Raw genomic sequence first — 57,671 nt, 5'->3', positions numbered from 1 at the left:
TGATGTACTGAACGTACAATTAACCAATGAAAAAACTGCGATCAATCCTTATCTGGATGCCATTGAGCTCAATCCTGATGTCATCGTTGACGCGCATTTTGCTCAAGTTGAGCGTACGATAAAATCTTATGCCAATCCTGATATGATGCCAAAAATTCGTGAACATTTGCGTTTGTCAAAGTCAGCACCTGGCGCGCAAGAAGCCGCTATGCTTGAATCTATGTGTCAGCATTTGGTCACGGCAGCTGATGAACATTACGAGCATATTATCTTTGACACAGCACCGACCGGACATACGCTGCGGTTACTGGTATTACCAGAGATGATGGGCGCGTGGACGGATGGACTGCTTGCCCAGCAGCGTAGGCAATCCAAGCTGCGTTCAGTATCACTACATTTGGATAATAGTGGTCAAAAGAGCCTCCAGCAAAAAAACGAGATTGCCAACCCATTTGCTCCAAAAAAACAAGACCGCTGGGAGCAAGCCGTCTCTGTGCTAGAAAAGCGCAAGCAGCTGTTTCGACAGGCAGGGGTACTGCTACATGATCGTACGCAGACCGCTATTGTATTGGTTATGACCGCTGATGTACTCCCATTGGCTGAGACCAAGCGCGCCATAGAACAGTTGGAAGAGAGTAAGCTCACGCCAGCTGCAATCGTCGTCAATCAGCTCATAGCACCAGCCCAATCTGATGCGTTTTGGCGTCATCGGGCTGATCGTCAGCAGCAATTGATGCAAGATATCGAAAAGAATTTTTCTAAATATCCCTTGTATCCAATCTATCTACAACAAACCGATGTACGCGGTACGGACGCCTTGAGCAACTTATTAATCACTAGTTTGCGCGCTCATTAGATTGTAACTTTGCAGACAATGACCATGCCATATCTGCTCGCAGCAGTTGTGCTTGTTCTGATTTGCCACTACTAAGCGAGGACCATTGCGGTTTACCACGCGCTTTTTTTAACTCGCTTGGCAATTTATGCGTGGGCCATAGCGTGATTGAGCGACTTGTTTCATCTGTACTATCATCGTTAGCTGCTGAGTCAGATGATTCAAAGGTTTTTGTCTCGCCTTTATATAAAAGCTGTGTCGCATCGGTTGCGGCATGTCCGCGATGGCGTAGGGCAGTGAGCAAGTCTATCGCACGCGTGGCGAGCAATGTCAGTGTTGCAGGATCGATGTATAAGCGTTTTACGCCCGTAATCTTGTCGGCAATACTGCTGGTATTAGACAATAACCCGCCTGCGATACCGCCGATTGCCGCGCCCAGTCCTAGCGTTGTGCCCAATGCAGCAGCATCAATCCCCAATCCCAATAACGCACCAGCAGCAGCACCTGATGTGGTGCGAATGCCATAGCTTTTTAGAAGTTCAGGATCAAACGGATCTTGCTGATACGCTTGCAATTCAAGTGGGGTCGCTGCTACTGCATTGTCATAAAACTTGTATAAATTGAGCAGGCCGTGCTGCATGGTACGCTCGCTTTGTCTCACTGCTTCCTGCATTTGCTGCAACACAGGCATCGGGTCGTCATCTTCGCCAATCTCACGTACAAAGGCGGCCACATTCAACAAAAAATCTGCAATGATAATATTGGCCTCATCATACAGTTGCGCCCAATTTTCAGCACGTCGCACCATCAGTTGCTCAAGTCGCTCAGAGTGAGTGAGCATGGTGGCGAGGTTTTGCCATAAGCGCATTTCATCCTCAAACTCAAACGCCACCGAATCAAAGCGTGTTGAGATGTGCAGGTTGCGTCTTGCCAGCATGGTTTGCCAGTCATCAATATTGGCATCTTGGCTGTCAGTGAAGTTAAATACAGGCATAACAGGAATGGCGGCCCAAGATAAAATCGCCAGCTCGTCTTTGTATTTACCCAGCACGGGCTCACGGGCATCGACGACATAAATCGCCATATCACTTGCCAGCAATTGCCGAACCACTTTGGCTTCTTGACTATAATCACAACCTTGCGGGTCGTAACCATAAGCCGCACCATCATCTGACGCTTGGGCGATATCTGCTGCTAAAAACTGCTGTAAGCGCTCGATACCATCGCGGCGACTGGCAGTATTTTCTTCCAGCCAGTCCATCAGCCCTGAGGCATCCTCCAGGCCAGGCGTATCGTATAAGGTTACCAGCACTTCACCGGTTTGACTGTCGGTTAGCTGGGCACGCTCAACATGCCGTGTGGTTGCCGCTTCATTTTTCACTTCACCAAAGTAAACGTCTCGTAATAGGGTACGCAGGATGGAGGTTTTACCTGTGTTGGTGTGACCAACGACCGCCAGCTTTAGTGACTCACCGCTCGCGATGGTTTTTTTAAGAGGCACAGTACTCGGGTCTGGCTCTTCACTTAATTTCTGTGGGTTTTGTGGGTGCGGTGCTGACTCAGCATTGATGATAGGCGCTGTTTCATAAGCCTTGTCGGCAAATAGACCCGCAGGTTTATTATTCTCACGATTGTCATAGCTATCATCGCGATTTTGTTTATTGTCATGGTTCATACTAGCGTCTTATATCAGTGAGTAACGTTCAAAAAGCATAAAAAACATAATAGTAGCTGTTTATGGTAAATAAGTCAGGCTTGGTATCGGTATTCATACACAATCGTCAATGGGTTTTAGACTCGGCAGCACTGGGCGGATAAAACAGCACTTTGAGTTTTTTCTTAATGCCTTTGACTCGAAAAAACCGTTGCCACATCCGGTAAAACACACCAAAAATTAGGCCGATAATATGATCATGACTGTCTTCACCAACGGCACCATATTTTACCGGATTATTGACCGTGTCTTCCTCTACATACGTCCCAAACCATCGATCAAAAATAATGAGTACCCCGCCATAATTTTGATCAATGTACGCACCATTGGTACCATGATGAGCGCGATGATTGGATGGCGTGTCAAAAACATATTCAACCCATTTTGGGAATTTGCCCACTGTTTCGGTATGAATAAAAAACTGATAAATCAGATCTAACGCATAAAAGAAAAATACCCATACTGGATGTACGCCAAGTATCATCAGCGGTACAAAGAATACCCACCAACCGGTGACTGAATACAAAAGGCTTTGGCGCATGGCAGTAGAGAGGTTCATATGGTCATCAGAATGATGCACGACATGGGCTGACCAAAACCAATTGACTCGATGGGAGGCGCGGTGAAACCAGTAATAGCTAAATTCAACCGCGATGAATATCGGAATGGCGGTCAGCAAGGTTACCTGAATAGTAAACAAGCGATATTGATATAACCACAAGCAAATAGGTAAGACGATGAGCGCTTGCATAATCAGCTCAAAACCCAAGTAAGAACCGCCTAAACTAAAATTGGTCATCGCACGGCGCCAGCTAAAGCTTTTGCCATTGCCACGCTTGGACTGATAAAACCACTCGGCTAAAAACAGCAGAAAAAAGGGCCCACCAGCGAGCGGCAGTAACCATTCTTGCCAGTGCGCAGGTAAAATACTGCTCAACATTGGCTGCCAAGATTCAGGAGAGATGGCCACTATATGCTGGTTCAACGTATTTTTATAGTCATCCAATATCTGACCGTACTGACCTAGGGTCATAAGATTGTTATCTGCTGCCATGCTGGACTCCTATCCACTACATCGTCAATGCACTATAAACATTCCTTGTTATGTCAGTATGATACTAAACTTATGAATCAGCATGGATAAAAATGGTGTTCTGTCAGTTCTTATCGGTGATATCACAAAATTGTCTACAGGTTACGATCAACAACGGTACGACCAACGTGACTGTCAGGATTGACGAGGCCTATTTTTCGAGCAGAAAGGGCGGTTTGCCACTGCTGATAACGCACGTTGTTAGGATCGTCTGGCGACGTGTCAGCACCAATAGGGCTACTTCCTAGTAATTGTACAATCAACCCCTCTGTCGCATGACTGGCAATTTGATCGAGTTTGCGTAGGGTGCCACGGTCGGGCAGCGCGCTTTCATGAATGCCCAATAACACCTGTACCGGATGCCTGTCCAAATAAGACGTGAGCCTTGCCATATCATCACGGTCATCGATAATGCCAAAATTTTCGACCTCAAATTTATCATTGAAATGAGTATCCAAACCCAATTGCCACCAATCATCCTGCTCTGATGGGTATTCAAGTAAAGCAACCAATTTTTTGCCTAAACTGATTGTCGCTGTTGGCGCAATGGGCGCTGGTGATTCTTTAAAATCATCGGCATCCACTACCTGACGCTGCCAAAAGTTCAAAATCTTTTGATAATAGGGCAGTTTGATATCCAAGCGCATTTTTTTGCGGCGGAACATGAGCGCACAAAATGACCATGCAATCGCGCGCGGCACGATACCGTACATCAGCAAGCTACCGACAAGCAAACTTGCCCATTGACGCGCAACAGACAACGGCATCGCCTCTGTTACCAAGCGGCTTTGGACAATAGCGGTACTGTCTGGAACCTCAAATCCCACCATACTTGGCAACCAGCCAAGCACTCGCGTTAAGGTAATCAGCGCCTGATCAGAGAGTAAGGTGGACTCCCAGCTAAAGCTATATTGCCTTACCACGAGCAAAAATATGATCGCAAAAAGCATGCCGGTTAACGTGGCGAGCCATAACTGGTGGCTGAACTTGCCCAAATACCAGCGCATACCGCTGTGATGCAATTGGCGCTCATAAAGATCAACAGCGGCGATAGTAACATCATCCTTGCCGCGTATAAGATAACTGGGACTCACAAAATTGGCGAACCAATTTGAGGATTGTTTGCCTTGATTGATGAGTGCCATTACCAGCCAGCCGACCAGCATCAGGGTATGAAAACCCAGCAAGCAGACCAACACATAAAAGAAATTCACCACATTGCTCTGTAATAAGGTGAATAGTCCTAAAAACCCTGAAACACACCACAAGATGCTCATGACAATCATGATGCCTTTGATACGACCGTCAATCTTACCCAATACCCGCGCCAATGCACCATTGCTATCAATACGCGCGGCGCGGCGATGCAGCTTTTGGAGGGGCTTGCCGTCTTCATTTTTTAGCTTTTCCGTGATGAGTAGCGGATCAGTGGCAAAGACGTGTTTCTCCGTCTCAAGCGTGCGTACCAGCTCAGTCAATTGGTCTTGGGGAGATAGCATAGGTCGATAACATCCGTATAAAAGCGGTTATTTGGTAGGCAGTTTTTGAATATTGTAGCCTATATATAATTGCGGTTTTATACCTTTTTGTCATGGTAAATCCAATAAAAATGCGCCAAAATTGATCATAATAAGGCGATATGAATGACAAGTTTTATAAGACGCCATAAACACGCATCACAAAAATAATCAAAAAAAGGAATTGTTATGACGGACAAAACCTATCTCATCATTGGTGGTACGGGCGGCATTGGCAGAGCCATGGTTGAGCAGCTCATCAACAGTGAAAAAAGTAGCGAGACGGATGGGCCTCACGTTTTTGCAACGTATCATAGAAATGTGCCTGATTTTGCCGCAGACAATCTGCACTGGATACCCATGAACATCTGTGATGAGCAAAGTATCCAGCAAGCCGCTGACGTCCTCAAGCAGCAAACCGCGCATATTGATTGGGTGGTGAACTGTGCTGGTCTATTACACACGGACGCGCAGCAACCAGAAAAAGCGCTACGGCAGATCGAGACGGCGTTTTTTTTACAAAATATGCAGGTGAATGCCTTGGCGAGTTTGCTGATTGCCAAACATCTCAAGCCATTCTTAGCCAACGCTCAGCGTACTACGGACAAACCAGCCGTATTTGCAACGATATCGGCACGCGTCGGCAGCATCAGTGACAATCAATTAGGCGGTTGGTACAGCTACCGGATGAGCAAGGCGGCGCTCAACATGGGCATGAAAAACCTGAGTATTGAGTGGGCAAGATCACTCAAAGATGTGTGCGTCGTTGTCATGCAGCCAGGCACAGTTAATACGCAACTGTCTGCGCCTTTTCAAGGAAATGTGGCTGACGGACACTTGTTCTCGCCAGCCTATAGTGCCGAATGCTTGTTAGAGGTACTAAATGGCATGACCGCCGCGCAATCAGGGAGTTTTGTCGATTGGGCAGGTGAGTCCATACCTTGGTAAAGGTAGTATGTATGAAAATGAGATGAGAGGCGTGACGTGACATACAGATCTATTGAGTTGTATGCCTAATCAGCAGTTTAAATCATCAGATACAGCAGACCCAAAATAAACAACGCTGCCATGATAAATAGCAAGCCGCTTAACACTTTGGTCGTGGTATTCGAATCACTTGGTGCGCGCTCTTTTCTTACCTTGGTTTTTTTGGCAACACGCAGCACCATTTTTACGTGTTCAATATTTTCTTCAAGATACGTATCGCCTTCAGGCACAAAACCCAAAGATTCATAAAAGCTGAGCAAATAGGTTTGAGCAGAGAGAATAATGGGCGTTTTTTTACCATATTTTTTGCGGCAGCAAGCGATGGCTTGAATCATCATTTGGCGTGCCAGACCCTCTCCTCGTTGCTCTTCCAATACCAGCACTCGACCAATGGCAGGCATAGGAGTAGGAGGGTGCGCAGTTTTTATACCAGCACCATCGACGCTGGCGCTGAGATTGGATTTAAGCTTATTAAATTCAGGCGGAATGATACGGCAATACCCCGCTAACGCTTGATTTTGATGGGCAATCAGATGCAGACAATCAAAATCGGTATCATCCATGTCTTGATAGACACAGTTTTGTTCGACCACAAACACTTGTGAGCGCGCTTTTAAAATATGGTACAGATCAACTGAGGTCAGCTCATCAAAGGTTTTAATCGAGAATTCATAGGTCATAATTAATTGGCTTTTGGCAAATCGGTTATTAGATATAAAGTGAGGTGAAACGTGGGCGCAAATATCGTCAAAATACCGCGCGGTTTCTAACAAATGGCATTATAACGATATAAACGCTTATCAACCATGGATAGTTTGGCTGATCTTGTCCAAATTCAAGCTGTCAGACATGGCGCTAAAGATCTCAAAGTACTTACCGCCCTTGCTATACAGCGCTTCGTGCGTGCCTGTTTCTACCACTTGGCCGTTTTCTATCACCACAAGATCGTCGGCGTCGATGATTTGTGCGATGTTGTGCGAGACCATAATTACCGTGCGGTCTTTTTTGATCAAATCCAAGCTTTTTTTGACTTGTTGACTGGCAATGGCATCAAGACTGGCGGTTGGTTCATCCAAAAACACAATCGGCGGATTTTTTAAAAACATTCTTGCCAGCGCGATACGCTGTTGTTGACCACCCGATAGAGATTTTGCGGTACTCTCATAACCCTCTGGCAATTTGACAATCTGTTCATGAATAGACGCTTTTTTTGCCGCTACAATGATATCTTCCTCGCTCGCCTCAATACTACCATAGCGAATATTTTCACTGATCGTACCTGAAAAAATATGATTGCTTTGGAGGACTAGCCCGATATTTTGACGCAGCTCATGAGTATCACACTCAGCCAAATCGCGCCCATCTAACAGTATTTTACCCGAATCTGGCTCATAGAACTTCACAAGCAGACTAATAATGGTGCTTTTACCAGCGCCGCTCAACCCAACCAAAGCTGTAATACGATTGGGCTTGATGGTAAAGCTGACATCTTTCAACGCTTGCGTGCCATTTGGATAAGTAAAATCGACGTTTTGCAGCTCGATATGACCCTTTAGTTCTCGACTTTTTACACCATCGACGTTTTCAACTTGCGCGTCATCTTCCAAAATATCAAAAAACCCTTCGGCATAGGTCAATGCATTATTGATCTGATCATAAATCCGGTGCAGCTGACGAATCGGAGCCGCGACATTTTGAAATAGCAGGACATGAAACAAAATCATACCAATGGTCATCTCACCTTTTAAAACAAAATAAGAGGTGAGTAAAATAATAGCCACCACACCAATTTGTTCGATAAAGGTCTTTATGGCATCGTAAATAAAGCCAATACTACGGATACGCAGCTGATTGTCCGTCATGTCTTTTTGAATATTAAAATGCTTTTCAGCTTCTATGGACTCACGCACAAAAGACTTGACCACACTGATCGAGTTGATGAGTGAGATCACCAAACCGCTTTTGGCTTCGCGAAACCCGCGCATCTGCCGACGAAACCCTTGTAGGCGTTTTGCTTGTTTTTGACTGATAAAAAAGTAAATGGGAATAATAAATAAACCCACCAAACCGATCCAAAAATTGGTCGAGAACATAATGATCAGCGAAACAATGGCGCTGGCAAACAGCGGCAGCATATCGATAAAAAAGTTCTGCACCAAAGTGGTCAGGCTACTGACGCCATAATCAATACGGGTTTGCAGCTTACCGCTGTCGTTTTCGCTACTGGTATAAAACGACATGCGATACGTCAAAATACGCTCAATGATTTTTTGTGACAAGTCGCGCGACAGATTGATACGGATTTTTTCACCAAAAAACCGTTGCCCGAATGAGACGAATATCGACAGTATCTCTTTGGTCAATAACACCGCGCTGATGATGGCCAGCATTCGTACGCCAGCGGCCCAAGGGTCAGACAAGGTAATGATTTCGGTCAAGGTATCGACCGCATAACGCAGTACAAAGGCATTGACCTGCGCGGTAAACGAACCAAGCACCGTCAATATCAAAGTTGCGATGATAAGCATCTTATAAGGCGCGGCAAAGACAGCCAGTTTTTTGAGGATATCCCACAGTAAGGCTCGCCGTTCTTTTTTCTCGGCGGGAGGTTTTTTATCTAATTGCACACGGCGTGGTTGGGGAGATGTTGGCATATGATTTTGTATAAAGCTCACTTTTACAATTAGAGAAAAACTCTCTTTTTTGGACCCTTTGAACCGTTTATCTCTTTCGCTAATTCATCTAAATTATTGGTAGGCGGCGCATACACCTGAGAAAGAATATATTCAATCAGTTCGTAAGAATCCATAGTATTATTTGGAGTTAACTCCTCACCTGAATGACTTCCAGCGTTACCCAACCATTTCACAGCCTCAAAATGCTCTTTTATAGTTTGATGTTTATCTGGTAGATGATCCTCGATCCTACTATGTAAAGATATTTTTTTACTTCCATCTTTTTTAGAATACAGATTTACACCTTGATCTGTAAGAATACCTTCAATAGCTATTCTTACTAAATTAGCTGCTGCAGAAGGAGAGGTAAAAAACAATTCAAATGATTGGTTGAGGATTTTTTTGATATCAGTAGGCGTATCTTCTGGGATAGTAATTAAATTTAGGTTTGGATGAAAAAATAACGGTCGATAATAATCATCCCACTCTTGATATTGTTGTCCATAATCATCAACATCTATATCGAAACCCACACTTCCATGTCCTGTACATAGTACCTTGCCTTCACATCTATCGTTATTACATTCAAAAACACAGTTAAAAATATATTCAATCCACTCTGGTTCAAAATCGGGATGTTTCTGTATCTCATCTAAGTCAAAGGTTGTATATTTTTTAAAACTATCTTTCTGAATACGTAGAAGTCCAATATTACACTTAGGACAATTATAATCAGGTGAATTACTCAAGGTAAATGACTGCTTATATAGATTTCTATTCATTTCTTGATACCTTAATGACTGGTTAAAACGCATCTGCTGGCACAAAGACTTCACCCACCATGATACGGCGTGCTGAGCGGCTCATCGACACCTTTTTAGCCTGCCAGCGACCGTCAACTTGTTCCGTCTTACCGCCGACGAGTAAGGTTCCTGACGGATGACCAAAACGTACCTCAAACAATTCGCTACCACCTGCTGCCTGATTGACGAGTGTCCCTTGCGTCGTCGCGGCGGCGGCAATCGCCACGGCGGCTGTGCCCATCATGGCATGATGCAATTGACCCATACTCATCGCTCGCACCACCAAATCAATCTCGCTTGCATCGACCGATTTGCCACTTGACGCACGATAGCTTTGTGCTGCGCCCACCCAAGCAATCTTAGGAATGTGTTGGCTGGACTGTGCTTCAGAGACGTCTTTAAACAGTCCCATCGCAACCCCACCTTTAGCACGAATTTTCTCAAGTTTGGCAAGTAAGTCACCATCGCTATTGATATCGCCTTGCAACTCAGTACCGGTAAAGCCTAAATCTTCTGCTTTTATAAAGATAGTTGGAATGCCCGCGCTAATGAATGTCGCTTTAACACTATCTGTCTTTAAACCACAACCTGACACATCAAAGTCATCCACCAAGTCGCCTGTCGGGAACATGTCACTTGAGGAGTCAACCGGATCAATGAATTCGATTTTGACCTCAGCGGCGGGGAAAGTAACCCCGTCCAATTCAAAGTCGCCCGTTTCTTGAACCTGTACTTGGCCAGCTGCGTCTTTATAAACTGGCACATAGGCAACAATGGTTTTGCCGATGTTTTCTTGCCAAATGCTTACTTCACAAGTACCACTGTTCGCATTGTCATTGATACTATGAGCAATTTTGTCAGCATCGATCAGACCCATGTTAATGGCACAGGCACCCACGGCAGCGGTCAAGTTGCCACAGTTACCCGCCCAGTCAATCATGGGCTTTGCGATATTGACTTGCCCGAACAGATAATTCATATCGTGATCGGGTTTATCAGAAGCCGATAAAATGACTGTTTTTGAAGTGCTAGAGCTGCCATTACCCAAACCATCGATTTGCTTGCCATAAGGGTCTGGGCTACCGATGACACGTAGCAAAAACTTATCACGCGACTCACCAGCGACTTGGCAACGTTCAGGCAAATCAGACAATTTAAAGAACGTACCTTTTGAGGTACCGCCGCGCATATAGGTGGCGGGGATAGAGAGTTGCGGGGCGAAAGCGGGTTTTGATTTAGAATTGGTTCGGGCCACTGTATTAAGTCCTTTTTATATAGTTATAAGAATGGGTATGGTGCCATCAACAAGTAAATATGAACGACTAAGAACCCTCGTTAATAATGATAGCGACAAGAGATAATCGTCAGATACTTATCGTCGACGGCATATACCAATCGATTGGCGTCATCGATACGTCTTGACCAAAATCCAGATAGATTTTCTTTTAGAGGTTCAGGTTTGCCAATGCCTTCAAACGGATTACGCTTACATTCAGTGATGAGTTTGTTAATACGTTTGAGTGTTTTTTTGTCTTGGGTTTGCCAGTACAGATAATCCTTCCACGCAGCATCTGTCCATGCTAGTTGTTCACTCATTAGTAGACCTTTTGGATTGATTATTAAAGCCTTTGAGTTCAAGCACTCTCAATATCGCTATCCGTATGCTTATTGTCATCACTTTTATCACTGTCTTCTACTGTATCAATTAGCTCACGTGTCACAGTCTTGCCAGCTTTGTATTGGGCAATAGAGTCCGCTAAATGCGCCGAATTGGCAGGAGATTTCAATAAATAAACGGTTTCCATCAGGCTATTGTAATAATCAAGTGACATAACAACCGCATCATCAGCGTCACGGCGGGTCACAATAGTGGCATTGGCATCATCGTTTACCGTATCTAGGACGGACTTTAAATGCTTTCTGGCTTCTGAAAAACTAACGACTCTCATGGCTTACTCCTTTCATGACATTCTGTATAACTTGTACAATATATAGTACATATTACGCCATTAATTAAGTAAACTCAATATTTAGCTAATACATAACACTTAGGTATAAGTCGTAAATAAAAGCCGATGTCATATAAGACTATATAACATCGGCTCTTTGGCTAATCAGGGCACACGAGACTTATGCAATATCTAGCGTACCTTCGATAAACTCTTTGGCAAAGCGTTGTAGCATTCCGCCCGCGTTGTACATTTTGACTTCATCAGCTGTATCTAAGCGGCAGATAATAGGCGTCTCAGTAGTGGTGCCATCAGTACGATGAATCACCAAAGTCATCAACCCGCCAGCCGAGACGTCACCTGTGACATCAAAAGTTTCTGTACCATCGATATTTAGCGTATGACGAGTCGTGCCTTCTTCAAACTGTAGCGGCAGCGCGCCCATGCCCACTAAGTTTTGACGGTGAATACGCTCAAAGTCCTCAGCGACGACGGCTTCTACGCCAGCCAGACGGACGCCTTTTGCTGCCCAATCCCGGCTTGAACCTTGACCATAGCCATCACCTGCGATGATGATCAGCGGCTGCTCACGGTTCATGTAAGTCTCAATCGCCTCCCACATGCGCATGACTTGACCTTCTGGCTCAACACGGGCTAGCGAGCCTTGAATCACTTTACCATCCTCATCACGTACCATCTCGTTGAGCAGCTTAGGATTGGCAAAGGTAGCGCGCTGAGCAGTTAAATGATCGCCGCGATGGGTAGCGTAAGAGTTATAGTCCTCGGCAGGCAAGCCCATGGTGTCCAAATACTCGCCAGCAGCAGAATCGCCCAAAATGGCATTGGAAGGGGACATATGATCGGTGGTGATGTTATCACCCAGTACGGCGAGTGGGCGCAGACCTGTCAGTTTGTTTTTCTTCGCCATTTTGCCTTCCCAATACGGTGGACGGCGGATATAAGTGGTCATCTCGCGCCAGTCGTACAATGGGCTTAACGCTTTGCCCGTGTCTTTTTTAGCTTCATCAAACATGGGAATATAAACCGCATTGAATTGCTCAGGCTTAACAGCCGCCGCGACAATGGCATCCACTTCGTCGTCATCAAACCAGATATCTTTTAGATACACGTCATTGCCGTCTTGATCTTTGCCCAACGAGTCTTTTTCAATATCAAAACGAATGTTACCAGCAATGGCATAAGCAATAACGAGCGGCGGTGAGGCCAAAAATGCTTGTTTGGCATACGGATGGATACGACCGTCAAAGTTACGGTTACCAGATAGCACTGCCGTGGTGAATAAATCACGATCGATAATTTCTTGTTCAATATCAGGGTCGAGCGCGCCGCTCATACCGTTGCAGGTGGTACAGGCAAAGCCAACCACATCAAAGCCGATTTCTTGTAGCTCAGGCATCAGACCTGCTTCTTCTAGGTACATTTTAACGGTTTTTGAGCCGGGTGCTAAGGATGACTTCACCCAAGGTTTACGCAATAAGCCTTTAGCATTGGCATTACGAGCGACGAGGCCTGCTGCCACCATGTTGCGTGGGTTTGATGTGTTGGTACAGCTGGTAATGGCAGCAATAATCACCGCGCCATCTGGCATGAGACCATTTTTTGGTTCAGGCAATTTTTCGTCAGCGCCATGTGCGATACCTTTAGCAACCAAGTCCGTAGTCGATACACGGGCATGGGGACGCGAAGGACCTGCCATATTACGCACGACTGATGACAAATCGAACTCAAGCACGCGCGCGTATTCGGCTTTTTCCATACTGTCAGCCCATAGGCCCGTTTGTTTGGCATACTGCTCAACCAATTTGATCTGCGCCTCAGAACGACCCGTCAGGCGTAGATAGTCGATGGTTTGCTCATCGATATAAAACATGGCAGCCGTTGCGCCATATTCAGGCGTCATATTGGAAATAGAAGCACGGTCGCCGACACTCAGCTGGCGTGCGCCGTCACCGAAGAATTCGATATAGGTAGAGACCACACCTGCATCACGCAAAAACTCCGTCATTGCCAGCACCAAGTCCGTACCAGTAATGCCTTTTTGCAATTTGCCTGTTAATTTGACACCGACATAATCAGGCAGACGCATATAGGATGGGTTACCTAGCATGACACTTTCGGCTTCAAGCCCGCCAACACCGATTGAGATAACGCCTAGCGCATCAACCATCGGCGTGTGGCTGTCCGTACCGACTAAGGTATCGGCAAACGCCACTTCTTCACCCGCTTTATTGTGCACGACTTGTACGACAGGTGACATCTTCTCTAGGTTAATCTGATGCATGATGCCATTGCCCGGTGGTACGACGTTTACATTGTCAAAGGCATACTGGCACCAGTTAATAAAGTGAAAACGGTCATCGTTACGGCGCTCTTCAATCGCACGGTTTTTTTCAAAGGCGTCTTCTTCAAAGCCTGCGTGCTCAACCGCCAATGAATGGTCAACGATCAGCTGAGTGGGTACGATAGGGTTTACTTTGGACGGATCACCGCCTTGCTCAGCGATGGCATCACGTAGACCCGCCAAATCAACAAAAGCCGTCTGACCCAAGATATCATGACACACTACGCGGGCAGGGTACCAAGGAAAATCAAGGTCTTGCTTGCCTTCGATGTGTTGTTTCAAAGCAGCGGTCAAATCCTCAGGTGGGCAACGGCGTACGAGGTTTTCACACAATACTTTTGAGCAGAACGGCAGCTTATCATACGCGCCAACTTCGATACGCTCAACAGCTTCGCGGGTGTCAAAGTAATAAAGGTCTGTATCAGGAAGTGGTTTTTTGAATTCATCGTTCATGGGTTGTACGAGGGCGTTTTCCATAAGTCACCTTTGGCGGTTGGCTAATTTCAATAAGTAGTTAAGCGTTAATATTAGGTAAAAAAGTCATTCCTTTAGCAAAACAACCATCATTACTCTGCGTGCTAGTAGATTTTGCTAAAAAAATCATAACGGCTATGTAAAAACAAATAACCGTTATGGGTTTATCAGCCAGCATAATCTTGATACTGGCCGATAATGATAAGATTAACGCGCACTCATATCTGGTACAGAACGCAGCTCTTCACCGATATATTCCGCACTTGGGCGAATAATGCGGTTGTTGGCACGTTGCTCAAATACGTGAGCCGCCCAGCCAGTTAAGCGCGAACAGACGAATATTGGTGTGAACAGCTTGGTTGGAATGCCCATAAAGTGATAGGCTGAGGCATGGAAAAAATCGGCATTGGCGAACAGTTTTTTCTCGCGCCACATCACGTCTTCAACGCGTACTGATACTGGATATAACACGTTATCATTCACGTCAGCGGCCAGTTTTTCAGACCATTGTTTGATGACGACGTTACGCGGATCTGATTCGCTATAGATAGCATGACCAAAGCCCATAATTTTGTCTTTACGTGCCAGCATTGCCATCATCTCTGCTTCCGCTTCATCCGCTGAACTAAAACCCTCAATCATATCCATTGCCGCTTCATTCGCACCGCCATGCAAATGACCGCGTAGCGAGCCAATCGCGCCAGTGATACAAGAATGGATGTCAGATAAGGTAGAGGCACACACACGAGCGGTAAAGGTCGAGGCATTAAACTCATGCTCTGCATAAAGAATGAGAGAGACGTTCATCACCTTAGTGTGCAGCTCGTTTGGCTTTTCACCTTTTAGCAGGTGTAAGAAATGACCGCCAATGGTGTCATCGTCTGTTTCGGTCTCGATACGCACATTGTCATGGCTAAAGCGATACCAATAATTAATGATGGCTGGAAATAGCGCTAACATACGATCGGTCTTATCGTTTTGCTGTGTAAAATCGGTTTCGGTTTCAAGGTTACCCAGCATAGAGCAACCAGTACGCAATACATCCATCGGATGCGCGCTGGCAGGAATACGCTCAAGCACGTCTTTTAATGCTTGCGGTAGACCGCGTAGGCTTTTGAGCTTGGTTTGATAAGTATCTAATTCACTTTGAGTAGGTAAGTTGCCATAAAGCAGCAAATACGCCACTTCTTCAAAAATACATTTATCCGCCAGCTCCGACACGTCATAACCGCGATAAGTCAGACCAGAGCCTGATTTGCCAACGGTCGATAATGCTGTTTTACCAGCGACTTGTCCGCGAAGTCCTGCGCCCGAGAGTTCTTTTTGTGCTGCCATGTTTACATTCCTTTTGTGGGTAGCTTTTTATATTATTAAGTGAAAAATGCTGATTCTTATGATTATTTATTGTCTGCAAACAGCTTATCTAAGGTTTGCTCAAACTCGTGATAGTTTAAGAAATCATAAAGCTCCATGCGCGTCTGCATGGTATCGACGACTTTTTCTTGCGTACCGTCATCGAGCAAGTGCTGATAAACGTTCAATGCGGCCTTATTCATGGCGCGGAAAGCAGATAGTGGATATAGCACCATATCCACGCCCACACCATACAACTGATCAGTGGTATACAGATCGGTCTGACCAAATTCAGTCATATTGGCAAGTACAGGAATGTCGAGTACGTCGGTGAACTTACGGTACATCTCGATGTCAGTTAATGCTTCAGCGAAGATCATGTCTGCGCCCGCTTCCTGAAAAGCAACGGCACGCTCAACAGCTGCGTCCAACCCTTCAACGGACAGCGCATCAGTACGAGCCATCACCACAAAATCAGGATCCGTTTTGGCGTCTAATGCGGCTTTTAAACGATCAACCATCTCTGAGATGCTCACGATTTCTTTGTTTGGGCGATGACCACAACGCTTTTGCGCCACTTGGTCTTCGATATGGACAGCTGCCACACCTGCTTTTTCCATTTTTCTGATGGTTTGGGCAATGTTGAACGCGCCACCAAAGCCTGTATCGATATCGACCAGTAAAGGTGTATCGACGGCATCGGTGATACGGCGAGCATCTTCTAAGACGTTATCAAGACTGGTCATGCCCAAATCAGGCAAACCAAACGAGGCATTGGCAACACCAGCGCCAGAAAGATACAACGCTTGATGCCCGACTTGGGTTGCCATCATTGCGGTGTAGGCATTGATCGCACCAGTGATTTGTAGCGGTTGATGATTATCGTTTTTTTGTTTCAGTGCACTGCGAAAACGTGCGCCAGCGGAGGCTAAAGTCATGTCGTGATCCTTACAAGGAGAGTGAATATGTCCGTTATTGTTATCGATTATACTCAATTTTGCCTGTCGGCAAAGTCTGATTTAATCATTTTTAATTAATAATAATTCAAAGTATTTTTAATATATTTAATAGTATTCAATTATTAAATAGCATTATCCAAAAATAAGTTATTTAAGCAAATCAGTATTCACATTCATAAAACCAGGCTTGTTATTAATGCTAGATTTTTACATTTAATTACAATTAGAAAAGAGATACTTAAATCGCTATACCAATTTTGAGTACAAAAAAAGCCCTCATAGCAAGGCTAAAAGGGCTTTAATCATAAAATCTAAAAGACTATTTAACCAAATACACCAGCAAAATTGGCCAAGAATAAGAGCGTAAAACCTGCCAAGAATATTAAGCCTGCAATAGACAACGCATTCATGCCAGCCGACAGCTTTTTATGGTTTTTGACCAGTGAGTAGTTTAACCAACCAAAGATAGGCGCAGAAATAAACGCTGATACCATGGCAAATTTAAGCATCGCGCCTAATTGACCTGTGAAGAAAGTGATAATAACCAAACCACCACCGATGGCATAAGTTGTCCAAAAAGCGATTTGCTTTTTATTAATCTCATTCTCACCTTTAATCAAACGCCAGCATTCGGCATTGGCACGACCGTAACCGTCTGCACAGGTGATGGTGGTGCCAAACATACACATGAAGGCGACAAAGGCGACCAGCAGTCTTGACCAATCACCAATGGTTGCCGTATACATATTGATCAGCTGATTGATATACGCGCCGCCAACCAACTCAATCTCTTGACCTGAGCCATACTGGACAAACACACCCAGCGCCAAGAAAAATAATGCCAGAATCGCTGAGACTAAATACCCAACATTAAAATCCAGTAAGCCTTGACGATGAGTCGTATGATCGGTTTTAACTTTGGCTGAGGTCCACATAGAGGTAATTGCGGCAAACTCCAATGGTGCTGGCATCCAGCCCATGAGTGCAACAATAAATCCTAAGGTTGCCAAATTCCAAGGCGAGGCGGCGACAAAGTCAGCAGCCATGACTGTGGGCTTGCCAGCAGCAATAACGACGGCGGCAACGGTGGCTGCCGTTAAGGCAATCATGATCCATTTGGTGACACCATCGAGTAATTTATAATGACCAGCAATGAGAAAAAACCAAGAGACGGCCACGATAATTATCGATAGAGTAATGGTGGAAAGCTCGAGAGACGCCGGTAGCATAAACCCTAAGATCACTGCAGCAAGCAGCGATACCGCCCCCGTACTAATAACGGCTGATAGGATAGAGAGAATAAAATATACCCACAGGTATACCTTTGAGCGTTTGGCATAGCCTGCAATCAGACTCTCACCCGTATCATAGACATAGTCAGTGGCAAAGCGAAAAAACGGATACTTAAACACGTTGGCCAAAATGATCATAATGGCCAACTGCCAACCATATAGGGCACCTGCTTGTGTTGATGAAATCAGATGAGAACCACCAATAGCGGCAGTTGCCATCAAAATACCTGGACCGAAGATGCGCCAACTAAAGCCTTCCTGGCTGGCAGCGCTATCAACAGTGTTGATCTGTTGTGTAGTCATAAATACCTCAAATTATATCAAGCAAAACCCTATCACCACTAGATGACAGGGGGTCTGCAACGAGAGCACTGAGTTAAAAAACGGAAAGGAAAAAAACAAAAAATAGACGTTTAGTAGCGACTTTAGCACACCTATAATGATACGAGATAATATTTATTTGCCTCATTTATATCCATAAATTGATATAAATTGGCTCAAATAGTTAATTTAACTTAATAAAATTCATAATAAAAACAGTAATGCTTAATGATAAGCGCATATTTGCGTAAATATGCGAGCTACTAGGTGAATTGTTGACGTCGGTAAGTGATGCCGCGTTGCTCATAGACATGGTAGATGGCAGTGAGCAACGCAGGAATCTTAGGATGCACAAAATCTTTGAGAGTATGCAAATAAACAGGGGAGGTGACATTTTCATGCACCAAACGTTGATAGCTGATTTGCTCGGTACGCACGGTCCGTAAGCTGGCAGGTACCAGCGTAATTCCTTCACCAGCCGCCACCAGTCCTAAAGCAACTTGTAAATCGCTCACGGTCGTGGTGGTAAAGGGGGAGATGCCATATTGGGCAAACAAATGTAGCAACGGTTCGGTAATAGGCTCACTCAAAGATGTCTGTGCACGGGTTGAACGATCTTTTGTATTAATAGCCGCATGAGCAGCCAGTTTGATGTTTTTTGACTTTGATTTTGAGATCGCTGTAGATATAGGCAGATGGGTTTGGTGATATAAGATTAAGCGGTTGTTGGCCAAATCTATCAAACGCTGCTCACGCACCTGTGCTAAAGGATGCGATTTGGGCAGTGCGACAACATAACGTTCATGACGAAGGAGTATTTGCTGAATCCAAGGGTCTTGGTGGGCAAAGCGGCCAAAACCGATGTCTATTTCACCCGATTTGAGCGCATCCATTTGTTGATACGAGCTGATATCTTTGAGTGTGACCTCGATATCGGGGCTTGACTGCTTTAGTTCAGCGATGATTTCGGGGAGCAATCCGTACAGCACAGAGGGAACAAAGCCAATATTTAAGATACTGCTGGGTGCTGATAGGCGCTGGGTCATACTGGTGACCGTATCAATCTCTGTCAAAACGGTGCTGATTTTGTCGTAAAAAAAAGCGCCCGCTTCCGTCAGATTTAATGGCCTATGGTAGCGGTCAATCAATTCCACCCCCATGTCCGTCTCAAGCTGTTTAAGCAGGCGACTCAGACTGGGCTGTGACAATCCTGTTTGGGTCGCAGCCGCGCTAAAGCTACGCAGATCTGCGACGGCAATAAATGCATTAAGCTGTTTTAAATCCATGGCTTCAACTCTTTGATTCAGACGTTATTTTCATATCTTTGATTTCGTGATTTTTGATTTGATGGGCAGCACATTTTAAAAATGTTATCACCAGTAAATAAATTGTGCTTGAAGATAACGAAGGGAGCAACTATATTGTTCGTTAACGACAACGTTACATTTTGGTAAGAAATATCATCACTTCATTCTAGCAGTCATTTAATGCCAGTAGAATAAACTGGTTTGGTATTATTCTATGAGCGACGAAAAAAACGATATCGATACGGGTTTTGAAGAGAAACTGGCTGAAATTGTCGGTAAAAAATCGCGTAATCGTAGCAATCATAATATTTATGAGCGCTTCATCAGTCGTGTTCAGGGTGATGAGGATGGCGATGATAGTGAAAATAAAACTTTAAGACCGTTAGATGATACCGATCAGTCTTTTGCTTATGAGTCATTAAGCACGCATACTTTTGAGCGATTTACCAATCAAGAGGATAAAAAGCCATTTGAAGCCACCAGCACCACCGATGCAACTTTTGATTTTTCAGATCAAGAGATACCGACCAATAGTAATGCAAACATTGTAAATAAAGCGTTTGGCAGTGAGGTGGACGATGATGCACTCACTTTTGATTTTTATGATGATACCGATAGTAGCAGTCAAGCCGTAGATGCTTCTTTAACAAACGCTTCTCCAACAGGGTATGCTGCGACTGACGACAGCGCTTATACACGCAATGACAGTCAGGCTGTTATCCCAGAGCCATCCATACCATCGACCATTCAAGCAGCGTCAGCACAAGATAGGCTGGCGAGTAGCAAAAAACCCCTTATTATCGGTATGATCTTTGGCTCATTATTGATTGTTATGATCGTGCTAGCGCTTATTTATACAGGGATTTTATCAACGCCCATACAGACTGCGGCGCCCGATAGCACAGAGATAAATAGTGCTAGTGAATCAGACAAAGCAGCACCAGATAACTCGCCAGCGGTAGCCGTCAATACGACACCAACATCGTCCAATCCTGTCGAACAACCAGTCGTTAAGACTCAAGATACAGCGGTTGGTGAGAATGCAGAGGCAACTGATACCTCTAAGACAGCCGAAGCACTGCCTGCTGAATCTAGTACAGATGCTAAAGACTTAGGTGCGGAAGCCGCGATTACTTATGAAGACTTTAGAGAAGAGTCTCAAAATACGCTATACCGTGAGTCCAATGATTAGCGCAATTGCGCATTTAACCATTTTAGTGTTTATCACGTAAATTCAGACTCTACACCTCACCCTTAGCCATACGCTCTTCATAGGACAGTCGCATGTGCGCGCCAACGCTACGCAGTGGATCGGGCGGCATCCAGCTTGGTGTTGCGTGTTTTAAGATAAAATCCAGCTCTGGACTGTCTTTACCGCAAATATATTCTGCCATATAGTGACCCAAGTAAGTGCCTTTTGCCACACCAACGCCGTTCATGGCAGCGATGACATACACACCAGTAGTATGCTCCTTAAAAATAGGCTCATGGTTCATCGTCACACAAATCATACCACCCCACGTGTACTCAAAAGGAACATCGGGCAATTGCGGGAAACGTGCCAGATACGATTTACGGTGTTTGGCTTTTGCTTTATCAATTACCGCTTGAGGGCTGGATAGATTGGGCTGATAGTTCAATGTATTACGAATAAAAATTCGCTTATCATCAGTCAGGCGTACCGTGGTGCCGGCAGGGTGGGCAGAGGTGAGTCCCCAAGGTTCTATATTTTTCAATGAAAAATCTTTGCACCGACTCATTTCATCATCGGTCAAGGGGCGCGTCAAACTGGCATAAGTAAATATTGGGGTTATCCTATTATTGGATACGCCAAATTGTTCCGTAAATGCATTTGTGGCCAGTACGATAATGTCAGCACTGAGGCGCACTTTTGGGGTTTGGATGACTTTGTTGGCAAAATCTATCTCATCTACAGGTGTGTTTTCTAACAAAGTGACATTGTCAGGTAGGGCGCTGGCTACCGAAATGGCCAACGCTGCTGGGTTCACTAAAATATTGCCTGGCGTATAAATGGCGCGCTTGTAGTAATGGGTTCCCAATCTTTTCGCTAGCTCATCATCACTTAATATCTCGTACGGTTCTCCTATGGCCTCTAGTGTATCTACAAAATCAGTCAGGCCGGAGAAATGCTTTTCTTCATGAGCGGCTAAATATTTGCCAGCCTGATGCCAGCATACGTCAAGACCTTGCTGCTTTTGAATACGATCTAAACGTTGAATCGCAAACTTATTTAAATCACGGACTTGTGTTGTTGCCAGTGTATCAGGTTCTGTTGGATCTACATTGTGAGGCAAATCAATGATAAATCCTGCATTACGACCGGAGGAACCTTGACCAACTTCCATTGCATCAATAATGGCAATACGCGCCTCTGGACGCAGCTGCGCCAATCGGTCAGCCGTGGCGAGACCTGAAAAGCCTGCACCAACAACAATGATATCAAAATACTCGTCTTTTTCAGCTTGTTGTACGGGCATGGGCCGCGTAAAAGGCACGGACTCAAACCAGCCAAGCTGACCATCTATGGCGGGCAATCTTTTGATCTGTTGCATGTAGAAGTTCTCTATCATTTGCTAGGTTATTTTTATTGGTTAAATAGTAAAGAGATAATCTATCATAAAATATTGATGTAATCGTGCGCTGATACCAATGTTTTGTATTTAACCTATGCTGGCTAGACACAAATATATGGCTATTTATATTCAGATGGAGTTCTTCTTAAATGCAGAAATCATTGAGCAAAGTTCAATGTGGCGTTTTTTTAAACGTATTCGTGATGGTCAAAATACCGAGTATGACCAAGCCTGCGCCAAGCCAAAATCGTATCGTTGCTGACTCATGCAATATTAGCCACACAAAAAACATCGCAAACAATGGCTCTGATAACTCAATCACTTGTACCTTGGACGCAGGCAAATACGTTAAAGCACTGGTGGTACAGTAAAAGCCTAAAATGGTTGGAAAAATAGCCAAACCCAGCAACCCAAGAATGGATTGATATCCTATATGCACAGGATCAAAGGTAATAATAAAGGGGATGAATAACAATAGGCTGCCAAATAGTAATAAGTATTTGGTCAAATAAATACCGCCTTGTAAGCCAAAGCGTTGCATCAATACCGAAAATAGCCCATAGCCAATACCAGCCAGCGCTGCAAAAAACACCAACGTTAAATCAACGCTGCTTGTCCAAGAAATCACAAAAATACCAGCGATTGCTAATAACACGCCCAAAATAGTATTAAGTAATAGTTTTTCTTTAAGGAGTAGTGCGCCAAATAGCGTTGCTGATATGGTTGCTGCTGCCATCAAAATCACCACAACATTGGCGGGATTGCCATACTGATAAGCTTGGGTCTCAAACACAAACAGCGTAAAAATACCAAAAAAGGCACAAACAGCAATGGCGGCTATAATGCGCTTATGGCTAGCATGATGATTAAGAGTAACACGTGCAGGCATGATGAGATGTTGATACTGAACGTGCCTCGGCGTCTTACTCAGCATAAGAGACAGCAAGACAAAAGCAGCAAGCGTTTTTAAAAAGGCGACATCGTTACTCTTTAGCCCTGTATTCATAAGTAGCACGCTGAATATGCCTATCGTGGCATTGAGCGCTGCCGCTGCCAAGGCAAATAAAGCACCCTTTATACTAACGATATTTGCTCTACTAAGGTGCTGATTTAGCACTGGCATCTCCATGATCTGACGCTTAAATGAAAATTGACGATCAAAAGCTCAGTTAATATTGATCCTGACCCGATAAACTCAATACTCAAGAGCACTTCGCCTTAAAGTCAAAGCTAAAGAAAGTCAGATACTTGGTATTATTTATAAGCAAGTCTTCTTCCTAGCCCTAATTTCATATTTGCCAGTAGTAACCCCGATAATATCAATATCATTGCCAGTATCTTCCACCATGTCACAACTTCCCCTGTGAGCACTACGGACGTTGTCATACCGAATATGGGTATTAGTAGCGCAAATGGCATCACCTTAGATGCGGTGTTCTTGCTGAGCAAATACGACCACAGCCCAAAGCCTACTAGGGTTGAGATGTATACGATAAAACCTAGTGACAGCCACGACCTCATCGATGCCTCGTTAAAGGTTGCCAGTTGCCATGCATCGGACTCAAACAGGAGAGAGCATGGGATCAAAATTACGCAAGCGATAAGACCGCCCCATGCTACCAGTGCCAGAGCAGACAAAGCAGATGCCTTATTTTCTTTAGTATTGGAAGAAACAGTCTCAGAGGAAACAACAGGCACGTTTGTTTTTTGCTGCGCCGCTCTTATGGCTGCCTGTGCCGAGGCCTGCTTGGAGGCAATATTGCCAAAGCTCCAGCCCACTGCGGCAATCAAGATGCAGACAAATCCAGCCACAGGCATATCACCGCCGAGATTAAGTGCAATCACGCTAAGTCCCAATACTCCGACCAGCATGCCGATGATTTGCATGCGACTGACTGCTTCGCCTAGGATAAAGTACGCTAGTAACACGGTGATAAAAATCTGGATTTGCAGCAATAGCGCTGTCAACCCTGGTGACGCGCCTAGATGCATGGCGGTAAATATAAAGGCGTACTGAATCACAAAGGTACCGATGGCATAAATCAGTAAGGTGCGGTTAAAGGTAGGGGGGTTAAGAAAAAACACCAACGGCACCGCGGTAAAGAAAAAACGTAGGGCAGTAAGCATCAGTGGTGGGAAGCTCTCGAGCCCCCAGGCAATAAAGGTGAAATTTACACCCCAAATAAAGGTAACCAGTACAGCCAGTGCAGTGTATATAGGGGTCATATGATTATCCTAGGTAATTATTATGCGTTTTTCGTTTGTGATTTAATCGTCACCTTGCTTGCTTTTTAGCGCCATAGCATGACGGCACAATACAGCGTCATCAATACAATCAGTGTATGGATAACCCGCATCACACGCGGTAAATGTACCAGTTGGCGTAGCCAGTGCCCGCCTGCCGCCCAGCAGCTGATCGATAAGATATTGATGATGGCACACATGATCAGTAATAGCTGGTTGTCCAGCCACGAGCTACTGGTATGAAACATGGCCAGACTGGGTGCCACCATTGTCATGGTCCATGCTTTTGGATTCAGCCACTGAAACAGCAATGCCTGTCCAAAGCTTAGTGGTAAATCGCCCACGCGGTTTTTTGCGATGGTTGCGCCACTTGTTTCACTTGCCAGCTCCTGTTGCAGTGCTTTATTGACAACCGCGGTGAAGTCCGTTTTTGCCATATGATAAGTAAGCCATAACAGATAGAGCGTACCCAGTGCTTTTATCGTCAACATAATCGCCGGGAAGCCAACCACCAAAGTTGCCATACCCCAATAGCTCAGTCCAAGCATGACAGCAACGCCTGTCGTAATACCGAGCATATGCCAGCGACATGCCCAAAATCCGCACTTGATACTGCCATGTAGTAGCATTAAGTTATTGGGTCCGGGTGTGATTGAGCTAATGAATAAGAAAATAGCCAACGCGGTGATGCTACCTTCCAAGCCTGCCGTTATGCCCATTTATCTATTCTCCTCAAAACTTCAATGTGATTGAAGAGATCAACTATAGTCTAGATGACCATGACAGACCCGATACAGTTCCACTGATGGTGAACAAAGTGTATAGTCATACTTAACATGACAGTTTTTTGTATTCAGATTTTTATAGTCCAAGATAAGTGCGCTCATTATGGTCGAAAATTACAAACTCAATCCTAATTTGACGAAGACCGCTGCCGTCGCTGAATGGCTACAGCAGCGTATTGCTTGGCAAATTTACTTGCCTAATCAGCGTGTGCCATCGGTGCGCAAATTAGCAAAATTGATGGGTATCTCGAGCTTTACGGTGGTGCAAGCCTATGAGCAACTGGTGGCCACCAATGTATTGGTGGCTAAGCCAAGTTCAGGCTACTATGTGAATGTACAAGCAACACTGGCTCAACCTAATAGTGATAAAAAAGTCGGTACCAAGTACCCCGTTATAGACACACGCTGGCTGGTACAGCAGGTGTTTAGTGACATTCCGCATTGCCGATCACCAGGGGTGGGAACCTTACCCAGAGATTGGGTGCGTAATGACAAGATGGAATGGGCCATACGGCAGGTCACTCAGCAAGCGGATAGCTTCATCTACGACTATGGCGCGGTGCAAGGCTATCTGCCACTGCGTCAGCAACTGGTTCAGCAATTGAATGTGCTTGGTATGCAGACCTATGCAGACAATGTCATTACCACCGCAGGCATATCACAAGCCATTACCATGATCGTACAGCTATTAACCGAAGTGGGTGACACGGTGATGGTTGATGGGCCGGGCTGGTTTTGGCTATCGAGTTGCCTACAGCAACAAGGACTCAATGTTGTCGCGGTCGAGCGCGACCATCAAGGCCCCAACATTGAGCAGATGCAAAAGCTGTTTGAGACATATCATCCTAAGCTGTATTTGACCAACAGCGTGCTACACAATCCCACCTCTTATAATCTACATCCTGCTCGGGCGCACCAAGTGCTTAACCTTATCCATAAATACGATGCGTATATTTTTGAGGATGATTTATACGCCGCGTTTGTACCGGACAGTCAAGTCTTGCGTTATGCCAGTCTTGATCAGTTCGAGCGCGTGTTTTATGCGACGGGATTTTCAAAGTCGATGGCATCAGGTTGGCGCGTCGGCCTATTGGTATGCCCAGATAATTTCATTGATGACGTGCTGCGTATCAAAACCTTGAGTAATATGAATACGCCAGAATTTGGTGAGCGTGTCATTCACCATCTATGGACGCACGGCGAGTACCGTCGGCAGATTAAAAAAGTCCATCAACACTTATATGATGCGCATGAGAGGATGCGTAAAGCATTACCAAAGATTGGACTTGTCTATCCTGAGCATACGCAGGCAGGCATCTTTGTGTGGGTAGATACCCAGCAAGATACCAGCCAGTTGGCACTAGATGCCTATAGCGATGGGTGGCTGGTGGCACCTGGGCAATTGTTTCATCCAGATGCCAGTGCCTCAACCCATCTGCGCTTGAACGTATCGACGACTAGCGATGCATTTTTGGCATGGTTGGGGAAGTATTTAGACAATTAAATATAAATCTCTATTTTGTTCAGGTGTTTAAAGTCAGTTTTTTTTGGAATGACTTCTTTTTAAATCTGTTCAGAACCGTCTCGCAGCTTATCTATATAGTCTGCCCAGTCCTGCATCATCTGTATCCTCGTATCAATCTCATCGAGTCTGTTATAAGCGCCGCCATGAGTGTCTTTGATTCTATGGCCCAGCTGCAGTTCTGTGACGATATCTGAGTAACGCAGATCAGGCTGTTCCATGAGCAAGGTTTTGGCCGAAGCCCGAAATCCATGCGCGCATTGCACATCTTTGTAGCCCATGCGGTGGAACACTTGTACGAGCGCAGCCTTACTAATATAAGCATTGTTTGAAGCGCGCGTCGACGCAAAGACATAGTCGTTATGACCGCTGATAGAGTGAATATGTCGTAAACGTGCGATGACTTGGGTTGCCAATGGCACCACCAAATGTGAGACCATATCATCACGACCTTCACCTTTAGTAGGGGAGAATGCCCATACATTATTTTCCCAATCGATGTCCTGCCAGCGCATCGAGCGCAGATCGATACTACGGACAAATATATAGGGTAGTAGATTCATGGCCTCAAGGGTGATCTTGCTTGCCCCTTTAAAATTGGCCATATCTTGTAAAAGCGTTGCAAACTCATCGGGTTTGGTTATGGCGGGCAAGTGATTACCTGAGCCAGCTGGTGCTAGCTCGCCACGCGTGTCAATCGCCACATTTCTATCGCATAATCCGCGCGCGACGGCAAAAGAAAATACTTTTTCGGTATACAGCCGTGTGCTTGCACCAACGAAGGTGGCTTGATTGTCGTTGTTTTGAATGGCCTCACACACACTTAATATCATCTCACTGGTGATATCGTTCATTCTCAACTCACCAATCTCATGACGCATATAACCCAGACACAAATCCCAAAACTTGAGTGTCGATTCACTAAACGCAAGCTTTTTAGATTTGCTGTGTTGGCGACCTGCTGTTTTGTGCGCGCGCCATGCTTGTGCAATCTCAGCGAAAGTAGCGTTCTTTAGATGAGCATACTTATTGACTTGTTCTTTTTGCTGTATGGCTTTGGGATCAGAGCCGTTTGCGACCATGTTAAGTATGGTTTCGGCTTTATACTTAACCTCGTATAGATTAATGTCCTCGACCTTACCCAGCATCATTCTGGGCCGCTTGCCTGTGATGTGGGGGTGAGCGTAGCGTAGGTAGTATTCTTTTTTGCCATTTGGATAGACACGGATACTCAGACCCGCGACACCTGAAACGCTGACCGAGTAGTCCTTATCTCGGTATTCAAGTTTATTAATATCATTTGCATTATCGACAGCCATAAAAGTTATCCGTAGTTTTTATAAAGGGACAAGTGACCGTAGGCAACAGTTATATCATAAGACATTATTGAACACTGATTGCTGGACACCATTATGGACACTGGTATTTATTATATCAATCTTACAATCCTTTTAAATAAAAGGTTTTTTCTATCAATCATTCCCAAGGTTCACTTGGGGATGATTAATAGCCATATTAAGTGAAAAATGGGATAACTAAGAGAGGTCTTGAGAGAAATAAGTGAATTAAAGCGACTGATAAGCGCTTTTACAGTCAGATAATTAGAGTAGTTATCGTCTACACGCTTTATGATTCAATAGATTAAGAGATATTTTTATAAAAATAATGCTCGCGTACTCGCATAGAATTGGTTTATCAGGGTGATGGTAGGGTTCTGTGCAAAAAAGAAGGTTTTCAAACACGGTATTGTTTATGACTACTTATAATCAATTGTTTACTTTAGAATTATTTAGTGGAATTATGAGACAACACGATAATTTATAAACTAATAATTTTTTATAATCGGAGTTAGCTTATGTCAGTTTTTACAGATTTTCGAGCAGTGTACTTTCTTTATTGTATAGAAAAATAGTCAGATAGATCGAGGGTTGTACTGAATCGACAATACAAGCCTGTGGGATTCAATACCGATAACTATATCTAGTATAAAGACTATCCTGTTTCTGAAAAACTATGCGAAATCTTATATCTTTTGCAAAAAAGTTAGTCCTGTATATTATCAATCCCCCTTTATACTCTCGAAAACTATCAATTTGAGGTGTTAATGTAATTACAGATAAGAAATAAATTTAATAAGTTAAAATATTCATAAGCTCCAAAATTTACATTGTGAGGGAATTTTGAAATTTAAAGAATTAATAAATCTTTCGGGTGACCAAGTAGGACGTATAGACATTGATGAGTTGATCTTAAATTTACCTAATACTTCAGTAGATGTTTTAGAACAGTTTTATCAAGATCATGGACGTAACTTTCAGTTTCAAGAGCAATATGCTGAATTAGATATTTATAATCTAAACTGGGAGATTGTGAATCTCACATTTGAAAACATGTCACATGCTTCAATTTTTCCTTACTTCCAAAAGTGGGTAGATACCTGTTGTAAGAAGTCTCATCGAGTTTCGACAGATTTAAACTGGAAGCTAATTGGTCATACAGATCAAACTGTAGCGCACTGGGAACATAATCATACTTGGAAAAGACCACCTATATTTCTTGAGTTAGATTGTGAATTGCATTTAGTTGAAGGCCATTCAAGGTTCGGCTGTTTAACAGGACTTGTAAGTCATGGGCTGATTTCTCACAATAAGACTCATAAAGTATGGTTAGCAAAGAACGTATATTAAGCCCTATAACAATTAAGCACAAAAAAGCAGACATCATCGATATCTGCTTTTCTATTGTTACAAAGTGACTTCTAGATTATGCTTCAAACAACTATTATCCCTGAGGCTTAATCAAATACTTTTCACCAGTCGCTTGTTTGCCATAAGTAGCGATTGATTTTAATTGCAGCGCTTCTTCTAGCGTGACTTCATGCGTATAGCTGCTCGCAAAGGTCGTGGTGATTTCTTCTGCCACGCGCTTACGCATCGACTTGACTGTTTCACTACCTAGTTTGCCAAGTGCATTAAATAATAAGAATCCGTTAACGCCCCACGCAAAACCAAAGTTACGGTTTAAGGTGATTGGGCCACGATCTAAGGCACCATAAATATAGGCCTGTTTAAAGGTGTCTGAGCCATAGACGCTGTATTCTTCCACATCATGGGTGATGGCCGCTTCCATACAGTTTAGAATATCGCTAGATAGCTTGCCGCCACCAATAGGGTCGAATGAAATCGTTGCGCCTGTTTCGATAATCGCTGCGGTTAAGTCATTGGTAAAGGTCTCACTGCTTGAGTTGACCACGTATTTTGCGCCCATATCGCGCAGTAGCTTTTCTTGTGATTCTTTACGTACGATATTGATCAGATCAATGCCATCAGCCATACAAATTCGGTTGAGCATTTGCCCGAGGCTAGACGCCGCTGCCGCATGAATAATAGCTTTGTGACCTTCAGCGCGCATGGTTTCGACCATTGCCAGTGAGGTGAGTGGATTGACAAAAGATGATGCCGCCTCGGTGGCTGTGGTGCCATCTTTCATCTCTATACAGCTTCTCACATTCACACAGTGATATTGACGGTACGTACCGCCGCCAATCACAGCGACCATTTTACCCATGAGTGCTTGCGCGGCTTCTGATGAGCCTGCTGCAACGACGGTACCGGCGCCTTCATTACCGACAGGCGTGTCTTTATTTACCCGCGTTTTGAGTGCTGGCATGACTTTCTCAGGCACATCAGCAGTAATTACAGGGCTGTCATTGGTGCCTGACTGTACGGCAGTTGACATGTCAGCGGCGCTGAACATCACCCCAAAGTCAGAGGGGTTCAATGGCATGGCTTCCATGCGCACGACAATTTCATCAGCACCGGGCTGCGGCATGTTGATGTCTTTTAAAGACAGGGTTAACTTGTTGTCATCACTGATGGTAGATACCAGTTGCTTATTTTTATCGGTCATAATGTTTTCTCCTATGAATGATGCGCGGCATCACTCATTATTGTTATCGTAAGGGTGTTATTTTATGCTAAAAACCATTATTTAGGCTGCGCTGCCTGTATTTGAGCTTTTATGTGTGTCATAAACTCAGGCATATTGGCGATGCGATCGGCCTCTATTTTTTGGGCAATATCAGATTGACTCATGGTCTTGTTCCATTCTTTCATACCGGGTATCTCTGCTAGCACGTCCCAGTCAAGTTGGGTTGAGGCGCAACCAATGACGACAACGTTTACATAGTGCATATAGATGTCAGCCATCGTAAGCGCTTTACCTGCAATCCAAGGTGAAAACTGGCACAACTGGTTTAAGGCAGGAATCCCGCGGGCGAGCACTTGACGTACTTCTTGTTTGAGAGTGTCAGGAGCTTGTGTACCTGAAAACACATAAGGAATGAGGCGGCGGCTCGGTAATTCAAAATACAGCTCTGCTATTTTCATAATTTGACGCACGATTGCGCGCTCAGTAGCAGATTCAGGATATAACGGGATGTCAGGGTAAGCCTCTTCGATAAAATCACAAATGACACTCGACTCTGATAGCGTCACTCCTTCCTCTGTTGTGATAGCGGGCACTTTACCCACAGGACTGACGGTCAACAACTTGTCGTTGTCAGTGAAGATCAGATATTCTTGAAAAGGTATTTCTTTGTATAACAGCGCATGTTTGACGATGTTGTAATAGTTGCTTGTGGGAAAACCATGTAAAGTAATCATAAATTATTATTCCATTATGGATGTGAGTATTTTTTTAGTTGTCATGTTCAAGCTGCACCTATTATTACTGTTTTTAATGAGGTGATATATAGGGCAAAACGCGAATCACTATTGCCTTTAAGACAATAATAAGGTCAAATTACGTAGTAATTGATACAGATATGTTGGAAAATTGACTGTTTATTGAATGGAGATAGGTTTTGGATCAGCTACGGGCGATACGATATTTTAGTAAAGTGGTCGAGACGGGCAGTTTTAGCAAAGCGGCGAAGGTATTTGGTGTGCCGCCATCCTCATTATCAAGACGAGTTTCTGATTTAGAAAAGAGTTTGGGCGCGACACTACTAAAGCGTTCCACTCGAATCGTGAAGCTGACGGAGGTAGGGCAGGTTTATTATAATGATATGCAGCACATATTGAACCAGCTAGAGCAAAGCAAAGAAACGGTACGCAGTTATCAAACCACACCGATCGGACGTCTACGCATAAGCTCGATGGTGGGTTTTGGTGAAAAAATACTACTGCCGTTATTGGATGAGTTTAGTGCATTATATCCGCAAATCGTGCTCGATGTCAGTTTGAGTGATGAGCTGTCAACACTAGGACGTGATGATGTCGATATTGCGATTCGTGGTGGCTACGCACCGAACGAGCGGGTGCTTGCAATAAGGCTCATGGATAATGAATTTATTCCAGTGGCGTCCCTCAGCTATCTGGAAAAATATGGCGTACCTGACCATGTCATGACGTTAAAGGAACATCGGGGACTTTATTTTAAAGCGCCATCAGGGCGAACCCCTTGGTTATGTTATGTGGATGAGCAATGGCATGATGTCTCAGGGTCTGTGGTCGCGATCTCAAACAACGGGCCGTGGTTGGCACAAAGAGCCTGTGCGGGCGACGGTATTTTAATGTCTACGCGCTGGGCGTTGGCGTCCTACCTTGAGTCAGGGGTGTTACAAGAACTGACGTTTGGGCATGAGCTGGCAGTCACTCAGCATGCGGACATGGCGATTTATTTGCTGTATCAAAAACAGCGATATTTGGTACCCAAGGTAAAGGCGGCGGTCGATTTTTTGGTAGAAAGGATAAAAGTTGGTGGTGAGGTCTAGGGAATAAAGCAATACCATAGACCTCTCTTCTAAAACTATTATTCGGTTTTTTTAGAGGATTGATAACGCTGGTAGTGTCTTTGGATCTCTATATACTCAGCAATACGCTTCGCATCATGCCATACACCCCAAATAAAGCTAGAGCCTTTGCCCGACAAGTACGGCAACCCGACAAAATAAATACCCGGCTCGCTAGTGACACCTTTGTTGTGTATTGGTGCGCCATTGTCTGCAAAAATATCAAAATCGAGCCAGTGGTAATCATAGCCAAAGCCAGATGCCCAGATAATACTGGTAATATTATCTTTGTCAAAATCGAGCGCGTCGATGGGCATGGTCATACACTCAGGCATATCCATAAACACCTTGGCCTCAGGCTCCTCAGGCAAATCTAGACCATTGTTTTCAATGTATCTATCCATTTCTTCAAGATTGTCCAAGTAGCTTTGTTCGGCACTGACGATGTTATCAACCAAATCATCGTTAAAGGATACGGTATGGTCGGTAAATGCCTTGGTCATGCCAACTAGAGTGATACCCTCATGACCCATCTTTCTAAAATCAACGCTTTGTCCGCCATTCATACCGCTCACTGCAAAACCCTTAATCGGTCGTTGCGGCGGCGTGGTCTCATGCCATGTGCCCAAAACACCCAGCCACCACACATTGTCTCTGTCTCTATATTTGCGCGGCGGACGCTCATGCGGGCCAACGGATAAGTATACCTTTTTACCTGCACTATTTAGCTCTGAGGCAATTTGCACTCCTGATGAGCCAGCACCGACGATCAGTACCGCACCCTCAGGCAGCTGCTCGGGATTTTTATAGTGATCCGAGTGTATTTGATACAGGCTGGTGTCTTGTGGGGCAATTTTAGGAATAAGTGGGTTTTGAAACGGTCCTGTGGCGACTACGATATTATTGGCAAAAAGCGTGCCTTGACTGGTGGTGACGCTAAAGCCTTTTTTGTTCTTATTTTTGACGATGTTTTGTACTTCTACGCCCGTCTCAATCGGTGCGTCAATCATCTTGGCATAGTTTTCAAAATACTCAGCGACTTCGCTGTGCGGCACAAAACTGTCTGGATCATGAGGGAAGTCCATATTTGGAAATTTATCATGCCAGCAAGGACCGTTAGCGACCAATGAATCCCATCGACGCGTGCGCCACGCCTCGGCAATTCTATTTTTTTCTAAGACGACATGCTCAATACCGAGATGGCCCAAATGCTCACTCATCGCAATACCTGCCTGACCTGAACCCACAACCAGTGTGTCTACACTTTTATTATCGATTGACATATGACCATTCTCTCTGCATAAAAATTAATATTTTGAATCATTACTTTTTGAAGATATGACTCTCTATCAAGGTCACATCCACCCAGATCATATTAATTTTTCTGTATTTAAAATGACAATCGTATGTCCTGAATAGCTACCTCAAAAAAACCGAATCACTCTGATATGGCTCAGCCTAACCACTGGAAAGGAAATCTTAATTTGCCTTGAATTTGATTTGCGACATACTGTTTGTAAGGCGATAGAACATCCTTTAACCATTACATACTGTCCATCTTCTTGAAAAATTGAGACTGATAAGAGGTCAACCATGACATCTATGAAACATACCCGTATTCGAACCTTTAATACCCAAGAAACTTACCCTGAGCAAAATATCGATAACGACTTGTGCCAAGCAGTCGTCGCAAAAGGCAGTACTGTGTTTTTACGCGGGCAAATAGGCCAAGACTTAGACACCAGTAAAAGCGTGTGTGTGGGTGATGTCAAAGGCCAAACCGAGCAAGCCATGCATAACATCAGCATGCTACTCAAAGAGGCAGGTGGCGAGCTGACTGACATCTGCAAAATCACCATTTATATCATCGACCCTAGATACCGTGAGGACGTTTATCGGGTGGTTGGGCGCTGGCTAAAAGGTGTGCATCCTGTATCGACAGGCATTGTAGTCTCTGCGCTGGCACGTCCTGAATGGCTGGTTGAGATCGACGCGACCGCTGTAATTTAAAACCATAATTATACTAAGGATATATAATGACATTTTCTATTATTGCGCGATGTGAAAGAACAGGGCAGCTCGGTGCAGCGATCAGCTCCTCATCACCTGCCGTGGCCTCCCGCTGTATTCGTGCCAAAGCAGGCGTTGGTGTGGTCGCCAGTCAAAACATCACTGACCCTAACTTGTCGCAAATATTGATTGAAATGATGCAATACAACCTAACTCCGATTGATGCCGGTCATGAGCTGATTAAAAGTACTGAGTTTATTCAGTATCGTCAGCTGATGGCACTCAGCGCGACCGATGCACCTTTTGTATTTAGCGGTGAGCATACCTTAGGAACGTTTGCGACCGCGCAAGGCAAGCGTGCTGCCTGTGCTGGTAATATGCTATCTAGCACTGCTGTTCCTGAGAAGATGCTCATGACTTTTGAGCAAAGCGAAGGCTCTCTTGCCAGCAGATTGCTTGAAAGCTTAGTATCGGGTTATCACGCAGGCGGTGAAGAAGGGGAGGTGCATTCGGCAGGCTTGCTGGTAGTAGACAAGGCCACATGGCCGATTGTCGATCTACGAGTAGATTGGTCAGACACGCCCATAGAGGACTTACAGAAATTGTGGGACATCTATGAGCCGCAATTAGATGACTATATTGTGCGAGCCTTGAATCCCACTATTTCACCGAGCTATGGCGTGCCTGGAGACTTATAAACCGCTATTTAATAAAAGGGATCTATCGTGTTAAGTCGAATTACGTTACGTCAGATGGAATATTTCGTCACCACAGCAGAAAGCGGCAGTATCATCATTGCGTCTGAAAAAATACATATCTCCTCGCCGTCAATATCGGCCGCGATTGCACATATGGAAGAAGAGCTTCATGTCCAGCTGTTCATTCGCCAGCATGCTAAAGGTTTATTGTTGACCGAGATCGGCGAGCAGGTCAAAGATGCCTGTAAAGTGATTTTGGCACAATCCTCTGATCTGTATTCAATGTCGGCTGACTTCACAGGCATTATGCGCGGCAAGATCAAAGTCGGCTGTTTTTCAGCCTTTGCACCTTTTGTTTACGCTGAAATCATACATGGATTTGCAAATTTGTATAAGCAGGTAGATGTAGAAGCGGTGATTGACGATCATCACAATTTAACGCAAGAGCTCACAAAAAACACTTTAGATCTGGCTTTACTGTACGACTTACATATCGATGAGAACGTCATCAATTTTACACCGCTGGCTGACTTACCGCCGTACGTTTTATTGTCTGAGACGCACCCGCTGGCCAAGCACAAGGCGGTGACGTTAGAAGAGTTGGCCGAATATCCAATGATCCTGCTCGATATGCCCTACAGTAATGACTACTTCCTATCTTTGTTTCGCAAAAACAACCTCAAGCCCAACATTATCGACACCTGTAAATATGTTGATGTGATTCGCTCGATGGTGGGTAACAACATTGGCTACACCATCTTAAATGTTCGCCCAAAGAGCAACTTATCTAACGATGGTAAAAAGTTGGTCATGGTTAGAATATCTGGTGATATGAGGCCCATGAAAATCGGCATTGCCACGCCCAAAAATGCCACCCTGACCAATGTGCAACAGGCATTTTCAAGTCGCTGCCAAGCTTTTATTTCCAACCAATACATACCTGGCATGAGTGTCTCGTATTTCTCCGAAGCACATATCAAAAACCAAAAAGAATAAGGAAGGCAAATGCAACATCACTCAGAATGCCTAGCCGTATTAGAACAACTCATTGCTTTTGATACCACCTCTTATAAGAGTAATTTACCACTGATTGACTACGTCAAACACTATTTAGATCATAAGAATATCGACATCACTATCGATTATAACGACGCACAAAACAAAGCCAATCTATTCATTAGCACAGGTCCTAAAGACAGCGCTGGCGTGTTGTTGTCAGGCCATACCGATGTGGTACCTGTTGATGGTCAAGACTGGGACACTAACCCTTTTGAGGCCGTCATAAAAAATAACAATGTTTATGGTCGTGGCAGCGCCGATATGAAAGGGTTTATTGCCTGCGCGCTAGTCATAATGAAAAGGGCCGCGGACATGCCCTTAACTTATCCGCTGCATCTGTGCCTATCCTATGACGAAGAGATCGGCTGCGTGGGTGTCAGGCACATCCTAACGCAACTGAGCAGCTTAATTGTCCCGCCTAGAGTGGTGATTATAGGGGAGCCGACCTTGATGGATGTGGCTACCAGTCATAAAGGCAAAGCCGTGTTTCAAGTGCAGTTTTATGGCACAGAAGGACACTCCGCTCTTGCGCCAAATTATACCAATGCCATTCACGCGGCAAGTAGCTTTGTACAAAGCTTGATTGACAGTCAGCAAGTGGTTGCCAAAGAAGGACATCTGGATACGGGGTATGACATTCCGTACTCTACCATTCATGTGGGCAAGATTAATGGCGGTACAGCGTTAAATGTCGTGCCCAACCTGTGTCAGTTAGACTATGAAATCCGCAATGTCGCAGAAGACAGTATTGCCGCGATTCAAACACAGATCTTAAAGGATTTTGCGGCAAAAGATGCCATCTATCGTTATGAGCTGCAAGACATTAATCAGTATCCTGGGCTAATGACCAACCAAGCGCAGCCAGAATTAAAAAGTATCCAGGCGTTATTGCCACAGTCCAACATTACCAAACTCTCTTTTGGTACAGAGGCAGGCTTGTTCCAACAATGTTTTGACTCTCCTATTTTGGTTTGTGGCCCAGGCTCTATCGAGGTTGCTCACAAACCCAATGAATACATTGCTATTAGTCAATTAAACGCTTGCAGTCACTTTTTAGACAAGCTTGTTGCGACGTTGTTATAGCTTCACTCCTTAACGAATTTTAGAGGACAGATCATGCAATTTGATTGGGCATATACTTTTAGCTTGCTAAAAGACACAAACTTCTGGCAAGCCACCTTAACTGTGATTGAACTTAGTGTATTGGTATGGATTTTGGGTATCGTCCTAGGTTTTGTGATGGCACTTGGCAAAAAATCTAAACTCAAACCTGTCTCGTTATTAAGCCGCGCTTATATCTGGTTATTTCGCAGTATTCCTTTGTTGGTACTTTTGATCTTCATTTACAGTATGCCGCAGGTGTTTCCACAAACCAGCGTGATCTTATCTTCGTCGTTCATGTCTGGTCTAATTGCCTTAACGTTATGTGAGACCGCCTATATTGCTGAGATTCATCGCGGTGGTCTCAACTCAGTCCATCAAGCTCAGATAGAAGCGGGTAAGGCGTTAGGTATCAAGCCGATGGGTATTCAGCGACTGATTGTGGTGCCACAGGCGCTAAGAATCGCCTTACCTACATTGAGCAACGAGTTTGTCGTTATCGTTAAGCTCACCTCACTGGTATCGGTTATTTCTCTGACAGAAATCCTACTGGTTGGACAGCGTTTGTATGCACAGAACTTCTTGGTGCTTGAAACCATGTTGGCGGTCGCGTTTTACTACATCTTGATTGTCACTGTTTTTGGCTTCTTGATTCAACGCTTTGAAAAGTTTATCGATATTACGCAAAAGAAGCCCAGTATTTTGAAAGAAGGTGAGTTGGTTGGTAATATCAGTAGCAATAAATCATTGAATAATTACAAAGAAATAAACCAAGAGCGAAAAGGCGATTATGCACTGGAAGCCATTAATATTCACAAATCCTATGGCGAGCACCATGTACTAAAGGGTATTGATCTTAACGTGAAATGGGGCGAGGTGGTGTCTATTATTGGCCCGTCAGGCTCAGGGAAAACTACTTTTATTCGTACGTTAAATAGCTTGGAGACACTTAATAAAGGCACGGTTAATTTGATGGGTAATCCTTTTCTAAAAGATACTGTTCTGACCGATAAGTCTAAGCCCTTTAAAGAGCAAATTATAAATATCGGTATGGTGTTTCAGAATTTTAATTTGTTCCCGCATAAGACTATTTTAGAAAATATCATGCTGGCACCTCAGTACCATAAGGTATATGACAAAGGCATCAATCAGCTGACCGCAATTGCGATGCTCGACAAAGTCGGTATGAAGGCCCATGCAAAAAAATACCCGCATCAGCTCTCAGGTGGACAGCAGCAGCGGGTGGCGATTGCCAGAGCCCTTGCGATGGAACCTTCTATTATCTTGTTTGATGAACCAACGTCTGCCTTAGATCCTGAGCTGGTCAGTGAAGTATTAAAAGTAATGGAACAGCTTGCCAAAGAAGGCTTGACCATGATTATTGTCACCCATGAAATGAGCTTTGCTTTTGATATTTCCGACCGTGTCATCTTTATGGAAGGTGGTCATATTGTTGAGCAAGGATCACCTGAGGTACTGAGAAACAGTACCAACGAGCGCTTCAACCAGTTTGTACAAAATATCAATTAAAAATAAGGACTCGTTTTCATAGATCAGTTTTTAAATTGATTAGCGTCAAAGAAAAAGCCCTTATATATGGATATAAGGGCTTTTTCTTTAGTATTGTATTTTTTATATCAGAAAAGTATGGATGGGCTGGACAAACAGAGTTTTTGCTAAAAATAGATTAAAAATTATTCAATAAAATCAGGTTCTTGTATCAGCAGTAACCTTTTAATCTCTTCTAAATGTGCTTCGCTAAAGTCCTCTATAGACTCCCAGTCTTGAGCCGTCTTTTCTGCGATGTCGTCAGGAATGAGGCGCAATGGCTGATTGGTCGCATAGGCGGTTGTGAGCACTTGGCAGGCGCGCTCAATGGTGTACATGTCATCAAATGCCACACCGATACTGTGCGAGCCGATAAGTACCCCGTGATTGCCCATCATCAGACGACTATGCTCGCCTAATAAGCTGGCGAGTCGTTTGCCTTCCGCATTGCTATCAGCCATACCTTGATAACAATCATCGTAGCTCACACGATTAAAATAGCGCGCCGTGTTTTGATCAATTGGTTTAATGGTCGGATCTTTTAGCGTTGAGATGGTAGTCGTATAAATCGGATGCAAATGTAGCACGCATTTGATATCTGGTCTTAATAGATGGATTTGACTGTGTATGGCCCACGCGGTTGGGTCAATTTTTGCCAATAACTCATTATCAGGATTATTGGTATCTAACAAGATTAAATCACTCGCTTTAATGGTTGAAAAGTGTTGCCATTTTGGATTGATCAGAAATTGACTGCCATCTTCAGATAGGGATGCACTGAAATGGTTGGCAACCGCCTCATGCATATTTAGGCGTGCAAACCAACGAAAACAAGCGGCAAGGTCAATGCGTGCCTGTTCTTCGCTTTTAAGATTGTTGTTTTTAAAGTCATTCATAAATCACCTCTGTATGTAAAATTATTACTATACAGAGTGCATTGAAAACAAAGAGATTTTTTTAAATAGGATTTGCAGTAGTAGTGGGTAGGTTTTTCAAAATTGCTTTTAATAGGTCGTCTTTAGTATAACTGAGTTAAGCGATAAAGATGTTACCAACACATTTAATACAGTTGTTTAAATTCATTAACCCACTAGGAATGACTACGATGAAGCCATTAAAAATGATATTACTTTCTGCCGCTGCAGGCTTAGTATTAAATGCCTGTTCGAGTGAAGCACCTACCAGTAGTCAAGAAAGCAGCGCCACTGCTACTGAGAGCGCAGGTGCTGATAAACGAGTACTAACCATAGGCTCTGATATGACCTTTCCGCCTTATGAGTATTTGGATGAGCAGGGTAATCCGGGCGGGGTAGATGTGGAGATTATGGCTAAAGTAGCGGAGCTTAATGGTGATATCACACCCAAATGGGAAGATACCAGATGGGCAAACCTCATTCCTGGGCTAAAAGGGGACAAGTTTGATGTGCTGTATTCATCAATGTACATCACTAAAGATCGCTTAGCGCAGATTGATATGATTCCTTATTACAAGACCGACATCTCATTGCTGGTGCGTGGTGACTCAGACCTTGCACCTCAAGGAGCAGATGACTTATGTGGTCAAAAGGTTGGTGCGATGAAAGGCACAGAATTTGTCAATCAATTAGGAAAAATATCCGCCAAATGTGTTGAACAAAACCAAGGCGCTATCGAAATTCGTGAATACGAAACCTCACCGCAAACCTCTCAAGCATTGCTCTCTAGAGCTGTAGATATTCAATATGATGATGCTGCCGTCATGAAAGCCGCGGAAATGAAACTTGGCGATCGCGTGAAAATCACCTCAACACAAGAGCTATATCCTATTGTCGGGGGGATTGGCGTGAAAAAAGGTGATACTGAAACTTATCAAATCATCTCGGACGGTATAGAAAAAATGAAACAGTCTGGTGATCTAGAAAAAATATTGAGCGTCTACGGTCTAACCGTTCCAAGCCAAGCAGATATCGATCAAATAATGAATTAATCGGATAAGCAGCATAAGTAAAAAAGGAAGGAGTATTAAATGTTAACCAATGAACAAATTAAGCAGTATCACGATAGAGGTTATTTAGTAGTAGAAAACGCTATTGACTCTACTGATCTCACAGACCTTCTTAATCAAATAAATTTTTGGATAGATGAGAGTAAGGTACATACCGAAGCTTGGGGATCAACATTAGATGGTAGAGCAAGGTTTGATATTGATCCAAAAGATCACAGTGCTAAAAACCCGTCTCTACGTCGTGTTACATCACCGACAGAAATATCTGAGTCCTTTGCAGATATAGCACTTAAATCCAATATGTCAGAAATGGCAAGCGACTTGATAGGCGGTAATGGCACATGCTTTCACCATAGTAAAATCAATGCCAAGTTGCCCAATACGTCGACTACCGTCAAATGGCACCAAGACTTTCCATTTACGCCGCACACTAACGATGACATGCTTACGGCACTACTGATGATCGGTGAGGTTACGATGGAAAACGGACCGCTACTGGTGGTGCCCGGTAGTCATAAAGAAGATATGTTTTCCCATTGGGAAAATGGGAAGTTTGTGGGTAAAGTGAGTGATGACATAGAAGCGAAAAAATGCCAACAGTTTGTACCCTGTATCGGTAAGCCAGGTTCTATATGCTTTATGCATAGTAGGTTGCTGCATTCATCAGGGCCGAACAAAAGCGACTTGCCCAGATACTTATTCATCTCCGTATACAAGGCAGAAGATGCACACGCGCTATCACCAAACCCGCTACCAAGTAAGCATGAAGGCGCTTTGGTAAAAGGCGCGATAAGTGGTAATGTTAGATTGACTCCCAACCTTGTACAGCTGCCAGAAATACCTAAGGGTGCATCGTTTTTCACTCAGCAAGAAATGGCAACGATGGGTTAGTCTGATTTTAGATTACACAATAAAAACCAGTTGAATTACCGTATAAATAAAAGACTATAGGCTAGGCCTTATAGAGAGCATAACTTCTAGGGCTTAGCCTCTTATCGAATAGCTTTGATTGTTTAATTCCTCTAGTCCAAATGCTAGGTACTAGTTTGTTATTCCATTGCACATTACCGTTAAAAAAACGTCTTAACTATCATTAAACGCTTTCATAATGATGTTTGCACATTGTTCAGGCGCTTCCATTGGTAGCAGATGCCCATTATCCGACAGCTCAATGATTCGTTCACTAGGTACAAGGTGCTGCCAAACTTTACGAACTTTATCACTAATAAACATAGAAGGTTTACCAACGATAATAGTGTAAGGCAAACCAATAGTATTAAGGTCTTTTAAAGCGCCATTGACAAAGGGGGTATCGAAGTAGCTTGCCAACTCTTGCTCAGGGGTAAATAGCAAGTTGTATTGTCCTTGCTCATTTTGGATGAGACTATTTTTTGCAAAAACATAGAGATTGTTGTCATCAATACGCTTAAAGGCACGATGTGCCCGTAGATAGTTATAGTACGATTCAACGCTTTCCCACTGTGCTTGCTTGGCTTGTGTGCTTTTAAAAGGTTCTTGAGTTATCTTTAAATCGTCAGGTGCTGAGTTCATGATGAGCATCTGCGATTTGGTAAAAGTAACGGGCTCTATTAAGTATAGCTGTGAAAATAGCTCTGGACGCTTAGCAGCTGCAATAGCAGTAGCAGTGGCGCCTTGAGAATGGCCAATACCTACGACAGGCTGATCCTGTGTCTTCTCTAAAAAATCAATCAATATATCAGCATCTTGCTCGCGAGTGAGCTTCTTGACGGATGGTAGATCGTACCAATAACCACGCATGGCAAGACTGTTTATAGTAAATTGCTCACTGAGCTCGGTTAATAGCGGCAGATAGACACCAGCAGTAAAACCATTACCGCCATAAAAATGTGCAGGAGATAACGGCGCGTTTTCATTATTATTAACCAAAGCAGATAAGTCATAATAGCGGGCTTTTTTATCATCTAGAGTCATTGCCCGTTCGAATGCTTGCATAGTATTGCCCCTATTATTCGTTAACTATCAAAATTTTCATCAATTATCAAAAGCATATTAAGTAAAAATCTATCATTATGCTCATGGCTGCATATCAAATATCAAACAGGTTGTGGTGGCATGGGCATATAGTTTGCCATCAGGCCCAACGATACGACCTTCAGCCGTTGCGGTTTGTCTCCCGACATGGATAATATTAGCCTCAGCACGTACGAGCGGAATGGCTTTGGTCAAAGCTCGAATCATATTTACTTTAATCTCGAGCGTGGTATAGCCTTTGCCGGCGGGCAAGGTAGAATGAATAGCGCAGCCGACAGCAGAGTCAAGAATGGTACAAAACCAACCGCCATGTACGCTACCTAATGGATTGTAATGTTGCTGACTGGGTCGACCTTGAAAGATGGCTTTACCGCCTTGTATATGGATAGGAATAAAATCGAGCGTTTCACCAATCGGTGGTGAGGGCAACTCTCCTGCAAACATAGCATCAAAAAATGATTGGCCTCTCATACTGGCCAGTTGAGCAGGCGAGGTTATCCCTACAGAGCCTAATGTGGCGCGTATACGCGAATCATCAACTTGCCAATTAGCCAGCGTATTATTAACATCTGTTTTCGTAACATCCATTTTACAATCCTTGTGTATGGGTTGCTTATACATTCTATTTGGTGGGCGCAGCTTATAGAGGCCAAGCAGATTTTTGGCAAAGAATTAGTATAAGATAATATAGTTACTACTAAAAAGATAGTTACTACTAAAAAGATAGTTACTATTTATATTTATTATCGTACTTTCATTATTTCTAATAGAAGTGCTGGCAGGTAGCATAAAATTTTAGGCTATCTATGCCAATGTGCATGCATGAGGATGGTAGCTGTTGGTGAGTATGTATCGCTAAAAGAATTCTTTAAAGCAACAGAACGTGTGGGTGATTTAAAGGCGAGTTAAGCACGATTTTTTTTGCTGAATAACACGAACACAGGCAGTAGCTTATGAAAAAGAGTTGATTGTGCAAAATAAGGGTTGAAAAAGCATAAAGAAATATTAATTCTTAAAATCTATATAAAACGCTTATTTAAACTTTTTCTGGATGGCACGTTTACCAATCTCAACACCAGTCACTTTGTCAATGACGACAGGTTGAATCTCTTCACTTGTCTCAGAATCTACAAAAATAGCCCTCTGATCGTATTCTGAACAAGGCCTATGAGTAAGACCCCATTCCCTTAACATGAATAGTATCGGTAGTATATCTTGACCTGCATCCGTTAGTAGATACTCTTCGCGCGGTGGCTGTTTTGAGTAGCGGTGTTTTGTCAATACACCTTCCTCGACTAGAGTGATTAAACGTTTGGTCAATACCGACGGTGCAATGCCTAGACTGTTATGAAATTCATCAAATCGCGTCAGTCCCATATGAGCATCGCGTAAGATCAGCAAGCACCAAGGATCACCAAACACCGAAAGGTTGTGAGCGATAGGGCAAGCAATAAGGCTGGGGCGATCTAAAGACACTTTGGCCATAAATATCAACATTAATTTTTGATTTATAGATGATTATACCTTAAACGGTCGTAACTTTAGAGACCGTCTTTCAGTCGAGAGTATCGCCGTTTTTTTAGTGAGTCACCATTAAAAGACATCAAAATATTGCGCGAAACTGAATAGGGTTAGAAGGCGAAAATGTCTTCATAAATTATTTTTTTAGGAAAATTTTCGATGCTTTGCTACCTAAGTAAATATTATTTGAGCTTCAAAGCATCAATAACGGCTCGTAGCGCAGGTGACACATTGTGATGCGGATAATATAAATGAAAGCCGCTAAAGGTATGACTGAACTCTCTCAATATATGAATAAGCTTGCCGTTTTTTAGCTCATCTTTAATCATATCGATAGGGACATAACCTATACCCAGTCCTCGTTTTGCAGCATCAATCACTGAATAATCAGTCGAGAACACCCATTGTCCTTGCGTCTTTAATTTATATGGTTGACCATCAATCATAAAATCCCAGTGATACATACCGCCACCCATAAATCGATAGCCCAAGCAGTTGTGTTCGTTCAACTCTACAGGTGTTTTGGGAAAGCCAAACTCATGGAAGTAGTCTGGCGAACCAACCACAGCAATCTCCTCATCGTAGTCGATACGCACCGATATCATACCTTCAGTAACCAAACTACCAAAGCGAACCCCTGCATCAAATTGTGTGCTGATAATATCTGACAAAGCAGTATCGCTTATCAATTCCAATTCAATATCAGGATATAGCTGTTTGAATTTGGCCAGCTTTGGTAACAGCACTTTATCAATAGCATACTGACCAGCACTGATGCGCACCAACCCCGCAGGCGTTTCGCGCAAATGCTTGAGTCCATCTAACTTCTCATCTAATAAACTAAAACTCTGCTCAGCGGTCACAAACAATGCTTTGCCTGCATGTGTCAAAGACAAGCTACGTGTGGTTCTCGTGAATAGCTGTAGACCTAAGCGCTGCTCTAACAACTTAATAGAGCGGCTCAGTGCGGATTGTGATATCCCAAGTTTGACAGCAGCTTTAGTAAAACTACTCTCTTGAGCAACCAATAAGAAAGCATGCAGCTCATTATAATTCTCTTGTTGTCGCATATTCATAACCTGAGTGAATAAATAAAAGTTAAAAAATGGGTATTATCACTAGAATCGTAGAAGTATAAGATTATCTCATGACTTTAAAGAATATATTATAAACAATCTTGTCTTGTTTATAACACGGCTATTTCTACTCACACATTATGAATAATCATCAGATAAGTGATGATTTACTATCAAAAAGGACGACCAATGGCCTTACCATCAATGATCAAAAAGCTTAGCTTGGGAATACTGATTAGCTCAACTATCCTTGGGGCGAATCATATGGCACAAGCAGCCACATCTACCGTCCCACTTGTACAAAAATGGGATAAAACTTTTGCTAAAAGTGACAGCGTCACAAATCAAAAAGTAACATTCAAAAACCGTTATGGCATTACGCTCGCCGCAGATCTTTATATACCAAAAGCCTATAACGGCAAAAAGCTAGCAGCATTGGCTGTTGGCGGGCCTTTTGGTGCTGTAAAAGAACAATCATCAGGCTTATATGCGCAAAAGATGGCCGAACAGGGTTTTGTTGCTATTGCTTTTGATCCTTCGTATACGGGTGAAAGCAGCGGTACGCCTAGGAATGTAGCATCCCCAGATATCAATACGGAAGACTTCAGTGCGGCGATAGACTACTTAGGGTTACGTCCTGAGGTTGATAGAAATCGGATTGGCGCTATTGGTATCTGTGGTTGGGGCGGTATGGGTTTGAATGCCGCTGCGATGGATACGCGAATCAAAGCAGTCGCCACGACCAGTATGTACGATATGAGTCGTGCGATGGGACATGGGGTAGGTGACGGTGATGATCGCTATGATGCGGGCAATCGTCAAGCAGTATTGAAACATCTCAATCAACAACGCTGGATAGACGCAGAGAAAGGGCAGCCTGCGACGGCCAATCATGACCTATATGTAGACGATACCGGCAAAGTGACCACGGCAGATCGTATTTTGCCCGAAACTTTAGATAGCAATCCAAACCCTGTACAAAAAGAGTTTTTCGATTACTACCGCACGGATCGGGGTTTTCACAAAAATGCGGTGAACTCAAGCGGCGCATGGACGGCGACGATGCCTTTATCATTTATGAATATGCCACTGCTAAGCTATATTGACGAGATATCTCCGCGTCCTATCTTAATCATTGCTGGCGAGGATGCCCACTCGCTTTATTTTAGTAAAGATGCTTATCGAAAAGCCAAGCAACCAAAAGAGTTGGTCATTTTACCAAATACGAACCATGTCGATTTATACGATCGTATGGATAAAATCCCTTTTGATAAATTAACAGACTTTTTTAATAAAAGCTTGAAATAAAAAAAGAGAGTAGTGAGTTATAAAAATAACCGGCTACGTGATGGCCGGTTTTTCGTTTAGTTTAAAACCCATTTTTTAATAGATTCTCAATACAATATCGAGAGTGTGTATGCTGAACACCAAAGAAAAAGAAAAAAATGTAGAACAGCCCGCCTATTGGAGTGGGGTTTTTGCCATGACACTGTGCGTTTTTGCATTAATTGCCTCAGAGTTCATGCCTGTGAGTCTACTCACGCCGATTGCAGTAGATCTCAGCATCAGTGAAGGGATGGTAGGTCAAGGTATTGCTATTTCAGGTGCTTTTGCGGTTATCACAAGTTTGACGATTTCTCGTGTAGCAGGCAATATGAATCGTAAAACACTATTGTTGCTTTTAACCGCCATTATGGCCATGTCAGGCGTCATTGTTGCACTGGCGCAAAACTATATGGTTTACATGATTGGCCGCGCTTTGCTTGGGGTGGTCATAGGCGGGTTTTGGTCAATGTCGGTAGCTATGGCCATGAGATTAGTGCCACCCTCAGATGTACCGCGCGCCATGGCTATTTTTAACAGTGGCAATGCATTAGCAATGGTCATTGCAGCACCTTTAGGCAGTTATCTTGGCTCTATTATTGGTTGGCGCGGTGCTTTTTTCTGTCTCGTTCCTGTTGCCATTGTAACCTTTATTTGGCAATGGATTAGTTTACCTTCCATGCAGATTGACACAGATCAAACAGATAAACATCCCACTATTTTAGGGTTGCTCCGTAATCCTATCGTCATGATTGGTATGTTGGCAGTCAGTTTGTTTTTTATGGGTCAATTCTCACTTTATACTTACGTTAGACCTTTTCTAGAAACCATTACCCAAGTTGATATTTCCACCTTGTCGCTTATTTTGCTTGGCATTGGCGTGATGGGGTTTATTGGCACGTGTATTATCAATATATTTTTGGATCGTCGTTTTTATGCGACGCTAATTATGAGTCCTATTTTAATGGCAGTTATTGCATTGACTCTGATATTTTTTGGTACATCGACCATAGTTGTGGCCATATTACTTGGAATTTGGGGTCTTTTAGGGACAGGGCTACCTGTTGGTTGGTGGCGCTGGCTTGCTCAGACGTTGCCAGAAGATGCTGAAGCAGGTGGCGGCTTAATGGTCGCTGTGGTTCAGCTGTCCATTGCTTTTGGTTCTACACTGGGTGGTATTTTATTGGATCATAGCGGTTTTCAGGCAACGTTTATATTTAGCGCTGTTATTTTAGTGATTTCTGCGTTCTTAACATCGCGTTTGACCGCGCGGTAGCTACTTTAGGGGAGTTTGACAGATGAATGTGAACAACCGCATAATCCTTATGATGGCTGTTGGTATCTTGCCAGCATTGAGTGCTTGTGCTGACGATCAAAATGCCACATCAAACTCGTCCATTGTGCATGAAAGTTTGACGCAAAAAACAAGCCCCAATAATGCAAAACAAACAATATTAGAAAAGGAGCAGGTGAATATGTGGATGACAATTAATGGACATCGTTTTGAAGTGATGGCTGAAGACAGCGCGACCGCGCATGCTTTTGCGGCACAATTACCCTTAACGTTAAATATGGAGGATTTGCACAGTAATGAGAAGCACGCTCAGCTACCAAATGCACTACCAACGAATGCCAGTCGTGCAAATACCATTCATAATGGTGACATCATGTTGTATGGCTCATCAACGTTAGTAGTGTTCTATAAGAGTTTTCCTTCATCCTATTCTTATACGCGTATTGGTAGAGTGAGCCAGCCTGACAAGTTAGCCGATGTACTTGGACAAGGTAATGTGCAAATTGAATTTAGTCGTGATGAACGCTAATCAATGTCAGTGTCCCACAACAAAAATTTAAACGTCCACTAGGTTAGTGCTCCGTATTCCCATGAGAAACTCTAAGGAGCACATGATATATGATTGGTTTACTAGGCAGCGGTTATGGCGATTGAGAATGACACGTAGAACAAACCTTCAATTACTGTCTATTTAACTTATGGCTACCTAAATTTAGGTTCATAGTTTAAAAAAGATGATTGTCTAGTAAAAACAATAGCCTATAGTTAATAGAAAAATAAATGGTTCATGAACCTTAATATGTGACATAACCTGAGTACAATAACCTTTATTTAAACTGTTGGGAATCTCAACTGAGACACCTATGAGCTATGCAAAAGAAACCGTATAAGTAAATTTGGTAAAATAAGAATATTAACAGAAGCTTATCATGACTAAGAAAATCAGAATATACAATGCAGATTTAAAGGCTGAATCTGTCAAAAAAATATCATGCAACAGTAATGTTTTCAGCGTCTGCAAAGTAGATAAGTCTAGCCGTGCAGACATTATCTAACTGACCAAAAAAGCAGTGATCGATGTCCATTTGAAACTGGGAGTCTGCCTTAAATGGGTTTATCATTATGTTTAATAATTGCATCTGCAGGCGTATACCTAAAAAATAAAACCTCTAAACGATAATTCATCTATCATTAGACTTGTTATTAATGTTAAATGATAGTAATATCTTATTGTTATCAATGAACATTGATTATTAAGTCTAAATAATATAGGTGGCGTTATGACCGTTCGTATTTATGTGAGAGCCAGCACTAAGGATCAAGACGCTAAGAGAGCCTTGTCTGACTTGATTAGCTTTAGCCAAAGCTATAACGATAACCTTGTTGAGTACGTTGAGCATTTCAGTGGTACAAAGCTCGATAGGCCAGTATTAGCTAAGCTATTAAAGGACGCTGATCAAGGCGATATTCTGCTGGTTGAAAGCGTGGACAGATTAAGCAGGCTATCTCAAGATGATTTTGCAATTCTAAAGCAGCGCATCAAAGACAAGGGCTTGCGATTGGTGGTGGCTGATCTACCAACTACGCATACGGTAAGTAAAGGCATGACAGGTGAGATCCTAACAGTGATTAACCATATGCTGATCGACTTATTAGCAACGATGGCAAAGCTTGATAACGATAAGCGTAGAGAGCGTATTAAGCAGGGGTTGGCGAACAGTGGTTATAAGCCCACTGGTAAGAAGCCTAATACAACGAAACACAATCGTATTAAAGAATTAGCCAGTCAAAACAATATGACGAAAGAGGAGATTGCTAAGGCGGTTGGTGTTGGGGTGGCTACCGTTTATCGGGTGTTAAAGCAGGACTAACAGCTGAATAGTTGAGGTATTTTAAATAACAGTTTGTCTTTTTTATAGACACGATACTATTAGATACATAAGAACCAACTTGGAAGTTTTTAATCATGCAACCGACTTATTATAGTGTCTAACAAGTAATCTACAGTTTCGTCAAGCATGAACCGATGTAAACGTTAAATAACATTTTAGTCTGATTCATAACTTTTATTATTTCTTATTATTTATGGCACATCAGCTTGATTAGGTTTTAAAAGCTATTATCCTACCCAGTTTTTTGTCTAAGCCTCATAGATTCGAGAGTAGCTAGCCATATCAAAGGTAGGATAATCAGCGCAGAACCTATTAACAAAGTCATATTTGGTACTTCGTTAAACCATATGATTCCAACCACCACCGCCCCTAGTAAACCTGAGTATTCCGCACTAGAGACTTTGTATGCTTCAATGTGTCGGTACACCTGTACGCATATACCCGCATAAATCAAAATAAATACATTTGAACTGGCGGCCGTAATCAATGAGCGCCAATCAAATGGCTGTCCTTCCCAAATAGCCAAACCAAGCGCAAATGGGATTCCTAATAAATTGGTCAAAAGTAGCGTTTGATAGACAGTATGATGTTGTGGAAGTTTACGAACTAACAGATTGTTTAGCGCCATGGTTACCGCCACTATAAGGGCAAACACCGCCCCTAAATTGATCTGTTTCGGTTGTACGATAACGAGGATACCAGCAAAACCTAATATAGAGGCTGCGATAGTCGGAAAGTTTAATCTGTCTTTATAAAATAAAAAACCCAGTGGTAATACAAATAAAGGGGCGGCATAAAAAATAGCATTCGCAGTCGCAAGAGGCAGTGCTTGAAGAGACAGTACCATGAATATCACACCCAATAACCACACGTGACTACGAACAAAGTGCCATTTTATATTACTGAATAACTTGTTCTTTTTATTAATTAAGCAAAACGGCAACAGCATTAAAACCGCTGTGCATTGACGAAACAGGATAAATTGATATACCGCCGTCTCAGAGGGCAAGGCCTTTATCAAGGCGTCTGAGAAGACCGCAATGATATTTCCTAGTACCAATAGCGTCATGGCAAATGCAACACTCATCTTTGGCATTCTTAGCCTCCTCGCCCTACTCTAAATTCAGAAACTGTTAAAACCCCAATGGGTTCATGCTGATTTAACGATCTGTCAGGCAGTATATGCAAGTAACGCTATGATGTATAATGATATAAACCATACTTAGTATTAGCTGAGGTAATAATGGATTTGCCCCCATTGCGTGCCATACAATGCTTCGAATCCGTTGCACGACTTAACAGCTTTTCAAAAGCAGCAGAAAGCCTCAATGTGACACAAAGTGCCGTGAGTCACCAAATACGCATCCTTGAAGAGTATCTTGGGGAAGCAATGTTTTACAGGCAAGGCCGGACCTTTTCGTTGACAGAGGTTGGTGAGCGTTATTTCACAGATGTGAGTGGCGCATTGGGTCTACTTTCAGATAGTAGTCAGATTATTAAACATGGAAAACCTGGGCGTATACGCTTAGCTCTGTACAGTTCAGTCGCAGTGAATTGGTTGATTCCTCGACTAGAAGACTTCTATAGACAGTATCCAGAAATAGAACTTACTTTAGATATGGTTAATCATCCCTCTGATTATAATGAGCAAAGGGCCGATTGTTATATCACCGTCATGAACCGCCCCGACTATATCGGAGACTGTTTATTCAAGTTAAGCAGCAATGCCTAACAGATTAAGATTATCATAATACCGCTTCTCAAACTCAAAAGGTGACACATAGCCAATCGCACTATGCAGCCTTTTTTTATTAAACCAGTCCACCCATTCAAGGGTTGCTAATTCAACATCATTCACACCTTGCCACTGCTGTTTTAAATAATCAATCACCTCCGTTTTATACAGCCCGTTAACCGTTTCAGCCAACGCATTATCGTATGAATCACCCGTTGTACCAACAGAGGCGATCACACCAGAATCTGTCATTTTGTCTGTATAGCGGATAGACAAGTACTGAACCCCGCGATCACTATGATGAATCACATCTTTTGGATTATTTCTATCTGCTATTGCTTGGTTTAGTGCTGCCATCACCATATCGGTGTTCATACGATTAGATACCTTCCAGCCCACGATAGCGCGAGCAAACACGTCAATGATAAAAGCAGTATAAACCCAGCCGCTTGTCGTCTTGATATAGGTAAAATCAGCCACCCACAGCTGGTTAGGGTGGCGTGCGCTAAAGTTGCGATTGACCAAATCATCAGCGCGCTTCTGGTCATCACGGCTGTTGGTGGTTATCTTACCTTTACCGCGCCAAACCCCCTGCATGCTATGCTGCTTCATTAACCGCTCTACCGTACAACGAGCCACATGACTGCCGTCAGCCTTCATTTGCTGCCAGACTTTACGCGCACCGTAGCGGCACTTGCTGTCCTGCCAGATGCGCCTGATTTCACTGATGTAGAAGTCGTCATGTTGACTGCGTAATGAGCGCTTGTCAGGGCAGCTCTCCAAGTCTTTAGCACGGTAATAGGTTGATGGAGCAATCGGCAAGACTCTACAAATGGCTTGGGTCCCATATTCTGACTTATTCTCATCAATAAATTTGATCATCACTTCGGTGGGCGGTCTATTTCCGCCTGGGCGAAAAAAGCAGCTGCTTTCCTTATAATCTCATTAGCTTGCTTTAATTCTCTGTTCTCACGTTCAAGCGCTTTGATGCGCTCGGCTTGGCTTTGAGCTTGAACATTAGCAGGTATGGTTTGATCGATGTGCTTCTTATACCATGACCGCAAGGTTTCAGGCGTACAGCCAATCTTAGGGGCAATGGCTTGAATTGCAGACCATGTGGAAGGATATTCGTCTTTGGCTTCAATGAGCATGCGAACCGCACGCTCTTTCATTTCAGGGGTATAGTTTCGTGTTTTCATTGTCGTATTCTCTCAGAAAGTTGAGTCTCCGACAATCTCGGGGCGGTTCATCAATCCTCCTCCACATGCTTTCATCAGTAAGTTTTTATTTTCTGAAACTTTATATCCTGTTTGTGGTCAAAAGCTTTGGGAGAAAATAAGAGATAAACCCCTTCCTGACGCATTGTGGCGGCATCCAATATTGTCTGTCAGATATGCAGATACAAGCGAGAATACAGCGGAGGATTGGCTGCGGTGGTGTAAGGCAGGCGGATTTGAATTGCCAAGCGATATAAAGATAAATCATTTTAGTCATGTACTACTAGCGATAGAAGCCGCAAGGTACAATCTGGGCATTACTCTTACCAATAATTATATGATGCAGGATGACGCTTATAAACAAAATATCGTTAGAATTCCAATGCACGAATTCCTAACAGGGGATAACTTTTACTTCGTTTGCAAGGAATTAAAGAATAATCAGGATAATGTTATTAAATTATCTAAATGGTTAGAATCTCAGTGTGAGTAAAGAAGTCTTCTATCTTATTTGTTATAGTCAAGCCCACCTAAAAATGTTATAAACTAATTATCAAACCCAATTGTTATTATAAAGACCATGACTTACTCACTAGATTTTCGCAAGCAAGTACTAAAAATCTTAGACGAGGGTATGACCTTTGCCGAGGCAGCTGAGTTTTACAATCTGAGCCCAACCACCATACAAAACTGGAAGCGGCGTGTTCATAGCAAAACAACCAGGCAAACCAAACCTTATAAAATACCAAATGATGTGCTACTTAATGATGTCAAAGAACATCCTGATGATTACCAGTATGAGCGAGCTCGTCGCTTAAACTGTAATAAAACAGGCATTTATCATGCCCTAAAGCGCCTAGGCATCAGTCAAAAAAAAGACCTTAGAGCATCCAAAAGCCTGTCCGATCAAAAGAGCGATATACCACAGTAAGCTTAATAGCTTTACGCAGCAAGGCTATCCCATCGTTTATATGGATGAAAGTGGCTTTGAGGCTGAAACTATTCGTCCTTATGGCTATGCACCGATTGGTAAGCCTTGTATCGATAGCTACAACTGGCAAGGTAAAAAGCGAACCAACGTTATCGGTGCTCTATATGAAAAGATGCTGTTTGCACTAGATTACTTTGAGACAAACATCAACAGCATCGTCTTCTATCACTGGTGCAAACACACGCTAATCCCAAGTCTTAAAACCAAATGCGTGATTGTCATGGATAATGCCAGATTTCATAAGAATAAACGCATTCAAAAGCTACTGAACAGGCATGGTCATCGTATTTTATGGTTGCCGCCGTACAGCCCTGATCTGAACCCTATCGAGAAAAAATGGGCTCAGGTAAAGTTTCTACGCCAAGGCTGGTTGGAAAACGACTTATCCAAATTGTTTTATGATATTTGCCATAGTCATAACAATTTTATTTTGAACTGACTATAGAACTTATACTATTACGGATGAGTATGGCAAGCTTGATTACTGGTCTTATGAGAGTTATGGCGGCCTATATTTTGATAACGACAAACTGATTAAAATACATGCAAATTCTATTACTGATCGTCAATAGTAGGCTATACCTATCTTCCAAACTCATCTTTAATTTTCTTCATTTTTTGTTCTGCTGCTTCGTAAACCTTATAAGACTTATAGTCTTGTTAGACCTTCTGAGACAGTTATATCTGTATTACGCTAGTTAAGGCTTAGAAGACGCTTAAATAGGCTCTAGAGAGAAGAAACGACCATAATTGCATAGAATTCTGCTAAAATAAAAACTACAGCAACAGTTGTTGCTACAAGATTTGATAAGTTAAATTAGAGCTATGAGAATACAGTGGCTCGCGTTTATCTTTGGTTCAAATTGTGAATGTTCAATACACTCTAATTATTATCTTCTGTATTAGCGTTAAGTGTTATATCTAGCTAGATAGGATGAGTAGAAAATATCTCGTTCTATCTAGCTTTTTTTGTGTTGTGTTTTATATATAACCAAACAGAATTTATTAAAATACTGTGCTGTTCGATCATTATCAATGTATCCAGTTTTCAATCGTATATTTACACGCCGATCTACTTACAGACAAAAATTTTTAGGAGAGAAATTATGAGTATGGTATCTGAGTTTAAAGAGTTTGCTTTAAAAGGTAATGTAATGGACTTAGCTGTCGGTGTCATTATTGGTGGTGCATTTGGAACCATCACAACATCGTTAGTCGAAGACATCATGATGCCAATCGTCGCCTTTATTGCTGGCGGTGAAATCAACTTCAAGAATATGTTTGTGATATTAGGCGATGTGCCTGAAGGTATTGCTATGACTTATGACGCCTTGAAAGAAGCAGGCGTTCCTGTGTTAGCTTATGGTAGCTTTATCACGGTACTTATTAACTTCCTGATTTTAGCATTCATCATTTTCATGATGGTGAAGATGGTCAATAGATTACGTCGTGCGGATGAAGTAAAGGAAGAAGTGCCAGCAGGACCTTCAGAAGAAGTGCAGTTACTTCGTGAGATTAGCGCTAAGCTTAGCAATACGAATGTTACTAAATAAGAGAGTCTAACCTGAGATACTCTAATAGAATGAAAAAAGGAGCCCATCCAATTTGAACTCATTATATCCACTCAATACGCCCTTTGATCTTTATTTAAAGGTATCACAACGTCATATAAAAATCGATCTAATGCAGTAAGGCTTCATTATAATCATTATATTGCATTCATAATCGCTTTTCTGCAAAATGGCTTATCTATAATCGCTTGAGCCACTCATGATAAACACCCCTACCTTAGACCCTATTGGCGCAGCATGGCTTATCCGTCATGCAAGCATCGAGCTGGTTGCCCCTTTATATGTCAGCAGTAGTATCGGTGGGCGCAGGCAAACCTATAAAGACGGTGATGTCATCCATAACGCTTATCAGGAAACTGCGCGGCCACTGGACACTATCGTTGCGCACTTACAGTTTCACATGCGTCATGAAGTACTGAGTTTAGAGTTACTGACTCGTCTGTTTGAGCAGATAGGGGCTGATGATGTACAAGCATGGGTAAACGCTGAGCCCACAGGCAGCTATGCCCGTAGAATGGCTTTCTTGTATGAGTGGCTCATGGATAAGCAGTTAGCAGTACCGAATAATTTAGGCGGTAACTATGTGGATGCTCTAGATGCTAAGAAGCTGGTGACTTCAAGCCCTGCGCATGTCATCAAGAACGCTCGCTGGCGTATCAATGACAATCTAGCAGGAACCCGTCATTTCTGTCCTCAATTGGTGAAAACAGAGTTGTTTACGCAAGCCGCTGCACTCGATATTGCCACAATGGTTGACAAGCTGAACGATGAATTTGGGCAAGACTTACTGATGCGTGCCTCCGTATGGATGACATTACGAGAGAGTAAAGCCAGTTTTACTATAGAAGGTGAAGGGAAAGAGTTAAAACGTATTGAACGTTTCGCCGATGTAATGGCACGGCGTACCGGCACCGGTGACATTCCGCTTGATCCTGAATCATTGGCAGAATTGCAAAAAGAGATATTGGGTAGTAAAACGGTCATCCAGCAGTATGGTATCCGTCAATCCCCAGTTTTTGTGTCGCATACTCAGGTGAATGGCTTTAAAGAAATTGTGCACTATATCGCTCCACCTGCTGATGACATTGCTAATAAGTTAGGAGGGTTACAAGTATTTATGGAAAAGACCGAGGGACAATCAGCACTGATGCGTAGTGCTGTTGCCTCCTTCGCCTTTGTGTATATTCATCCATTAGCGGATGGCAATGGCCGCGTACATCGCTTTTTGATTAATGATGTCCTCAGACGAGACCAGGTCATTTATGAGCCGATTATCCTACCTATATCACAAGCCATTGCTGAGCATCCTTCAGACCGTCATGCCTATGATAAGATTTTAGACCGTGTCTCTGTGCCGCTTATGAAGCAAATCCGTGATCATTACAGCTTTGATAAACAGGCGATTACTTACCCTGATGGTATTCGCTCAAACTTAAATTTTGGAAATACTCACCTGATTCAACCTGCATGGCGCTTTATGGATCTAACGCCTCACGTTCAGTATTTATCAGGATTGATTGCTCATGTTATTGAAAAAGAGATGCATCATGAATCACAGTATCTAAGACAACATGACAATGCACGCCTTGCCATAAAAGAGATTGTTGAGATGCCCAATAGCTATGCCGATAGAATCATTCGCAGTATGCTGCAAAATAAGGGTGCTAAAAGTAATAAGTTACTTAAAGATTATCCGTTTTTAACAAATGAGGCGATTTGGGATGACATTTTCTCTGTCGTTGTAGAAACCTTTAAAGATGAAGCAAATGGTTTGAATAGTTAGAACAAATCCTGCTATACGCAGGAAAATCTGCCTTGATAATCAAGCTCAAGCTAGTATTAGTATCATCGTTGCGATAATGATTCGTTTATAAAAGATTCGGCTAAAATACTGCAACCTGAAACGTAATCAATATTTTTCTTACTTAAACAGAATATATTAGAGGAAATTTGATAACAGACCACTTTTATTTGACAGGATTATTACAGATCCTCAAAATAATTTTGAGTATTTGAGTATTTGAGTATTTGAGTATTTGAGTATTTGAGTATTTGAGT

51 protein-coding genes and 1 other annotated feature (1 of these 52 running past the window's edge) are annotated in these 57,671 nt (G+C 43.2%); of the genes, 22 read left to right on the top strand and 29 right to left on the bottom strand.

Annotated elements, in window-relative coordinates; translation table 11 throughout:
* Positions 1 to 856 carry the 3' portion of an ArsA family ATPase gene (locus tag CIK80_RS00260; protein WP_095568405.1) on the top strand. Its footprint begins 176 nt before the window's first position, so the window shows 856 of its 1,032 coding nt (coding positions 177-1,032); its start codon lies beyond the left edge, outside the window; its stop codon occupies positions 854 to 856.
* Here the strand turns inward: CIK80_RS00260 and CIK80_RS00255 are convergent.
* From CIK80_RS00255 to CIK80_RS00245, 3 genes are all read right to left on the bottom strand, one after another.
* Complete coding sequence (locus CIK80_RS00255) at positions 837 to 2,510, bottom strand: DUF3482 domain-containing protein (RefSeq protein ID WP_095568404.1); 1,674 nt, start codon at positions 2,508 to 2,510, stop codon at positions 837 to 839. The genes CIK80_RS00260 and CIK80_RS00255 overlap by 20 nt on opposite strands.
* A 106-nt stretch (positions 2,511 to 2,616) precedes the next feature.
* Positions 2,617 to 3,603, bottom strand: coding sequence for a sterol desaturase family protein (locus CIK80_RS00250; RefSeq protein ID WP_095568403.1), 987 nt, complete (start codon positions 3,601 to 3,603; stop codon positions 2,617 to 2,619).
* A 134-nt stretch (positions 3,604 to 3,737) separates the two neighbouring features.
* Positions 3,738 to 5,141, bottom strand: coding sequence for a DUF2868 domain-containing protein (locus tag CIK80_RS00245; protein ID WP_095568402.1), 1,404 nt, complete (start codon positions 5,139 to 5,141; stop codon positions 3,738 to 3,740).
* A 207-nt stretch (positions 5,142 to 5,348) separates the two neighbouring features.
* Here CIK80_RS00245 and CIK80_RS00240 point away from each other — a divergent pair, with 207 nt between their 5' ends.
* Positions 5,349 to 6,107, top strand: coding sequence for an SDR family oxidoreductase (locus CIK80_RS00240; protein ID WP_095568401.1), 759 nt, complete (start codon positions 5,349 to 5,351; stop codon positions 6,105 to 6,107).
* 77 nt (positions 6,108 to 6,184) lie between these two features.
* Here CIK80_RS00240 and CIK80_RS00235 read toward each other — a convergent pair whose 3' ends face one another.
* The 11 genes from CIK80_RS00235 to CIK80_RS00185 all read right to left on the bottom strand — a co-directional run bounded on the left by CIK80_RS00235 (position 6,185) and on the right by CIK80_RS00185 (position 19,620).
* The gene (locus CIK80_RS00235; RefSeq protein ID WP_095568400.1) at positions 6,185 to 6,826 is read right to left on the bottom strand and encodes a GNAT family N-acetyltransferase; all 642 of its coding nucleotides are present in this window, start codon (positions 6,824 to 6,826) and stop codon (positions 6,185 to 6,187) included.
* Between the two features lie 120 nt (positions 6,827 to 6,946).
* The gene (locus CIK80_RS00230; protein ID WP_218830312.1) at positions 6,947 to 8,674 is read right to left on the bottom strand and encodes an ABC transporter ATP-binding protein; all 1,728 of its coding nucleotides are present in this window, start codon (positions 8,672 to 8,674) and stop codon (positions 6,947 to 6,949) included.
* Between the two features lie 155 nt (positions 8,675 to 8,829).
* On the bottom strand, positions 8,830 to 9,603 hold the full coding sequence (locus CIK80_RS00225; protein WP_179288296.1) for a DUF4145 domain-containing protein: 774 nt from the start codon (positions 9,601 to 9,603) through the stop codon (positions 8,830 to 8,832).
* Between the two features lie 22 nt (positions 9,604 to 9,625).
* Entirely contained in the window at positions 9,626 to 10,879 is a 1,254-nt protein-coding gene (gene prpF / locus CIK80_RS00220; protein WP_095568398.1) for a 2-methylaconitate cis-trans isomerase PrpF, read from the bottom strand.
* Between the two features lie 80 nt (positions 10,880 to 10,959).
* Complete coding sequence (locus CIK80_RS00215) at positions 10,960 to 11,220, bottom strand: Txe/YoeB family addiction module toxin (protein WP_095568397.1); 261 nt, start codon at positions 11,218 to 11,220, stop codon at positions 10,960 to 10,962.
* A gap of 38 nt (positions 11,221 to 11,258) precedes the next feature.
* Complete coding sequence (locus tag CIK80_RS00210; protein WP_095568396.1) at positions 11,259 to 11,573, bottom strand: type II toxin-antitoxin system prevent-host-death family antitoxin; 315 nt, start codon at positions 11,571 to 11,573, stop codon at positions 11,259 to 11,261.
* Positions 11,574 to 11,754: 181 nt separating this feature from the next.
* Positions 11,755 to 14,388 (bottom strand): Fe/S-dependent 2-methylisocitrate dehydratase AcnD, encoded by a 2,634-nt coding sequence (gene acnD, locus CIK80_RS00205; RefSeq protein WP_218830311.1) that lies wholly within the window; start codon positions 14,386 to 14,388, stop codon positions 11,755 to 11,757.
* Positions 14,389 to 14,616: 228 nt separating this feature from the next.
* Complete coding sequence (prpC, locus tag CIK80_RS00200) at positions 14,617 to 15,744, bottom strand: 2-methylcitrate synthase (RefSeq protein WP_095568394.1); 1,128 nt, start codon at positions 15,742 to 15,744, stop codon at positions 14,617 to 14,619.
* Positions 15,745 to 15,806: 62 nt separating this feature from the next.
* Positions 15,807 to 16,700, bottom strand: coding sequence for a methylisocitrate lyase (prpB, locus tag CIK80_RS00195; protein ID WP_095568393.1), 894 nt, complete (start codon positions 16,698 to 16,700; stop codon positions 15,807 to 15,809).
* A 344-nt stretch (positions 16,701 to 17,044) separates the two neighbouring features.
* The gene (locus CIK80_RS00190; RefSeq protein ID WP_095568392.1) at positions 17,045 to 18,316 is read right to left on the bottom strand and encodes an NRAMP family divalent metal transporter; all 1,272 of its coding nucleotides are present in this window, start codon (positions 18,314 to 18,316) and stop codon (positions 17,045 to 17,047) included.
* Positions 18,317 to 18,597: 281 nt separating this feature from the next.
* Positions 18,598 to 19,620 carry a LysR family transcriptional regulator gene (locus tag CIK80_RS00185; RefSeq protein WP_095568391.1) on the bottom strand — a complete coding sequence of 341 codons (1,023 nt, stop codon included), beginning with the start codon at positions 19,618 to 19,620 and terminating at the stop codon, positions 18,598 to 18,600.
* A 235-nt stretch (positions 19,621 to 19,855) separates the two neighbouring features.
* Between CIK80_RS00185 and CIK80_RS00180 the strand changes: the two genes are divergently transcribed.
* Positions 19,856 to 20,833: a hypothetical protein gene (locus CIK80_RS00180; protein WP_095568390.1), complete on the top strand. Its 978-nt coding sequence runs from the start codon at positions 19,856 to 19,858 to the stop codon at positions 20,831 to 20,833.
* Positions 20,834 to 20,882: 49 nt separating this feature from the next.
* Here CIK80_RS00180 and CIK80_RS00175 read toward each other — a convergent pair whose 3' ends face one another.
* The 4 genes from CIK80_RS00175 to CIK80_RS00160 form a co-directional block, all read right to left on the bottom strand.
* Positions 20,883 to 22,214 (bottom strand): FAD-binding oxidoreductase, encoded by a 1,332-nt coding sequence (locus CIK80_RS00175; RefSeq protein ID WP_095568389.1) that lies wholly within the window; start codon positions 22,212 to 22,214, stop codon positions 20,883 to 20,885.
* 193 nt (positions 22,215 to 22,407) lie between these two features.
* Positions 22,408 to 23,352, bottom strand: coding sequence for a DMT family transporter (locus tag CIK80_RS00170; protein ID WP_257011642.1), 945 nt, complete (start codon positions 23,350 to 23,352; stop codon positions 22,408 to 22,410).
* A gap of 137 nt (positions 23,353 to 23,489) precedes the next feature.
* On the bottom strand, positions 23,490 to 24,461 hold the full coding sequence (locus CIK80_RS00165; RefSeq protein WP_095568388.1) for an EamA family transporter: 972 nt from the start codon (positions 24,459 to 24,461) through the stop codon (positions 23,490 to 23,492).
* Between the two features lie 65 nt (positions 24,462 to 24,526).
* Positions 24,527 to 25,198 carry a LysE family translocator gene (locus CIK80_RS00160; protein WP_095568387.1) on the bottom strand — a complete coding sequence of 224 codons (672 nt, stop codon included), beginning with the start codon at positions 25,196 to 25,198 and terminating at the stop codon, positions 24,527 to 24,529.
* 169 nt (positions 25,199 to 25,367) lie between these two features.
* Between CIK80_RS00160 and CIK80_RS00155 the strand changes: the two genes are divergently transcribed.
* Positions 25,368 to 26,768, top strand: a complete 1,401-nt coding sequence (locus tag CIK80_RS00155) for a PLP-dependent aminotransferase family protein (RefSeq protein ID WP_095568386.1) — start codon at positions 25,368 to 25,370, stop codon at positions 26,766 to 26,768.
* Between the two features lie 59 nt (positions 26,769 to 26,827).
* Here the strand turns inward: CIK80_RS00155 and CIK80_RS00150 are convergent, their stop codons facing one another.
* On the bottom strand, positions 26,828 to 28,105 hold the full coding sequence (locus tag CIK80_RS00150) for an integrase arm-type DNA-binding domain-containing protein (RefSeq protein WP_095568385.1): 1,278 nt from the start codon (positions 28,103 to 28,105) through the stop codon (positions 26,828 to 26,830).
* A gap of 861 nt (positions 28,106 to 28,966) precedes the next feature.
* On the opposite strand from CIK80_RS00150, the gene CIK80_RS00145 reads away from it, so the two are divergent.
* On the top strand, positions 28,967 to 29,473 hold the full coding sequence (locus CIK80_RS00145; protein WP_095568384.1) for a hypothetical protein: 507 nt from the start codon (positions 28,967 to 28,969) through the stop codon (positions 29,471 to 29,473).
* 94 nt (positions 29,474 to 29,567) lie between these two features.
* On the opposite strand, the gene CIK80_RS00140 is transcribed toward CIK80_RS00145, so the two are convergent.
* Both CIK80_RS00140 and CIK80_RS00135 read right to left on the bottom strand, forming a co-directional pair.
* Complete coding sequence (locus CIK80_RS00140) at positions 29,568 to 30,695, bottom strand: zinc-binding dehydrogenase (protein WP_095568383.1); 1,128 nt, start codon at positions 30,693 to 30,695, stop codon at positions 29,568 to 29,570.
* Between the two features lie 77 nt (positions 30,696 to 30,772).
* Positions 30,773 to 31,450: a glutathione S-transferase family protein gene (locus CIK80_RS00135; RefSeq protein ID WP_095568382.1), complete on the bottom strand. Its 678-nt coding sequence runs from the start codon at positions 31,448 to 31,450 to the stop codon at positions 30,773 to 30,775.
* 200 nt (positions 31,451 to 31,650) lie between these two features.
* Here CIK80_RS00135 and CIK80_RS00130 point away from each other — a divergent pair, with 200 nt between their 5' ends.
* Positions 31,651 to 32,562 carry a LysR family transcriptional regulator gene (locus tag CIK80_RS00130; protein ID WP_095568381.1) on the top strand — a complete coding sequence of 304 codons (912 nt, stop codon included), beginning with the start codon at positions 31,651 to 31,653 and terminating at the stop codon, positions 32,560 to 32,562.
* Positions 32,563 to 32,600: 38 nt separating this feature from the next.
* On the opposite strand, the gene CIK80_RS00125 is transcribed toward CIK80_RS00130, so the two are convergent.
* Positions 32,601 to 33,863 carry an NAD(P)/FAD-dependent oxidoreductase gene (locus tag CIK80_RS00125; RefSeq protein ID WP_095568380.1) on the bottom strand — a complete coding sequence of 421 codons (1,263 nt, stop codon included), beginning with the start codon at positions 33,861 to 33,863 and terminating at the stop codon, positions 32,601 to 32,603.
* Between the two features lie 319 nt (positions 33,864 to 34,182).
* Between CIK80_RS00125 and CIK80_RS00120 the strand changes: the two genes are divergently transcribed.
* Genes CIK80_RS00120 through CIK80_RS15555 form a run of 5 tightly spaced genes read left to right on the top strand, consistent with a single transcriptional unit; the run spans position 34,183 to position 38,978 of the window.
* Positions 34,183 to 34,590 (top strand): RidA family protein, encoded by a 408-nt coding sequence (locus tag CIK80_RS00120; RefSeq protein WP_068407027.1) that lies wholly within the window; start codon positions 34,183 to 34,185, stop codon positions 34,588 to 34,590.
* A gap of 26 nt (positions 34,591 to 34,616) precedes the next feature.
* Complete coding sequence (locus CIK80_RS00115) at positions 34,617 to 35,288, top strand: DUF1028 domain-containing protein (RefSeq protein ID WP_095568379.1); 672 nt, start codon at positions 34,617 to 34,619, stop codon at positions 35,286 to 35,288.
* A 27-nt stretch (positions 35,289 to 35,315) separates the two neighbouring features.
* The gene (locus CIK80_RS00110; protein WP_087041630.1) at positions 35,316 to 36,284 is read left to right on the top strand and encodes a LysR family transcriptional regulator; all 969 of its coding nucleotides are present in this window, start codon (positions 35,316 to 35,318) and stop codon (positions 36,282 to 36,284) included.
* A gap of 9 nt (positions 36,285 to 36,293) precedes the next feature.
* On the top strand, positions 36,294 to 37,430 hold the full coding sequence (gene argE / locus CIK80_RS00105; protein ID WP_095568378.1) for an acetylornithine deacetylase: 1,137 nt from the start codon (positions 36,294 to 36,296) through the stop codon (positions 37,428 to 37,430).
* 33 nt (positions 37,431 to 37,463) lie between these two features.
* Positions 37,464 to 38,978 carry an amino acid ABC transporter permease/ATP-binding protein gene (locus CIK80_RS15555; RefSeq protein ID WP_095568377.1) on the top strand — a complete coding sequence of 505 codons (1,515 nt, stop codon included), beginning with the start codon at positions 37,464 to 37,466 and terminating at the stop codon, positions 38,976 to 38,978.
* A gap of 164 nt (positions 38,979 to 39,142) precedes the next feature.
* On the opposite strand, the gene CIK80_RS00095 is transcribed toward CIK80_RS15555, so the two are convergent.
* The gene (locus CIK80_RS00095; RefSeq protein ID WP_095568376.1) at positions 39,143 to 39,892 is read right to left on the bottom strand and encodes a class II aldolase and adducin N-terminal domain-containing protein; all 750 of its coding nucleotides are present in this window, start codon (positions 39,890 to 39,892) and stop codon (positions 39,143 to 39,145) included.
* Positions 39,893 to 40,101: 209 nt separating this feature from the next.
* Between CIK80_RS00095 and CIK80_RS00090 the strand changes: the two genes are divergently transcribed.
* Positions 40,102 to 40,962, top strand: coding sequence for a transporter substrate-binding domain-containing protein (locus tag CIK80_RS00090; RefSeq protein WP_068407010.1), 861 nt, complete (start codon positions 40,102 to 40,104; stop codon positions 40,960 to 40,962).
* A 39-nt stretch (positions 40,963 to 41,001) separates the two neighbouring features.
* On the top strand, positions 41,002 to 41,871 hold the full coding sequence (locus tag CIK80_RS00085) for a phytanoyl-CoA dioxygenase family protein (protein WP_095568375.1): 870 nt from the start codon (positions 41,002 to 41,004) through the stop codon (positions 41,869 to 41,871).
* Positions 41,872 to 42,063: 192 nt separating this feature from the next.
* Here the strand turns inward: CIK80_RS00085 and CIK80_RS00080 are convergent, their stop codons facing one another.
* The 4 genes from CIK80_RS00080 to CIK80_RS00065 all read right to left on the bottom strand — a co-directional run bounded on the left by CIK80_RS00080 (position 42,064) and on the right by CIK80_RS00065 (position 45,584).
* Positions 42,064 to 42,954 (bottom strand): alpha/beta hydrolase, encoded by an 891-nt coding sequence (locus CIK80_RS00080; RefSeq protein ID WP_095568374.1) that lies wholly within the window; start codon positions 42,952 to 42,954, stop codon positions 42,064 to 42,066.
* Between the two features lie 81 nt (positions 42,955 to 43,035).
* Positions 43,036 to 43,581, bottom strand: coding sequence for a PaaI family thioesterase (locus CIK80_RS00075; protein ID WP_095568373.1), 546 nt, complete (start codon positions 43,579 to 43,581; stop codon positions 43,036 to 43,038).
* Between the two features lie 444 nt (positions 43,582 to 44,025).
* The gene (locus CIK80_RS00070; protein WP_095569471.1) at positions 44,026 to 44,478 is read right to left on the bottom strand and encodes a helix-turn-helix domain-containing protein; all 453 of its coding nucleotides are present in this window, start codon (positions 44,476 to 44,478) and stop codon (positions 44,026 to 44,028) included.
* A 218-nt stretch (positions 44,479 to 44,696) separates the two neighbouring features.
* Positions 44,697 to 45,584 (bottom strand): LysR family transcriptional regulator, encoded by an 888-nt coding sequence (locus tag CIK80_RS00065; RefSeq protein WP_062844586.1) that lies wholly within the window; start codon positions 45,582 to 45,584, stop codon positions 44,697 to 44,699.
* A gap of 195 nt (positions 45,585 to 45,779) precedes the next feature.
* On the opposite strand from CIK80_RS00065, the gene CIK80_RS00060 reads away from it, so the two are divergent.
* The 4 genes from CIK80_RS00060 (at position 45,780) to CIK80_RS00045 (ending at position 50,078) form a co-directional block, all read left to right on the top strand.
* Positions 45,780 to 46,898, top strand: coding sequence for an alpha/beta hydrolase (locus tag CIK80_RS00060; RefSeq protein ID WP_095568372.1), 1,119 nt, complete (start codon positions 45,780 to 45,782; stop codon positions 46,896 to 46,898).
* A 109-nt stretch (positions 46,899 to 47,007) separates the two neighbouring features.
* Complete coding sequence (locus CIK80_RS00055; RefSeq protein ID WP_095568371.1) at positions 47,008 to 48,189, top strand: MFS transporter; 1,182 nt, start codon at positions 47,008 to 47,010, stop codon at positions 48,187 to 48,189.
* A gap of 22 nt (positions 48,190 to 48,211) precedes the next feature.
* On the top strand, positions 48,212 to 48,736 hold the full coding sequence (locus CIK80_RS00050) for a cyclophilin-like fold protein (protein ID WP_095568370.1): 525 nt from the start codon (positions 48,212 to 48,214) through the stop codon (positions 48,734 to 48,736).
* Between the two features lie 751 nt (positions 48,737 to 49,487).
* Positions 49,488 to 50,078 carry a recombinase family protein gene (locus tag CIK80_RS00045; protein WP_095568369.1) on the top strand — a complete coding sequence of 197 codons (591 nt, stop codon included), beginning with the start codon at positions 49,488 to 49,490 and terminating at the stop codon, positions 50,076 to 50,078.
* Between the two features lie 253 nt (positions 50,079 to 50,331).
* Here the strand turns inward: CIK80_RS00045 and CIK80_RS00040 are convergent, their stop codons facing one another.
* Positions 50,332 to 51,195 (bottom strand): DMT family transporter, encoded by an 864-nt coding sequence (locus CIK80_RS00040; RefSeq protein WP_095568368.1) that lies wholly within the window; start codon positions 51,193 to 51,195, stop codon positions 50,332 to 50,334.
* A gap of 147 nt (positions 51,196 to 51,342) precedes the next feature.
* Between CIK80_RS00040 and CIK80_RS00035 the strand changes: the two genes are divergently transcribed.
* Positions 51,343 to 51,831, top strand: a complete 489-nt coding sequence (locus CIK80_RS00035; RefSeq protein ID WP_095568367.1) for a LysR family transcriptional regulator — start codon at positions 51,343 to 51,345, stop codon at positions 51,829 to 51,831.
* On the opposite strand, the gene CIK80_RS00030 is transcribed toward CIK80_RS00035, so the two are convergent.
* Positions 51,814 to 53,033 (bottom strand): IS3 family transposase gene (locus tag CIK80_RS00030; RefSeq protein WP_095568366.1). Its coding sequence is split into 2 segments (ribosomal slippage): positions 51,814 to 52,757 and positions 52,757 to 53,033, totalling 1,221 coding nucleotides; the frame shifts between segments, so codons are not numbered across the junction. The two genes, CIK80_RS00035 and CIK80_RS00030, sit on opposite strands and share 18 nt — an antisense overlap.
* Positions 52,642 to 52,758: a sequence feature (AL1L pseudoknot), on the bottom strand. Its footprint overlaps the gene before it by 117 nt.
* A gap of 598 nt (positions 53,034 to 53,631) precedes the next feature.
* On the opposite strand from CIK80_RS00030, the gene CIK80_RS00020 reads away from it, so the two are divergent.
* From CIK80_RS00020 to CIK80_RS00005, 4 genes are all read left to right on the top strand, one after another.
* The gene (locus CIK80_RS00020) at positions 53,632 to 53,982 is read left to right on the top strand and encodes an IS630 transposase-related protein (protein ID WP_095568364.1); all 351 of its coding nucleotides are present in this window, start codon (positions 53,632 to 53,634) and stop codon (positions 53,980 to 53,982) included.
* On the top strand, positions 53,957 to 54,481 hold the full coding sequence (locus tag CIK80_RS00015; RefSeq protein ID WP_143516767.1) for an IS630 family transposase: 525 nt from the start codon (positions 53,957 to 53,959) through the stop codon (positions 54,479 to 54,481). Before CIK80_RS00020 ends, CIK80_RS00015 begins: the two co-directional genes overlap by 26 nt.
* 667 nt (positions 54,482 to 55,148) lie before the next feature.
* On the top strand, positions 55,149 to 55,595 hold the full coding sequence (gene mscL / locus CIK80_RS00010; protein ID WP_095568362.1) for a large conductance mechanosensitive channel protein MscL: 447 nt from the start codon (positions 55,149 to 55,151) through the stop codon (positions 55,593 to 55,595).
* A 217-nt stretch (positions 55,596 to 55,812) separates the two neighbouring features.
* Positions 55,813 to 57,396 (top strand): Fic family protein, encoded by a 1,584-nt coding sequence (locus tag CIK80_RS00005; RefSeq protein ID WP_095568361.1) that lies wholly within the window; start codon positions 55,813 to 55,815, stop codon positions 57,394 to 57,396.
* The last annotated feature ends 275 nt before the right edge of the window (positions 57,397 to 57,671 follow it).

Origin of the sequence: Psychrobacter sp. JB193 (genome assembly GCF_002285555.1) — a bacterium.
Lineage (GTDB): Bacteria > Pseudomonadota > Gammaproteobacteria > Pseudomonadales > Moraxellaceae > Psychrobacter > Psychrobacter alimentarius.
Note: the sequence above shows the minus strand (reverse complement) of the source record. Positions and strands in the feature narration are given on the sequence as shown.

Coding starts and splice junctions, on each gene's coding strand:
- CIK80_RS00255 (WP_095568404.1), bottom strand. CDS start 2,510: ATGAACCATGACAATAAACAAAATCGCGATGATAGCTATGACAATCGT.
- CIK80_RS00250 (WP_095568403.1), bottom strand. CDS start 3,603: ATGGCAGCAGATAACAATCTTATGACCCTAGGTCAGTACGGTCAGATA.
- CIK80_RS00245 (WP_095568402.1), bottom strand. CDS start 5,141: ATGCTATCTCCCCAAGACCAATTGACTGAGCTGGTACGCACGCTTGAG.
- CIK80_RS00240 (WP_095568401.1), top strand. CDS start 5,349: ATGACGGACAAAACCTATCTCATCATTGGTGGTACGGGCGGCATTGGC.
- CIK80_RS00235 (WP_095568400.1), bottom strand. CDS start 6,826: ATGACCTATGAATTCTCGATTAAAACCTTTGATGAGCTGACCTCAGTT.
- CIK80_RS00230 (WP_218830312.1), bottom strand. CDS start 8,674: ATGCTTATCATCGCAACTTTGATATTGACGGTGCTTGGTTCGTTTACC.
- CIK80_RS00225 (WP_179288296.1), bottom strand. CDS start 9,603: ATGAATAGAAATCTATATAAGCAGTCATTTACCTTGAGTAATTCACCT.
- CIK80_RS00215 (WP_095568397.1), bottom strand. CDS start 11,220: ATGAGTGAACAACTAGCATGGACAGATGCTGCGTGGAAGGATTATCTG.
- CIK80_RS00210 (WP_095568396.1), bottom strand. CDS start 11,573: ATGAGAGTCGTTAGTTTTTCAGAAGCCAGAAAGCATTTAAAGTCCGTC.
- acnD (WP_218830311.1), bottom strand. CDS start 14,388: ATGAACGATGAATTCAAAAAACCACTTCCTGATACAGACCTTTATTAC.
- prpC (WP_095568394.1), bottom strand. CDS start 15,744: ATGGCAGCACAAAAAGAACTCTCGGGCGCAGGACTTCGCGGACAAGTC.
- prpB (WP_095568393.1), bottom strand. CDS start 16,700: ATGACTTTAGCCTCCGCTGGCGCACGTTTTCGCAGTGCACTGAAACAA.
- CIK80_RS00190 (WP_095568392.1), bottom strand. CDS start 18,316: ATGACTACACAACAGATCAACACTGTTGATAGCGCTGCCAGCCAGGAA.
- CIK80_RS00185 (WP_095568391.1), bottom strand. CDS start 19,620: ATGGATTTAAAACAGCTTAATGCATTTATTGCCGTCGCAGATCTGCGT.
- CIK80_RS00180 (WP_095568390.1), top strand. CDS start 19,856: ATGAGCGACGAAAAAAACGATATCGATACGGGTTTTGAAGAGAAACTG.
- CIK80_RS00175 (WP_095568389.1), bottom strand. CDS start 22,214: ATGCAACAGATCAAAAGATTGCCCGCCATAGATGGTCAGCTTGGCTGG.
- CIK80_RS00165 (WP_095568388.1), bottom strand. CDS start 24,461: ATGACCCCTATATACACTGCACTGGCTGTACTGGTTACCTTTATTTGG.
- CIK80_RS00160 (WP_095568387.1), bottom strand. CDS start 25,198: ATGGGCATAACGGCAGGCTTGGAAGGTAGCATCACCGCGTTGGCTATT.
- CIK80_RS00155 (WP_095568386.1), top strand. CDS start 25,368: ATGGTCGAAAATTACAAACTCAATCCTAATTTGACGAAGACCGCTGCC.
- CIK80_RS00150 (WP_095568385.1), bottom strand. CDS start 28,105: ATGGCTGTCGATAATGCAAATGATATTAATAAACTTGAATACCGAGAT.
- CIK80_RS00140 (WP_095568383.1), bottom strand. CDS start 30,695: ATGACCGATAAAAATAAGCAACTGGTATCTACCATCAGTGATGACAAC.
- CIK80_RS00135 (WP_095568382.1), bottom strand. CDS start 31,450: ATGATTACTTTACATGGTTTTCCCACAAGCAACTATTACAACATCGTC.
- CIK80_RS00125 (WP_095568380.1), bottom strand. CDS start 33,863: ATGTCAATCGATAATAAAAGTGTAGACACACTGGTTGTGGGTTCAGGT.
- CIK80_RS00120 (WP_068407027.1), top strand. CDS start 34,183: ATGAAACATACCCGTATTCGAACCTTTAATACCCAAGAAACTTACCCT.
- CIK80_RS00115 (WP_095568379.1), top strand. CDS start 34,617: ATGACATTTTCTATTATTGCGCGATGTGAAAGAACAGGGCAGCTCGGT.
- argE (WP_095568378.1), top strand. CDS start 36,294: ATGCAACATCACTCAGAATGCCTAGCCGTATTAGAACAACTCATTGCT.
- CIK80_RS15555 (WP_095568377.1), top strand. CDS start 37,464: ATGCAATTTGATTGGGCATATACTTTTAGCTTGCTAAAAGACACAAAC.
- CIK80_RS00095 (WP_095568376.1), bottom strand. CDS start 39,892: ATGAATGACTTTAAAAACAACAATCTTAAAAGCGAAGAACAGGCACGC.
- CIK80_RS00090 (WP_068407010.1), top strand. CDS start 40,102: ATGAAGCCATTAAAAATGATATTACTTTCTGCCGCTGCAGGCTTAGTA.
- CIK80_RS00085 (WP_095568375.1), top strand. CDS start 41,002: ATGTTAACCAATGAACAAATTAAGCAGTATCACGATAGAGGTTATTTA.
- CIK80_RS00080 (WP_095568374.1), bottom strand. CDS start 42,954: ATGCAAGCATTCGAACGGGCAATGACTCTAGATGATAAAAAAGCCCGC.
- CIK80_RS00075 (WP_095568373.1), bottom strand. CDS start 43,581: ATGGATGTTACGAAAACAGATGTTAATAATACGCTGGCTAATTGGCAA.
- CIK80_RS00070 (WP_095569471.1), bottom strand. CDS start 44,478: ATGGCCAAAGTGTCTTTAGATCGCCCCAGCCTTATTGCTTGCCCTATC.
- CIK80_RS00065 (WP_062844586.1), bottom strand. CDS start 45,584: ATGCGACAACAAGAGAATTATAATGAGCTGCATGCTTTCTTATTGGTT.
- CIK80_RS00060 (WP_095568372.1), top strand. CDS start 45,780: ATGGCCTTACCATCAATGATCAAAAAGCTTAGCTTGGGAATACTGATT.
- CIK80_RS00055 (WP_095568371.1), top strand. CDS start 47,008: ATGCTGAACACCAAAGAAAAAGAAAAAAATGTAGAACAGCCCGCCTAT.
- CIK80_RS00050 (WP_095568370.1), top strand. CDS start 48,212: ATGAATGTGAACAACCGCATAATCCTTATGATGGCTGTTGGTATCTTG.
- CIK80_RS00045 (WP_095568369.1), top strand. CDS start 49,488: ATGACCGTTCGTATTTATGTGAGAGCCAGCACTAAGGATCAAGACGCT.
- CIK80_RS00040 (WP_095568368.1), bottom strand. CDS start 51,195: ATGCCAAAGATGAGTGTTGCATTTGCCATGACGCTATTGGTACTAGGA.
- CIK80_RS00035 (WP_095568367.1), top strand. CDS start 51,343: ATGGATTTGCCCCCATTGCGTGCCATACAATGCTTCGAATCCGTTGCA.
- CIK80_RS00020 (WP_095568364.1), top strand. CDS start 53,632: ATGACTTACTCACTAGATTTTCGCAAGCAAGTACTAAAAATCTTAGAC.
- mscL (WP_095568362.1), top strand. CDS start 55,149: ATGAGTATGGTATCTGAGTTTAAAGAGTTTGCTTTAAAAGGTAATGTA.
- CIK80_RS00005 (WP_095568361.1), top strand. CDS start 55,813: ATGATAAACACCCCTACCTTAGACCCTATTGGCGCAGCATGGCTTATC.